This is a genomic window from Bacillus sp. NMTD17 (assembly GCF_002998735.1).
Taxonomy (GTDB): Bacteria; Bacillota; Bacilli; order Bacillales; family Bacillaceae; genus Bacillus.
Map to the genome: position 1 here is coordinate 633,430 of NZ_PVRH01000001.1, position 54,908 is coordinate 688,337.

69 protein-coding genes and 1 other RNA gene (1 of these 70 running past the window's edge) are annotated in these 54,908 nt (G+C 42.0%); 59 read left to right on the forward strand and 11 right to left on the reverse strand.

The window, feature by feature from the left end; genetic code table 11:
* The 14 genes from C6347_RS03145 to C6347_RS03210 form a co-directional block, all read left to right on the forward strand.
* Window positions 1-788: the 3' portion of a glycosyltransferase family 1 protein gene (locus tag C6347_RS03145; protein WP_106071381.1), read on the forward strand. The gene continues 343 nt to the left of window position 1, outside the view; the window shows 788 of its 1,131 coding nt (coding positions 344-1,131); its start codon lies beyond the left edge, outside the window; its stop codon occupies window positions 786-788.
* A gap of 14 nt (window positions 789-802) precedes the next feature.
* Window positions 803-1,906: an EpsG family protein gene (locus C6347_RS03150; protein ID WP_066030345.1), complete on the forward strand. Its 1,104-nt coding sequence runs from the start codon at window positions 803-805 to the stop codon at window positions 1,904-1,906.
* Window positions 1,907-1,933: 27 nt separating this feature from the next.
* Window positions 1,934-2,956: a glycosyltransferase family 2 protein gene (locus C6347_RS03155; protein WP_106071382.1), complete on the forward strand. Its 1,023-nt coding sequence runs from the start codon at window positions 1,934-1,936 to the stop codon at window positions 2,954-2,956.
* 5 nt (window positions 2,957-2,961) lie between these two features.
* The gene (locus tag C6347_RS03160; protein WP_106071383.1) at window positions 2,962-3,990 is read left to right on the forward strand and encodes a polysaccharide pyruvyl transferase family protein; all 1,029 of its coding nucleotides are present in this window, start codon (window positions 2,962-2,964) and stop codon (window positions 3,988-3,990) included.
* A 28-nt stretch (window positions 3,991-4,018) separates the two neighbouring features.
* A complete protein-coding gene (locus C6347_RS03165) occupies window positions 4,019-5,533 on the forward strand; it encodes an MATE family efflux transporter (protein WP_106071384.1) in 1,515 nt (504 codons plus the stop codon).
* A 20-nt stretch (window positions 5,534-5,553) separates the two neighbouring features.
* Window positions 5,554-6,147 (forward strand): sugar transferase, encoded by a 594-nt coding sequence (locus tag C6347_RS03170; RefSeq protein WP_060597336.1) that lies wholly within the window; start codon window positions 5,554-5,556, stop codon window positions 6,145-6,147.
* Window positions 6,110-6,796, forward strand: coding sequence for an acetyltransferase (locus C6347_RS03175; protein ID WP_066030348.1), 687 nt, complete (start codon window positions 6,110-6,112; stop codon window positions 6,794-6,796). The genes C6347_RS03170 and C6347_RS03175 overlap by 38 nt, the downstream gene beginning before the upstream one ends.
* Window positions 6,796-7,974: a DegT/DnrJ/EryC1/StrS family aminotransferase gene (locus tag C6347_RS03180; RefSeq protein WP_106071385.1), complete on the forward strand. Its 1,179-nt coding sequence runs from the start codon at window positions 6,796-6,798 to the stop codon at window positions 7,972-7,974. Before C6347_RS03175 ends, C6347_RS03180 begins: the two co-directional genes overlap by 1 nt.
* A 149-nt stretch (window positions 7,975-8,123) precedes the next feature.
* Window positions 8,124-9,746: a nickel ABC transporter substrate-binding protein gene (gene nikA / locus C6347_RS03185; RefSeq protein ID WP_060597333.1), complete on the forward strand. Its 1,623-nt coding sequence runs from the start codon at window positions 8,124-8,126 to the stop codon at window positions 9,744-9,746.
* 18 nt (window positions 9,747-9,764) lie between these two features.
* Entirely contained in the window at window positions 9,765-10,709 is a 945-nt protein-coding gene (nikB, locus tag C6347_RS03190) for a nickel ABC transporter permease subunit NikB (RefSeq protein WP_106071386.1), read from the forward strand.
* On the forward strand, window positions 10,706-11,539 hold the full coding sequence (gene nikC, locus C6347_RS03195) for a nickel ABC transporter permease subunit NikC (RefSeq protein ID WP_034660032.1): 834 nt from the start codon (window positions 10,706-10,708) through the stop codon (window positions 11,537-11,539). Before nikB ends, nikC begins: the two co-directional genes overlap by 4 nt.
* 4 nt (window positions 11,540-11,543) lie before the next feature.
* Window positions 11,544-12,359 carry a nickel import ATP-binding protein NikD gene (gene nikD, locus C6347_RS03200; protein ID WP_060597720.1) on the forward strand — a complete coding sequence of 272 codons (816 nt, stop codon included), beginning with the start codon at window positions 11,544-11,546 and terminating at the stop codon, window positions 12,357-12,359.
* 13 nt (window positions 12,360-12,372) lie between these two features.
* Window positions 12,373-13,188 (forward strand): ABC transporter ATP-binding protein, encoded by an 816-nt coding sequence (locus tag C6347_RS03205; protein WP_060597331.1) that lies wholly within the window; start codon window positions 12,373-12,375, stop codon window positions 13,186-13,188.
* Between the two features lie 62 nt (window positions 13,189-13,250).
* Entirely contained in the window at window positions 13,251-14,576 is a 1,326-nt protein-coding gene (locus C6347_RS03210) for an MATE family efflux transporter (protein ID WP_106071387.1), read from the forward strand.
* Window positions 14,577-14,600: 24 nt separating this feature from the next.
* Here the strand turns inward: C6347_RS03210 and yvfG are convergent, their stop codons facing one another.
* A complete protein-coding gene (gene yvfG, locus C6347_RS03215) occupies window positions 14,601-14,816 on the reverse strand; it encodes a protein YvfG (protein WP_003213121.1) in 216 nt (71 codons plus the stop codon).
* Between the two features lie 70 nt (window positions 14,817-14,886).
* Here yvfG and rpoN point away from each other — a divergent pair, with 70 nt between their 5' ends.
* A complete protein-coding gene (gene rpoN / locus C6347_RS03220; RefSeq protein WP_106071388.1) occupies window positions 14,887-16,185 on the forward strand; it encodes an RNA polymerase factor sigma-54 in 1,299 nt (432 codons plus the stop codon).
* 172 nt (window positions 16,186-16,357) lie between these two features.
* Entirely contained in the window at window positions 16,358-17,095 is a 738-nt protein-coding gene (locus C6347_RS03225) for a FadR/GntR family transcriptional regulator (protein ID WP_060597329.1), read from the forward strand.
* Between the two features lie 27 nt (window positions 17,096-17,122).
* On the opposite strand, the gene C6347_RS03230 is transcribed toward C6347_RS03225, so the two are convergent.
* Window positions 17,123-18,565 (reverse strand): sigma-54 interaction domain-containing protein, encoded by a 1,443-nt coding sequence (locus C6347_RS03230; protein ID WP_106030514.1) that lies wholly within the window; start codon window positions 18,563-18,565, stop codon window positions 17,123-17,125.
* A 209-nt stretch (window positions 18,566-18,774) separates the two neighbouring features.
* Between C6347_RS03230 and C6347_RS03235 the strand changes: the two genes are divergently transcribed.
* The 13 genes from C6347_RS03235 (at window position 18,775) to C6347_RS03295 (ending at window position 32,291) form a co-directional block, all read left to right on the forward strand.
* Window positions 18,775-19,968: an ornithine--oxo-acid transaminase gene (locus tag C6347_RS03235; RefSeq protein ID WP_060597328.1), complete on the forward strand. Its 1,194-nt coding sequence runs from the start codon at window positions 18,775-18,777 to the stop codon at window positions 19,966-19,968.
* A 139-nt stretch (window positions 19,969-20,107) separates the two neighbouring features.
* Window positions 20,108-21,493 carry an amino acid permease gene (locus tag C6347_RS03240; protein WP_060597718.1) on the forward strand — a complete coding sequence of 462 codons (1,386 nt, stop codon included), beginning with the start codon at window positions 20,108-20,110 and terminating at the stop codon, window positions 21,491-21,493.
* A 314-nt stretch (window positions 21,494-21,807) separates the two neighbouring features.
* A complete protein-coding gene (locus C6347_RS03245) occupies window positions 21,808-22,845 on the forward strand; it encodes a sugar-binding transcriptional regulator (RefSeq protein ID WP_106030512.1) in 1,038 nt (345 codons plus the stop codon).
* Between the two features lie 31 nt (window positions 22,846-22,876).
* Window positions 22,877-23,884: a type I glyceraldehyde-3-phosphate dehydrogenase gene (gene gap, locus C6347_RS03250; protein WP_012011304.1), complete on the forward strand. Its 1,008-nt coding sequence runs from the start codon at window positions 22,877-22,879 to the stop codon at window positions 23,882-23,884.
* A gap of 213 nt (window positions 23,885-24,097) precedes the next feature.
* Entirely contained in the window at window positions 24,098-25,282 is a 1,185-nt protein-coding gene (locus C6347_RS03255) for a phosphoglycerate kinase (protein WP_034660025.1), read from the forward strand.
* 30 nt (window positions 25,283-25,312) lie between these two features.
* Window positions 25,313-26,074: a triose-phosphate isomerase gene (gene tpiA, locus C6347_RS03260; RefSeq protein ID WP_106071389.1), complete on the forward strand. Its 762-nt coding sequence runs from the start codon at window positions 25,313-25,315 to the stop codon at window positions 26,072-26,074.
* Entirely contained in the window at window positions 26,067-27,602 is a 1,536-nt protein-coding gene (gene gpmI, locus C6347_RS03265) for a 2,3-bisphosphoglycerate-independent phosphoglycerate mutase (protein ID WP_106030511.1), read from the forward strand. The genes tpiA and gpmI overlap by 8 nt, the downstream gene beginning before the upstream one ends.
* Before the next feature lie 30 nt (window positions 27,603-27,632).
* A complete protein-coding gene (gene eno / locus C6347_RS03270) occupies window positions 27,633-28,925 on the forward strand; it encodes a phosphopyruvate hydratase (RefSeq protein WP_003212752.1) in 1,293 nt (430 codons plus the stop codon).
* A 258-nt stretch (window positions 28,926-29,183) separates the two neighbouring features.
* Complete coding sequence (locus C6347_RS03275) at window positions 29,184-29,453, forward strand: hypothetical protein (RefSeq protein ID WP_060597324.1); 270 nt, start codon at window positions 29,184-29,186, stop codon at window positions 29,451-29,453.
* A gap of 58 nt (window positions 29,454-29,511) precedes the next feature.
* Window positions 29,512-30,279, forward strand: coding sequence for an ATP-binding cassette domain-containing protein (locus tag C6347_RS03280; protein ID WP_060597323.1), 768 nt, complete (start codon window positions 29,512-29,514; stop codon window positions 30,277-30,279).
* Window positions 30,251-31,648: a hypothetical protein gene (locus C6347_RS03285; protein WP_060597322.1), complete on the forward strand. Its 1,398-nt coding sequence runs from the start codon at window positions 30,251-30,253 to the stop codon at window positions 31,646-31,648. Before C6347_RS03280 ends, C6347_RS03285 begins: the two co-directional genes overlap by 29 nt.
* Window positions 31,645-32,013, forward strand: coding sequence for a zinc metalloprotease (locus tag C6347_RS03290; RefSeq protein WP_106071390.1), 369 nt, complete (start codon window positions 31,645-31,647; stop codon window positions 32,011-32,013). The genes C6347_RS03285 and C6347_RS03290 overlap by 4 nt, the downstream gene beginning before the upstream one ends.
* A complete protein-coding gene (locus C6347_RS03295; RefSeq protein ID WP_066030362.1) occupies window positions 32,010-32,291 on the forward strand; it encodes a hypothetical protein in 282 nt (93 codons plus the stop codon). Before C6347_RS03290 ends, C6347_RS03295 begins: the two co-directional genes overlap by 4 nt.
* A gap of 22 nt (window positions 32,292-32,313) precedes the next feature.
* Here the strand turns inward: C6347_RS03295 and C6347_RS03300 are convergent, their stop codons facing one another.
* Window positions 32,314-32,778 carry a GNAT family N-acetyltransferase gene (locus C6347_RS03300; RefSeq protein WP_081311373.1) on the reverse strand — a complete coding sequence of 155 codons (465 nt, stop codon included), beginning with the start codon at window positions 32,776-32,778 and terminating at the stop codon, window positions 32,314-32,316.
* Between the two features lie 49 nt (window positions 32,779-32,827).
* Entirely contained in the window at window positions 32,828-33,178 is a 351-nt protein-coding gene (locus C6347_RS03305; RefSeq protein WP_223250421.1) for a hypothetical protein, read from the reverse strand.
* Between the two features lie 180 nt (window positions 33,179-33,358).
* Here C6347_RS03305 and C6347_RS03310 point away from each other — a divergent pair, with 180 nt between their 5' ends.
* The gene (locus tag C6347_RS03310) at window positions 33,359-33,991 is read left to right on the forward strand and encodes a MarC family protein (RefSeq protein WP_060597319.1); all 633 of its coding nucleotides are present in this window, start codon (window positions 33,359-33,361) and stop codon (window positions 33,989-33,991) included.
* 55 nt (window positions 33,992-34,046) lie between these two features.
* Here the strand turns inward: C6347_RS03310 and C6347_RS03315 are convergent, their stop codons facing one another.
* Window positions 34,047-34,583: a GbsR/MarR family transcriptional regulator gene (locus tag C6347_RS03315; protein WP_060597715.1), complete on the reverse strand. Its 537-nt coding sequence runs from the start codon at window positions 34,581-34,583 to the stop codon at window positions 34,047-34,049.
* Window positions 34,584-34,852: 269 nt separating this feature from the next.
* Here C6347_RS03315 and C6347_RS03320 point away from each other — a divergent pair, with 269 nt between their 5' ends.
* From C6347_RS03320 to C6347_RS03335, 4 genes are read left to right on the forward strand one after another with little or no spacing between them, the layout of a single operon-like run.
* Window positions 34,853-36,001, forward strand: coding sequence for a betaine/proline/choline family ABC transporter ATP-binding protein (locus tag C6347_RS03320; RefSeq protein ID WP_034660016.1), 1,149 nt, complete (start codon window positions 34,853-34,855; stop codon window positions 35,999-36,001).
* A 13-nt stretch (window positions 36,002-36,014) separates the two neighbouring features.
* A complete protein-coding gene (locus C6347_RS03325) occupies window positions 36,015-36,668 on the forward strand; it encodes an ABC transporter permease (RefSeq protein WP_060597318.1) in 654 nt (217 codons plus the stop codon).
* Window positions 36,669-36,681: 13 nt separating this feature from the next.
* Complete coding sequence (locus C6347_RS03330; RefSeq protein WP_106030505.1) at window positions 36,682-37,599, forward strand: osmoprotectant ABC transporter substrate-binding protein; 918 nt, start codon at window positions 36,682-36,684, stop codon at window positions 37,597-37,599.
* Between the two features lie 21 nt (window positions 37,600-37,620).
* On the forward strand, window positions 37,621-38,310 hold the full coding sequence (locus C6347_RS03335; protein ID WP_034660014.1) for an ABC transporter permease: 690 nt from the start codon (window positions 37,621-37,623) through the stop codon (window positions 38,308-38,310).
* A gap of 80 nt (window positions 38,311-38,390) precedes the next feature.
* Here C6347_RS03335 and catR read toward each other — a convergent pair whose 3' ends face one another.
* The 3 genes from catR to C6347_RS03350 form a co-directional block, all read right to left on the reverse strand.
* Window positions 38,391-38,711: a catDE operon transcriptional regulator CatR gene (catR, locus tag C6347_RS03340; protein WP_034660013.1), complete on the reverse strand. Its 321-nt coding sequence runs from the start codon at window positions 38,709-38,711 to the stop codon at window positions 38,391-38,393.
* A gap of 82 nt (window positions 38,712-38,793) precedes the next feature.
* The gene (locus tag C6347_RS03345; protein ID WP_106071391.1) at window positions 38,794-39,195 is read right to left on the reverse strand and encodes a helix-turn-helix domain-containing protein; all 402 of its coding nucleotides are present in this window, start codon (window positions 39,193-39,195) and stop codon (window positions 38,794-38,796) included.
* Between the two features lie 130 nt (window positions 39,196-39,325).
* Window positions 39,326-39,730, reverse strand: a complete 405-nt coding sequence (locus C6347_RS03350; RefSeq protein ID WP_034660010.1) for a helix-turn-helix domain-containing protein — start codon at window positions 39,728-39,730, stop codon at window positions 39,326-39,328.
* 153 nt (window positions 39,731-39,883) lie between these two features.
* Between C6347_RS03350 and C6347_RS03355 the strand changes: the two genes are divergently transcribed.
* The 7 genes from C6347_RS03355 (at window position 39,884) to ssrA (ending at window position 45,236) form a co-directional block, all read left to right on the forward strand.
* The gene (locus C6347_RS03355; protein WP_106030503.1) at window positions 39,884-40,126 is read left to right on the forward strand and encodes a helix-turn-helix domain-containing protein; all 243 of its coding nucleotides are present in this window, start codon (window positions 39,884-39,886) and stop codon (window positions 40,124-40,126) included.
* 17 nt (window positions 40,127-40,143) lie between these two features.
* Window positions 40,144-40,434, forward strand: coding sequence for an AbrB/MazE/SpoVT family DNA-binding domain-containing protein (locus C6347_RS03360; protein ID WP_060597314.1), 291 nt, complete (start codon window positions 40,144-40,146; stop codon window positions 40,432-40,434).
* Window positions 40,435-40,620: 186 nt separating this feature from the next.
* Complete coding sequence (gene secG / locus C6347_RS03365; protein WP_003212746.1) at window positions 40,621-40,854, forward strand: preprotein translocase subunit SecG; 234 nt, start codon at window positions 40,621-40,623, stop codon at window positions 40,852-40,854.
* 124 nt (window positions 40,855-40,978) lie between these two features.
* Window positions 40,979-41,725, forward strand: a complete 747-nt coding sequence (locus C6347_RS03370; RefSeq protein WP_060597313.1) for an alpha/beta hydrolase — start codon at window positions 40,979-40,981, stop codon at window positions 41,723-41,725.
* A 19-nt stretch (window positions 41,726-41,744) separates the two neighbouring features.
* The gene (rnr, locus tag C6347_RS03375) at window positions 41,745-44,087 is read left to right on the forward strand and encodes a ribonuclease R (protein WP_066030364.1); all 2,343 of its coding nucleotides are present in this window, start codon (window positions 41,745-41,747) and stop codon (window positions 44,085-44,087) included.
* A gap of 139 nt (window positions 44,088-44,226) precedes the next feature.
* Window positions 44,227-44,697: an SsrA-binding protein SmpB gene (smpB, locus tag C6347_RS03380; protein ID WP_060597311.1), complete on the forward strand. Its 471-nt coding sequence runs from the start codon at window positions 44,227-44,229 to the stop codon at window positions 44,695-44,697.
* Window positions 44,698-44,873: 176 nt separating this feature from the next.
* Window positions 44,874-45,236: a transfer-messenger RNA gene (ssrA, locus tag C6347_RS03385) on the forward strand.
* A 73-nt stretch (window positions 45,237-45,309) separates the two neighbouring features.
* On the opposite strand, the gene C6347_RS03390 is transcribed toward ssrA, so the two are convergent.
* Window positions 45,310-46,377: a site-specific integrase gene (locus C6347_RS03390; RefSeq protein ID WP_106071392.1), complete on the reverse strand. Its 1,068-nt coding sequence runs from the start codon at window positions 46,375-46,377 to the stop codon at window positions 45,310-45,312.
* A 251-nt stretch (window positions 46,378-46,628) separates the two neighbouring features.
* Here C6347_RS03390 and C6347_RS03395 point away from each other — a divergent pair, with 251 nt between their 5' ends.
* Together C6347_RS03395 and C6347_RS19380 are read left to right on the forward strand one after the other, a co-directional pair.
* Window positions 46,629-47,717 (forward strand): AimR family lysis-lysogeny pheromone receptor, encoded by a 1,089-nt coding sequence (locus C6347_RS03395; protein ID WP_106071393.1) that lies wholly within the window; start codon window positions 46,629-46,631, stop codon window positions 47,715-47,717.
* Window positions 47,718-47,735: 18 nt separating this feature from the next.
* Complete coding sequence (locus tag C6347_RS19380; protein WP_258182045.1) at window positions 47,736-47,858, forward strand: hypothetical protein; 123 nt, start codon at window positions 47,736-47,738, stop codon at window positions 47,856-47,858.
* Between the two features lie 235 nt (window positions 47,859-48,093).
* Here C6347_RS19380 and C6347_RS03400 read toward each other — a convergent pair whose 3' ends face one another.
* Window positions 48,094-48,483 (reverse strand): helix-turn-helix domain-containing protein, encoded by a 390-nt coding sequence (locus C6347_RS03400; RefSeq protein WP_258182046.1) that lies wholly within the window; start codon window positions 48,481-48,483, stop codon window positions 48,094-48,096.
* A 142-nt stretch (window positions 48,484-48,625) separates the two neighbouring features.
* Between C6347_RS03400 and C6347_RS03405 the strand changes: the two genes are divergently transcribed.
* The 16 genes from C6347_RS03405 (at window position 48,626) to C6347_RS03455 (ending at window position 54,509) form a co-directional block, all read left to right on the forward strand.
* The gene (locus tag C6347_RS03405; protein ID WP_106071394.1) at window positions 48,626-48,832 is read left to right on the forward strand and encodes a helix-turn-helix domain-containing protein; all 207 of its coding nucleotides are present in this window, start codon (window positions 48,626-48,628) and stop codon (window positions 48,830-48,832) included.
* Between the two features lie 36 nt (window positions 48,833-48,868).
* On the forward strand, window positions 48,869-49,072 hold the full coding sequence (locus C6347_RS03410; protein ID WP_066030369.1) for a helix-turn-helix transcriptional regulator: 204 nt from the start codon (window positions 48,869-48,871) through the stop codon (window positions 49,070-49,072).
* A complete protein-coding gene (locus tag C6347_RS19150; RefSeq protein ID WP_181185430.1) occupies window positions 49,069-49,245 on the forward strand; it encodes a hypothetical protein in 177 nt (58 codons plus the stop codon). Before C6347_RS03410 ends, C6347_RS19150 begins: the two co-directional genes overlap by 4 nt.
* An 80-nt stretch (window positions 49,246-49,325) precedes the next feature.
* Window positions 49,326-50,180 (forward strand): phage replisome organizer N-terminal domain-containing protein, encoded by an 855-nt coding sequence (locus C6347_RS03415; protein WP_106071395.1) that lies wholly within the window; start codon window positions 49,326-49,328, stop codon window positions 50,178-50,180.
* Window positions 50,119-50,985 carry an AAA family ATPase gene (locus C6347_RS03420; RefSeq protein WP_258182047.1) on the forward strand — a complete coding sequence of 289 codons (867 nt, stop codon included), beginning with the start codon at window positions 50,119-50,121 and terminating at the stop codon, window positions 50,983-50,985. Before C6347_RS03415 ends, C6347_RS03420 begins: the two co-directional genes overlap by 62 nt.
* A 107-nt stretch (window positions 50,986-51,092) precedes the next feature.
* A complete protein-coding gene (locus C6347_RS19155; protein WP_181185431.1) occupies window positions 51,093-51,248 on the forward strand; it encodes a DUF6906 family protein in 156 nt (51 codons plus the stop codon).
* The gene (locus C6347_RS03425; protein WP_106071397.1) at window positions 51,245-51,775 is read left to right on the forward strand and encodes a hypothetical protein; all 531 of its coding nucleotides are present in this window, start codon (window positions 51,245-51,247) and stop codon (window positions 51,773-51,775) included. The genes C6347_RS19155 and C6347_RS03425 overlap by 4 nt, the downstream gene beginning before the upstream one ends.
* Window positions 51,776-51,883: 108 nt before the next feature.
* Entirely contained in the window at window positions 51,884-52,024 is a 141-nt protein-coding gene (locus C6347_RS19100; RefSeq protein ID WP_141235147.1) for a BH0509 family protein, read from the forward strand.
* A gap of 13 nt (window positions 52,025-52,037) precedes the next feature.
* Window positions 52,038-52,211 (forward strand): hypothetical protein, encoded by a 174-nt coding sequence (locus C6347_RS19160; protein WP_181185432.1) that lies wholly within the window; start codon window positions 52,038-52,040, stop codon window positions 52,209-52,211.
* Between the two features lie 71 nt (window positions 52,212-52,282).
* A complete protein-coding gene (locus C6347_RS03430) occupies window positions 52,283-52,492 on the forward strand; it encodes an XtrA/YqaO family protein (protein ID WP_058015863.1) in 210 nt (69 codons plus the stop codon).
* Window positions 52,493-52,525: 33 nt separating this feature from the next.
* Window positions 52,526-52,777, forward strand: a complete 252-nt coding sequence (locus C6347_RS03435; RefSeq protein ID WP_058015864.1) for a hypothetical protein — start codon at window positions 52,526-52,528, stop codon at window positions 52,775-52,777.
* Window positions 52,778-52,804: 27 nt separating this feature from the next.
* Window positions 52,805-53,392, forward strand: a complete 588-nt coding sequence (locus C6347_RS03440) for a dUTP diphosphatase (protein ID WP_106071398.1) — start codon at window positions 52,805-52,807, stop codon at window positions 53,390-53,392.
* Window positions 53,392-53,772, forward strand: coding sequence for a YopX family protein (locus tag C6347_RS03445; protein WP_106071399.1), 381 nt, complete (start codon window positions 53,392-53,394; stop codon window positions 53,770-53,772). The genes C6347_RS03440 and C6347_RS03445 overlap by 1 nt, the downstream gene beginning before the upstream one ends.
* The gene (locus tag C6347_RS19165; RefSeq protein ID WP_181185433.1) at window positions 53,772-53,948 is read left to right on the forward strand and encodes a hypothetical protein; all 177 of its coding nucleotides are present in this window, start codon (window positions 53,772-53,774) and stop codon (window positions 53,946-53,948) included. The genes C6347_RS03445 and C6347_RS19165 overlap by 1 nt, the downstream gene beginning before the upstream one ends.
* Complete coding sequence (locus tag C6347_RS03450) at window positions 53,945-54,241, forward strand: hypothetical protein (RefSeq protein ID WP_106071400.1); 297 nt, start codon at window positions 53,945-53,947, stop codon at window positions 54,239-54,241. Before C6347_RS19165 ends, C6347_RS03450 begins: the two co-directional genes overlap by 4 nt.
* 1 nt (window position 54,242) lies before the next feature.
* Complete coding sequence (locus C6347_RS03455; protein WP_106071401.1) at window positions 54,243-54,509, forward strand: hypothetical protein; 267 nt, start codon at window positions 54,243-54,245, stop codon at window positions 54,507-54,509.
* Window positions 54,510-54,550: 41 nt separating this feature from the next.
* Here C6347_RS03455 and C6347_RS03460 read toward each other — a convergent pair whose 3' ends face one another.
* On the reverse strand, window positions 54,551-54,823 hold the full coding sequence (locus tag C6347_RS03460) for a hypothetical protein (RefSeq protein WP_058015867.1): 273 nt from the start codon (window positions 54,821-54,823) through the stop codon (window positions 54,551-54,553).
* Window positions 54,824-54,908 lie beyond the last annotated feature (85 nt).

Below are 54,908 nucleotides of genomic sequence, written 5' to 3' on the forward strand. Positions count from 1 at the left end.
TTTGTCATTCGCATAATACAGCTTGGAAACAGTCGCCAAATTGGGTAGACCATATGATGCTCAAATGGTTTCGCCAGCTGATCTTTGCATTTTCTACACAGCTTGTTGCATGCGGTGAGGATGCCGGTTCCTTTTTATTTGGGCAGAAAAAAATGAAGAATGGACAAGTTGAGGTGCTGCCGAATGGGATTGATTTATCCCTTTTCTTTCAGCCTGATCCAGACGAAAAGGTGAAGATCAAAAAGCAGCGGGGTCTTCACGAAAAGAGCATGATTATTGGTCATATTGGCCGGTTTCATGAGCAAAAAAATCACGTTTTTTTTATGGAACTGGCACAGACCTTAAAGAAACAAGGGGTCTCATTTCAACTTGTCCTTGTAGGGGATGGACCACTGAGGCAGGTGGTTGAATCATATGCGGAGAAGGCAGGCTTGTTAGACGACATTGTCTTTACAGGCGTCGTATCAGACGTTCCGCAGTATATGAAAGCATTTGATGTATTTGTGATGCCATCCTTGTTTGAAGGACTTCCGCTTGTATTAGTGGAAGCACAGGCATCTGGATTGCCTTGTGTGATTTCAGATCATATTACAGAGGAAGTGGATTTAGGCTGCGGTCTTGTGAAAAGAATGTCGCTGGGGGATTCTGCGCATGAATGGATGAAGGCGGTGCTTGAAGCATATCATGCAGAGCCTCCTCTTCAAGAGACCATTACGTCCCAGCTTGAACAAAGAGGATTTGATGTCAAACAGAACATCACACGTGTGATGAATGGATATGGACTGTAAGGAAGGAATGGCAGATGGCGGTTTATTTGGTGAACATGATCATGGTCTATTTATGGTCGAGCTTTGCCGCATTTTACGGCAGGCGTGATGATACCATTCAAAGCGGATGGCGGCCTAACAAGATTCTGGTGTTATTTCCGTTTTTGTTTCTTTGTATTGTCGCTGGTATTCGGTACAAAGTAGGAACCGATTTTGTCACATATGGACAGATGTATGAGTTCTCCGTCAATTATGAAAAGCCTTGGCATATATTCGGACTTGGTGTGGACAAGGCGGCCACTGACCCAGGATTTACGTTTATTTTATGGATGCTCAATCAACTGTCCCGTGATCCGCAAATCATGTATATCTCGGTTGGGGCGATCACCTATTTTTTTATCATCAAGACGCTCATTCAATATGGCCGTCCCTTTGAGCTGAGTATGCTGCTTTTTCTCGGCACTTTTCATTATTACGCTTCGTTTAATGGCATGCGTCAGTATATGGTGGCTGCGGTTCTTTTTTATGCCATCCGTCTTGTGATCAATGGTCAGTGGAAATTGTATTTTCCGCTTGTCCTCGTATGTTCATTGTTTCATTCATCGGCTCTCATCATGATTCCTGTGTATTTTATCGTGAGAACAAAATCGTGGTCTTGGATGATGCTGGTTTTATGCATGATTTTCTTAGGGTTAACCGCTCTTTATGACCGCTTTGTTTCCGTGTTTGTCGTGATGCTGCAAGGCAGTTCATATGGGCATTACGAGGAATGGCTCACAACGAATACGAATGGAATGAATGTGACAAAAATTGGTGTGTTGGTTTTGCCGCTTTTGCTTGCTTTCCTTTATCGAAAACGACTTCGTGAGCTGACGCCTGAGAGTGATTACGTTGTGAATTTTTGTTTGCTCGGTTTCTTGTTTGGCATCCTTGCTACAAAGGATGTCATTTATGCAAGATTTCATATTTATTTTGGCTTGTATCAGCTCATTTTACTGCCATATTTCACCCGTATTTTTGATCAGCGGTCTAATGTCTTTATCTATGTAGGGATTGCTGTTTGCTATATTCTGTACAGCATCATGCTGATGCCGTTCGATTCATCTGTTTTACCGTACAGGACGATATTTACAAAGTAGATTTGGAGAAAGGTGGGGCATGTTGTAATGCCAGCTATCAGTCTATTGGTCGCAGTCTACAATACGAGTCAATATGTGGAGCAATGCCTTCAATCAATTGCAGATCAAAGTTTTTCAGATATAGAGGTGATTCTCGTGAATGATGGATCGACGGATCACAGCGGAGAATATCTTGAAGCGTTTGCTGCGCAAGATCAGCGCTTTCGGGTCATTCATCAAACCAATCAAGGGTTAGGCGCTGTGAGGAACCGGGGCATCGAAGAAGCAAAAGGGACGTATATCGCCTTTATTGATTCAGATGATATTCTCGCGCCTCATTACTGTGAAGCCTTGTATGAAAAAGCTGAAATGACCGGCGCAGATCTTGTTGTCAGTGAGTACTGGATTCAATTTGAACAGTCAAAGCGAACCATACCAACAACGCTGTTAGCCCAGCGATCAGCCGAAAAGACGAGTTTAATTGAAGCGTTATTGCACGGAGACATCACGGGGTTTTCATGGAATAAGCTGTATCGGCGTGCCTTTATCGAAGAACATCACATTCGATTTCCGCTGAGGGGGGAACTTGAGAACATAGAAGATCAATATGTGACGCTGCGCTGTTTTTCTTTATCACGCAGCATCGCCTTTGTTCATGAACCTCTTTATTACTACAGGGTTCATCTGTCATCTATTGTGCAGCGATATCAGAAGCAGTATTTTCATCATGGACTGACCTTTTATCATGCGCAGCGCTTGTTTTTGAAAGAATATGATGACATCTCTCTGTATGAGAAGGCACTTGATTTTTTTATTGTCAATCATACTCTTCATTGTATGCTCAACGAATGGAAGAGCCAAAATGCCCTCTCTATTCGGGAAAAGCTTGATCACATGCGGGAAATGGTGACACACGAGGCCTTTCTGTATGCCGTCAAACAAGTGGAACCATCGAAGCTCACCGCTCGAAAGCGAATGATTTTATTCCTTGCTAAGTGCCGGTTGGTTTATCCGCTTTCTGCCGCCGCTTCAAGCTATCAAAAATGGATCGAATATCAAACAAGGAAATAGGGGTGATGGGATTGACATTGCAGCAATTGAAGGCGCACGCCGCAGAGTGGCTGCTCTTAAAGGTTAAATATCCACTTGAATATCGACTGAGCCGCCAAAGCCTGCCAGAGCTGAGTCATCAGAAGAAAATCATTCTCACGCTGCTGCCGGGGCATGATAATTTAGGGGATCATGCGATTGCCTATGCGAGTTATTGTTTTTTAAAAGAGCACTTTCCCGCTTATGACATCATGGAAGTGGACATGAAAGAGATCTATCGCCTCGCTCGTCCGTTAAAGCGTATGCGGCACCCAGAAGACATCGTCTGTATCATCGGTGGGGGCAATATGGGGGACTTATACCGTTATGAAGAATGGACGAGACAATTTATCATGAAGACCTTTAAGTCCTATCCGGTGATTCAACTGCCGGCCACTGCCCATTTTACAGAAACAAAGAGAGGAAAAAGAGAGGAACGCCGCGCCATTCAGACATACAAACATCATCCAAGGCTGCTTCTCATGGCAAGAGATCAAACAACCTATACATGGATGAAGCAGCACTTCTCTGATCAAGATGTGTGGAAACAGCCTGATATGGTGCTGACATTAGACGAAGCATCAAAGGAACAAAAACGTGAAGGGGTTCTGCTTTGTCTGCGTGAGGATAAGGAAGCCTATCTCACCAAGGAGAGCCGGCAGCAGCTGCAGCAGCATATTCAAGACACGTATGATCAAGTCGGTTTCATCACAACGACAATTGGCAAACGAGTTGATCGAACGACTCGCTTAGATGAATTATCTGCCTTATGGACAGAGTTAAGAAAGGCGCAGGTCGTCGTGACAGATCGGCTTCATGGCATGATCTTTTGTGCGATTACGCATACACCGTGTGTTGTCCTCAGGTCGTTTGATCATAAGGTGATGGAAGGGTATGAATGGGTGGCTCATCTTCCGTTTTTGACGCTATTAAAAGAACCGAATGAGGCGGCTGTGAAAGAGGCGATTCATCAGCTGATGAAAACGAGCGGACAAAAGGGAGAGGAAGCTGGATGAAAGCTTTTAAACGCTGCGTGAAAACAAAATGAATCGAGCGTTTCTTTACAATGCCAGTGCAAACTTCATGACGTTTGTCTTGATGATGCTTATGTCTGTTTGTTTAACACCGTACATCGTTCATACACTTGGAGTGGAAGCATTCGGCTTAATCCATCTGACGCAAAATATGATCAACTATTTATCGGTTATTACGGCTTCATTAAGTGCTGTTGTGGTGCGCTTTTTTTCTGTGGCGGCTCATAAAGGAGAAATGGAGAAGGCGCAGCGCTATCTCTCATCTTATTTCGTTAGTTCCATTTTTTTATCGATCAGTCTTTTTCTGTTTTGTCTGTTCATGTCCCGTCAGCTGGTAGAGTGGCTTCATGTGCCTGTTCATCTCGCAAAAGACACACAGACCGCTTTTATATTAGGGGGTCTTTTATTTATGCTCAATTTTGTCATGTCCGGCATTGGGGCTGCGCCGTTTTATGCGAATAAGTTATATGTATCAAGTGTTGGTCAGGCCATTCAGATGTTTTTGAGGGCATTTATGATTGTGATGCTGTTTACATGGACGGCACCAGCCATCTGGCATATTCCGCTTGCGGCCGTCATAGGAAGCTTGGGGGCTATGGGAATCGGTATCTATTATTTTAAAAAACTCATTCCTTGGTTTTCGTTTAAGTGGCGGCACGTCTCATTATCTTCTAGTCTCACACTTGTTCGATCAGGGGTCTGGCATTCTTTTGAGCAAATGGGAATTTTGTTGTTTTTACAAATTGACTTATTGATGACCAACCTGCTCATTGGAGCGGAAGCGACGGGACAGTATGCGGCGATTTTACAATTCCCATTATTATTACGCACACTCGCAGGGACACTGGCGGTTGTATTTGCCCCAACGATCACGAAATTTTACTCGAATCAAGACAAAGAAGGTCTCATCCAATATGCAGCCAGTGCCATTAAATGGAGCGGTTTATTTGTCGCGTTCCCAGCCGCTTTACTAGGAGGGCTCGCCGGTCCGCTCATGCTTTTATGGCTTGGACCTGCCTTTGAAGAGCTGAAATGGCTTCTCATGATTCATGCAGCTTATTTATGTTTGACCTTGATGTTTTTACCGCTGACATATGTGCCGACCGCTTTTAATCGATTGAAAGTTCCAGCGGTGGTCACGCTCATATTAGGAGTATCCAATGTGATTTTTGCCTATGGATTGACTCATATGCTTCAGCTTGGCTTATATGGCATTGCATCAGCAGGAGCGATAGTTTTATTGATGAAAAATATCGTGTTTCTGCCATTTTATACGGCCCGCATCACGAATCAGAAACGCACCATCTTTTACAAACATACATTGGTTCCACTTGCAGGAGCACTCATGATTTGGGGCGTCTGTGCAGGGATTCAGGCGTTTTATGACGTGAACTCATGGTTGGAGCTGTTTTGTATTGGTGGTCTTTGTTTCATTCTCTATATGGGCTACTTGTATCAATTTGCAGGAACAAAACGAGAGCGGCAGCAGCTGGTGCATAAGGTAAAACAAGCTGTTTCCCGCTAGTGAGATAAGGAGATTTAATGATGAAAAGAATGTTAGATGTGATGGTGGCATTGACGCTGCTCATCGCAGGCAGTCTTCTTTTTCTTCTGATTTATGGGCTGATTCGGTGGAAAATTGGGACGCCTGTGTTGTTTCGGCAGAAGCGGCCTGGTCTGTATGGCCGGCCATTTATGCTATATAAATTTCGGACGATGACCGATGAACGCGACGAGCACGGAGGGCTCCTGCCAGATCATCTTCGATTAACAAAAACCGGCGCCTTGATTCGCAAGCTCAGTCTTGATGAATTGCCGCAATTAGTCAATGTCCTAAAAGGAGAGCTCAGTCTCGTTGGACCAAGGCCTCTTCTGATGGAGTATCTGCCGATGTATACAGAGGAGCAAGCAAGGCGCCATCTTGTAAAGCCTGGCATTACTGGATGGGCACAGGTGAATGGAAGGAACACGATCTCCTGGGAGGAGAAATTCACCTATGACCTCTGGTATGTCGAGCATCAAACGTTTTGGCTTGATATGAAAATTTTATGGATGACCTTGCTGAAAGTCATCAAAACAGAGGGGGTGCAGCAGCCGCATCATGCCACAGCTGAAAAATTCAAAGGAACCGATATGTAAAGAGCAACCCATAGGTTTAATTGGGGCTGGCGGGCATAGCAAAGTCATTCAGGAAATGATTGTTGCACATCCCGATTACTCATTATGTGCCGTATTAGATGATCAATTTGAAGAGGAGGCCACTCAAAGCGGCATCTTGTATGGACCGATCTCCATGAGTCAACAGCTGAGAGAGACAATGCCTCATATGAAATGGCTGATTGCTATTGGGCAAAATGAGATGAGACAGCTAGTAAAGGAACGCCTCTCATTTGAAAACAAGGCGTTTGCCACACTCATCCATCCAGAGGCGGTCATAAGTCCATCAGCGGTGATTGGAGGGGGAACTGTCGTGATGGCAAGAGCAGTGGTTCAAGCAGATGCAGCAATCGGTGAACATGCGATTATCAACACAGGATCTATCGTAGAGCATGACTGTATACTCGAATCGTTTGTGCACCTATCACCAGGAGCAGTGTTAACTGGCTGTGTGTCTGTACGAATGGGTACCCATATTGGGGCAGGTGCTGTTGTGATACCCGGGATATCGATCGGAAGCTGGACAATCATTGGCGCAGGAGCCGCAGTAACAAAAGATATACACGATCAGAAAGTCGCTGTAGGCATTCCTGCAATAGAAATCAAAGATCGGAGAGAAGGTGGGAAATGATGCAAGAAAGGAAACGAATTTACTTATCACCACCGCATATGAGCGGAAAAGAGTATCTGAAAATAGAGGAAGCTTTCAAGAGTAACTGGATTGCACCGCTTGGACCTCTTGTGAATGAATTTGAGCAGGCAGTCGCACGCTATGCAGGAGTGAATGCAGGAGCGGCTTTATCTTCTGGAACAGCAGCAATTCACCTTGCATTAAAGCTTATTGGCGTTCAAAAAGGTGACATTGTCTTTTGTTCCACCCTCACATTTGTTGCAACTGCAAATCCGATTTTATACGAACAAGCCACACCCGTTTTTATTGATTCTGAAAGAGATACATGGAATATGTGCCCGCTTGCTTTAGAGAAAGCCTTTGTGGAATCAAAACGACTTGGAAAAAGACCCCGTGCTGTTATTGTCGTGCATTTATATGGACAAAGCGCAAAAATGGACGAGATTCTGGCGTTGTGTGAAGCATATGATGTACCAGTCATTGAGGATGCGGCTGAATCGTTAGGTGCTCTATATAAAGGGAAAAAAAGCGGCTCAATGGGCAGGTTCGGTGTCTATTCGTTTAATGGAAATAAAATCATTACAACATCAGGTGGCGGTATGCTTGTGAGTGATGATGAAGCTGCGATCGAACGCTGCCGCTTTCTCGCTTCACAGGCTAGAGAACGCGCCATGCATTATGAGCATCAAGAGATAGGATACAACTATCGCATGAGCAACCTGCTAGCAGGCGTCGGGATTGCTCAGATGGAAATATTGGACGAGCGTGTTGAACAGAAGCGACGCATTTTCAAGCGTTATCAGGATGCTTTATCTAAGGTAGAGGGCCTGTATTTCATGCCAGAATATCAAGGCACCAAGTCCAACCGCTGGCTGACGACATTGACTATTGATCGTGATAAGAGAACGTCTCCAGTGGACATCATTGCTGCACTAGAAAAAGAACAGATCGAAGCAAGGCGTGTATGGAAGCCGCTGCACCAGCAGCCGCTCTTTCGTGATTGTCCTTTTTATTCAGCAGCGAAAGGCACTCCCGTATCTGAGTTGTTATTTGAAACAGGGCTTTGTCTCCCCTCTGGAACAAGTATGACAGAAGCTGAACAGGATCGTATCATTGACACACTTCATAATGCCCTGCGAGAAAAAACATTCACCTCTTCACAGGCTGCTCATTCGTAAGCAGCCTGTCTCTCTTTCTATCAAATTCATCAATTAATGGAATAAATAGGTATATGTATTGTCAATTCGTTTTAAATATGATATTGACAAAGGGGTCCTTCCTCCTTAAAATGAAAATGATTATCAGCGTCAATTAGGAGGAACATCTTATGTCTATTTGGAGTAAATTTTTTCCGAAAATTAAAATAAATACAGTATTACCTTTCCTGCTAATCTTTTTATTAGTAGGCTGCTCTCAAGCAAACAATGGAGCAGAAGGAAACAAGGATCATCCTGACATGATCACGATGGCTTGGCCGAGAGATATTGGCGAAATGAATCCGCACGTATACAACCCATCGCAATTGTTTGCACAATCAATGATTTATGAGCCATTGGTCAGCTATCAAAAGAATGGAAAGCTAAAACCTGAATTAGCGAAATCATGGGATGTTTCAAAGGATGGCAAGGTGTATACTTTTCATTTAAGAGACAATGTGACGTTCTCAGATGGATCTGAGTTTAATGCTAACATTGTGAAAAAGAACTTTGATTCCATCTTAAAAAACAAGGATATACATAGCTGGTTAGGTGTTATAAAAAAAATCAAAAAGACAGAAGCAGTAGACAAGAAAACGTTTAAACTCACATTAACAGAGCCATATTATCCAACTGTTCAAGAATTAGCAGTTGTCCGCCCGGTTCGTTTCTTAGGAGAAGCAGGCTTCCCTAAAAACGGAGATACGTCAAAAGGGATTGAAAAACCAGTGGGGACAGGCCCTTGGGTATTAAAAACATATCAAAAAGATGACTATGCCATTTTCGAACGAAATGATCATTATTGGGGAGAAAAACCAAAGGTTAAAGAAATCAAAGTCAAGGTGATCCCAGATGCGGAAACGAGAGTCATGGCATTTGAAAAAGGCGATGTAGATGTCCTTTACGGAGAAGGAACCATTAGCCTTGATGCCTACAAACAGCTAGAGGCGAGCGGCAAGTATGAAACAAAAATGTCAGAGCCTGTAGCAACGAGACAGCTTGTCATGAACACAAAAGTGGATCAGCTGTCAGATGAGAAAGTGCGTCATGCCCTTCAATATGCTATTAATAAGAAATCAATGGTAGAAGGTGTCACCTCTGGCTTAGAGGATGAAGCAGATCACATATTGCCGACCAACATGCCTTACACATCTGATATTAAGGTGAAGTCTTTCCAGTATGATGTAGACAAAGCGAAAGCATTGCTGGATGAAGCAGGCTGGACACTTCCAAAAGGAAAAACCGTTCGTGAAAAAGATGGAAAAGCGCTTGAATTTAGTATGATGTATGACTCAGCAGAATCGATTCAAAAAGCGATGGCTGAGACGCTTCAAGCAGAATGGGGAGCCATTGGCGTTGGCGTCAAACTTGAAGGTGTGGAGCTGGCAACACAGGTGCAGCGCTTTAAAGCCAACAAATTTGATATGAACTTCTTTAGCAACTACGGAGCGCCTTATGATCCGCATACATTTATGAACGTCGTCTCATCAGATGGTTTTGGATTCAAAGAAGCCATCTCAGCCTATCCAAATAAGGACAAGCTGATCAAAGAAATGAGCGAAATTCCATCAACAACCAATGAAAACAAACGAAAAGCACTTTATTCGTCTGTGTTATCTTCATTACAGGATCAAGGGGCGATTGTGCCAATCTCTTATTTTAAAAAGACAGCCGTTTATCAAAAAAATGTGAAGGACTTTGAGTTCCCAGCAAATCGTGATGAACATCCATTCACAGGCATTAAGCTGAAGTAATAGAAGGAAGGTAAGGAAATGGGCCGCTATATCGTCAAACGCATGCTATCAATCATCCCTGTATTTTTATTAGCCACACTTTTTACGACTGGTATGATTCACCTTTCACCAGTTGACCCGGCTGAGGCATATTTAGCAGCGGCTCATATCCAGCCTACGGATGAAATTTTAGCGCAAAAACGAAATGAATTTGGTTTAGACCAACCGTTTTATATGCAGTATCTTCACACCATTGAAAAAGCCATTCACCTTGATTTTGGCCAGTCGTATATGTCCAACCAGCCTGTGCTCAATGAGGTGATCTATAGAATACCAGCGACGATTCAATTGGCGCTTACTAGTCTATTGATTGCTATTTGTGTCAGCATTCCGCTCGGCTTTTTCAGCGGCATGAGGAAAAATGGCGTCGTTGATCATATGAGCCGGCTTATTTCTTTTTTAGGAGCATCTATCCCGACGTTTGTCTTGGGGTATTTGCTCATCTTCTTTTTTTCAGTGAAGCTCGATCTTTTACCAGTTGAAGGGGTCGGAACATGGGAGCATCTCATCCTGCCGTCGATCACACTGGCCGTCCCTTTAATTGCTACGTATACAAGGCTATTACGATCAAGTGTGAGTGAGGCGCTTCAAGAGCCTTTTGTTCAATATGCGAGAATCAGAGGATTAAAGGAACGGTCGATCATGTTCAAGCATGTATTGAGAATCGCGATATCGCCAATGCTGACAGGGCTTGGGGTGAATCTTGGCAAGCTGCTGACAGGAACCATTATCGTAGAGGCGGTTTTTTCATGGCCGGGGTTTGGGCGCTTCTTTATTGAAGCGATCTTTAACCGGGATCTGCCGGTCATTCAATTCTATGTCCTCATGGCAGCATGTATCTTTATCTTGAGCAGCTTGATTGTGGACTTGCTCCAACTGATCATTGACCCCCGTATTTCCAGAAAGGAAGGCCGCCAGCCATGATGACAAAAGGAAAATATCTCTTCTCTCATCAAAAGATGATCTCGATCTGTGTGGTGCTCCTTGGTCTATTGCTGATTGTGACAGTATGTGCACCGTGGATCGCTCCACATGATCCGGCAGCTGTCAATCTAGCGATGAAGCTAAAGGGGTCTTCGTGGGAGTATCCTCTTGGGACAGATCAATTAGGCCGATGCAATTTATCTCGAATTTTATATGGTGCACGTGTTTCACTAGGCTGTGCGTTATTAATCTTTCTCTCTTCTTTATTGATTGGGTTAATCGTTGGTTTGTTGTCAGGTTACAAAGGCGGCTGGATCGATCACGTCTTGATGAGAATCTGTGACGGGATCATGGCATTCCCGAACCTGGTGCTGATTCTTGGATTAGTCGGCATCTTCGGTCCTGGACTTTCTCAAGTAGTGCTTGCCTTGATGCTGGTACAATGGGTATACTATGCTCGCGTCTTTCGAGGAATGGTGCTGAGTTTAAAAGAACAGAACTTTATTGCTGCCGCAAAAATCAGCGGGACGTCCCACTGGAACATCATGAGAAAGCATATGATTCCAAATGTCCTGCCGCCGCTCGCGGTCATTGGTACACTCGAAATGGGCTGGGCGATTATGGACATTTCTGCGATGTCCTTTCTCGGATTAGGCGTTCAGCCTCCTATGCCTGAATGGGGAGCGATGATCCATGAAGGGAAGTCGTACATTCAAACGAATCCTCAGTTGATGCTGTACCCAGGTCTTGTGATCATGGCTGTCGTGGTCCTCTTTAATTTACTAGGAGAGGCCCTCTCAGAGAAATATGGTATCAAACGCCGTGTGTAAAGGAATGATCGATGTGCAAGAGTCCATTTTACAAATAGAGAACCTGCATGTGCAGACGAAAACGCCTCATGGGACAACCTCTCTTATTCAGGACGTATCGTTTGAAGTAGGGCGTGGTCAAATCGTTGGATTAATAGGTGAGAGCGGCTGCGGGAAAACGGTGACAAGTATGTCGATCTTACATATGCTTGACCCGAAAACAACGGAAGTCACTGGCAGCATCACATTACAAGGACGAGAATTGATCGGTATGAGTGAAAAGGATATGCGCTCTATTCGGGGCAAAGACATCTCATATATTATGCAAAATCCAATGAACAGCTTTACACCAGTATGGACGATCGGTCATCAGCTGATTGAAACCATCCGCCGGCATACCGCTGTCAGTAAAAGGCAGGCACGAGCGAAGGCAATGGATGCGTTAGCGCAGATGAATCTGCCGCAGCCAGATAAGCTGTTAAACAAGTATCCCTTTGAACTAAGCGGCGGCATGCTGCAGCGTGTCATGATTGCCATGGCAGCCTGCATGCACCCGCCTCTTCTCATAGCAGATGAACCAACAACTGCTTTAGATGTACACACGCAGAAGCTGGTGCTTGAGCACCTAAACCAAATTCGTCATGAGTATGGAACTGCCATTTTGCTCATTACTCACGATCTTGGCGTCATTGCAGAAATGGCAGATCAGGTTGTCGTCATGAGACAAGGAGAAATGGTTGAAAAGGCAGAAGTGCTTGAGCTTTTTGAAAACCCGAAGCATGATTATACAAAGAAACTATTAGCAGCTCGTCCATCCATCCCAGCTGTTTGCCCGATTTGAGGTGAGAAGGCCCTTGCATTTATTAGAAGTGAAAGCAGTTAGTCATTCATACAACAGCCGGTCGTTTCTGATGAGAAAAAAAGGCGCAGACCAAGTCTTAAGCGGCGTCAATTTAATCATTGAAGAAGGCACATGCCTCGCATTGCTGGGGCAAAGCGGCGCAGGGAAAAGTACACTAGGCCGCATCATACTTGGTCTAGAGAAACCAAGAGCCGGTCAGGTCCTTTTTGAAGGGCAGGATATATATTGTGCAGATCAGCGAACACGCAAACATTATCGCCGGCATGTGCAAGCGGTGTTTCAAGATTCATATTCGGCGGTGAATCCAAGGTGGACAGTCGAACAAATTTTATCCGAGCCGCTTGAAAACTATGAAGCTATGGGCCGACAAGAACGCAAAAACGTGTTGATTCACTGGCTGGAAAGAGTCGGGCTCAGTGAAAAGGACTTGTCTAAATATCCGCATCAATTCAGCGGCGGCCAGCTGCAAAGGATCAACATCGCAAGAGCCTTATTGCTGCAGCCAAAGCTCGTCGTACTGGATGAATCCGTCAGCAGCTTAGACATGGTTACACAGGCTGTCATTTTAGATTTATTAGTAGAATTAAAGAAGGAACTGGGTGTCGCTTACTTATTTATTACACATGATATGACGGCAGCCTATCATGTAAGTGATCAATTGGCGATATTGGATCAAGGTGAACTTGTTGCTCAATTTCAATCAAAGGATGATTTCTTTTCATCAGAAGAGACAGCGGTGCAGAAAATGAGAGATGCAATGCTCGCAGACCATCCTTTGTCCCGAACAATTGGCAGACCGGTTCGGTAAATCTTCATTTCATCAACGCCTCTTTTAGAAGAGGCTATTTTTCATGAAAGGCAGGTGGCATCGTGAACCATCGAGCGTATTTAGCTTTGGCCATTCCTTTAACCATCTCAACGATGACCACTCCATTACTTGGAGCTGTTGATACAGCAGTTGTCGGTCAGCTCGCCAATCCCGCTTATATTGGAGGCGTCGCGGTTGGCAGTCTCATTTTCAGTACACTATATTGGCTCTTTGGTTTTTTGCGGGTGAGTACATCTGCTTTTGCCGCCCAGGCAAACGGGGCGCAGAGTGAGGAGCAGGGCGTACTTGCTTTTCTAAGACCTTTTTTAATCGCCATCATTGTCGGCCTTTGTTTTATTGCCCTGCAATGGCCAATTATTCAATCTGCTTTTCTAGTGATTTCTCCCGCTGCGGATGTCCGGCAATTTGCAGCAGATTATTTTCATATTCGTATTTGGGGTGCCCCGTTTACCTTGATGAATTATGTGATATTAGGGTGGCTGATGGGAATGGCAAAAATGAAAGAAGCCCTCTCTTTACAAATCTTGATCAATGTCATGAATATGGTCCTTGCCCTTCTGCTTGTTCATGTGTTTTCGTTTGCAGTCAAAGGGGTGGCGGCTGCGACATTGATATCTGAATTAACTGCCTTTGTGCTAGGCGCATGGATCATCATGAAGCATTCCAAAAACGGGTTCCAGATGCCTTCTCTTAAGAAAATCATGGATACACAGGCAGTTCAGAAAATGTTTCATGTGAATAAAGATTTGTTTATTCGGACGATTTGTCTGCTAGTGGTGATTAACATGTTTACAGCAAAAGGTGCTTCTTTTGGAACAGAGATGCTGGCGGCCAATGCCATCTTATTTCAAATTCACTATATCATGGCTTATTTGTTCGATGGTTTTGCCAATGCATCCAGCATCCTTGTGGGCAGATCAGTTGGTGCAAATGACCGTACCCTTTATGAAAGAACTTTAACTCTTTCGAGACAGTGGGCACTTGTCATGGCATGCGTCATTGCGTCGGTTTATTTTCTCTTAAAAGAGCCGATCTTGAGCTTGTTTACAAATCTTCCCCGGCTTCTTGATGTGACATTAGGCTATGCAGACTGGCTCGTTCTCTATCCGTTTGCCGCTTGTTTCGGTTTGGTCATATACGGCGTATTTACAGGTGCGACAGAAATTGCCCCTGTCAGAAATTCGATGCTGTTTGCGATGATCTTGTTTATCGTTGTTCAAGCAGCGGTCACGCCTATTTGGCACAATCACGGACTATGGTTTGCCTTTATCATCTATACTACCGGACGGTCTGGCTTTTTGATGATGTACAAATCAAGGCTGGATCAGAAGCTTTTCGCAAATGAAGAACACCCTTTGCCATCATGACAAAGGGTGCTCTTTTTCGTTCATTCATTCGCTTTCTTTTTTCACTTTTTGATATGCTTCATCAAGATGCTGAATACGCTTCAAGACCACAGCGTTTTTGGTCAGCTGGTCTTGTACAAGTGTGGACACCACTGAGCGGTAATAGGCATTCATGGCATGAATCTTGTCTTCATTTTGATTCATGGCGATGTGCTGTTTCAAGTTGTCAACAAAGTATGGAACGGAAAAAAGTTCAGACATGGGAATCACTCCTATTTCGTATATACGGTCCGTCAATCTTCATGTAAAATGATGAGAGGGAGGGGAGACAATGAGCCTTAATCTGCAACAAGAACAAGTATTAAAGCAGGTGCTCACACAAGAACTCAGGCAGGCCATTACGCTGCTCCAGCTGAATAGCGCTGAGCTTGGCGAGTATCTTGACCAGTTAGCGCTTGAGAACCCTCTGATTGAGCGGAAAGACACGGACAGCTATCAACCAGTTTATCATAAAAAATCTCAAGATCTAATGACAGAGCCGTATCGAACGCATCAAAAAGAAAGCCTGCAAATGTATTTAAAGAAACAAGCTATTGATTTGAATCTAAGTGAAAAGAATCAAAGGATCTTTGACTTTATGATCGAGTCCATTGATTCCAATGGCTATTTAAATGAACCGGTTGACGAGATGGCAGCTGTCTTAGAGGTGCCAGCTGAAGAAGTAGAAGCCGTCCTTCATCAGCTTCAATCGCTAGAGCCTGCCGGTATTGGCGCAAGATCATTACAAGAATGCATTCTGCTTCAGCTGAGAAGAAAAAAGGAGCGCTGGTATGAAGCCGAGCTGATCATCGACGAGCACTTCTTTCTCTTTGCAAGAAAGGCTTGGAAGGAAATCGCGGCGAAAACAGGCGTTTCAATGAAAACACTTCAAGCGGTACAAGATGAGGTGTCGCAGCTGGAACCAAGACCGGGCATACATTTCTCATATGAAGAGGACCCTGTGTATATAGAGCCAGATGTGACGATTACTGTCGTGCAGGACCACATCACATTTGAGCTGAATCAGCGCGCTTTTCCAGACGTTGAAATGAATGAAGGATACTTCGCCATGATTCAAGACCAGAAGCGGCATGAAGCATATGTGTATCTAAAGGAAAAAGAGCAGCAATACAATTGGCTTGTCCAAGCGCTGAAGCAAAGAAAACAAACGATGACCCATGTCGTTCGTGAGATTATCTTCCATCAGACAGATTTTTTCCTTACAGGGAAACATAAAATGAAACCGCTTACGATGAAGCGAATCGCAGATATATTGCAAGTGCATGAGTCAACAGTCAGCCGAACGGTGAAAGGGAAAATGGTGCAAACCCCTTATGGTCTCATGGAAATGAAACAATTTTTCCAAGCAAAACTAGAAGGACCTTCGCTGGAAGAGGCGTCCAGCTACACAGTCAAGACGCACATCGCAGAGCTGATCCAAACGGAAAATAAGAAAAAACCGTATTCAGATCAGCAAATGATGACGCAGCTTCAGCAAACCTTTGGTATCCGTGTGTCGCGCAGAACCATTGCGAAATATCGTGAACAAATGAATCTTCCATCATCTACACTGCGGAAGCGCCATGATTAAAAAAAAGTACTTGCCAGAAACAAGGCAGGTGCTTCTTTTTTGTTGAAAGCAAGGCACACAGAAGATTTTTTGAAAATTAAATCGGGGAGACGTCTGAACGGAAATTTTGGGGTAAAGTATAAGATAGGGCATGAGCCGATAAGGATAGACAACAGTGATGAGGTGAGACCAATTGAAATATAAACAAATCAAAACCAAAAAAATATATGAAGAAATTGCGGATGCATTAATCGAATTCATTCGTACAGGTGAGCTTCTTCCGGGGGAAAAATTAGATTCGGTTCAAGCGCTCTCAGAAAGCTTTCAAGTCAGCCGTTCCGCTGTAAGAGAGGCGCTGTCTGCTCTCAAAGCGATCGGATTAATAGAGATGAAGCAAGGGGAAGGCACGTATGTGAAGCAGTTCGATCCTGAACAGCTCGCATTTTCTTTATCTCCTGCATTTTTAATGAAGCAGCATGATGTCAGGCAGCTCCTTGAAGTGAGAACCATCATTGAAACAGGTGCTGTTAAAAAGGCGGCGCTGCTTCGGACGGACGATGACCTTCATCAGCTGCGTGATGCACTCGAACAAATGAAGCTGGCAGAAGCACATGAAGAAATTGGTGAAGAGGCAGATCTCACCTTCCATCTCGCCTTAGCCAAAGCCTCGAAGAATGATGTATTAAAGGTGTTAATGAATCAAGTCTCAACCTTGTTAGTAGAAACGATGCGGGAAACGAGAAAAGTCGTATTATTCTCAACGAAAGCCTCCATTCGGCAGCTTTACGAAGAACATGAACAAATTTACAAAGCCGTCATGGCAAGGCAGCCAGAAGAAGCAGAGAAAGCGATGCTTACGCATTTGAAAAATGTAGAAAATCTGCTCGGTGATGTGCTGCAAAAAACAGCAGAACAGTCAGATACACAATAAGCTGTGCCGAATGATGGCACAGCTCTATTATTGACGAGAAATATGTAGCTTTTTCATTCGATATTGCAGACTTTGCCTGCTCATGCCCAATAACTTTGCAGTCTGTGAAATATTATCGTCCATTTTTTCTAAGTAATGGACGATGTATTGTTTTTCGAATCGCTCCATTTGGGTTTGGAAATCAGTCGTCTGTTCTGGGCTTGTATAGACAAAGGTGTCAGCAGCTGCGGTTTGCTGCAGAGAATTTGTTTGCAATTGCGCCTTAGGACGGCCTTCCCCGTGCTTAAATCTAAAATGATAGGGAAGGTGATGCATGCTTAAGTCGTCTTCATCCATCATCATATTCATCCCCGCCTCAATCACATGCTCCAGTTCTCTTACATTGCCTGGCCAATGATACGCTTGGAAAAGGGCAAGTACCTCTTCGTCAGCCGTCTTCACCTTCATTTGAAACAGCTCATTATATTTTTGAATAAAATGATTCACAAACGTAGGAATGTCCTCTTTTCGCTCAGAAAGTGGCGGGATAAATAAGGTGACAATACCGAGCCGATAAAATAAATCCTTGCGCATGCGTCCACCTGCGATCGCATCAACAGGGTCCTCATTCATATTGGCAATGACTCTTACATCAACAGCGATTTCTTTTGTGCTGCCTAGCCTTCTCACGCGTTTCTCCTGTAAGACGCGCAGCAGTTTTGCTTGAAGAGGAGGATTTAATGAGTTGATCTCATCTAAAAGCAATGTTCCTCCTTGCGCCTGTTCAAATAAACCAGGCTGATCAGTTGCCCCCGTAAAAGCCCCTTTTTGTGTACCAAAGAGCAGACTTTCAATCAGATTATCAGGCAGTGCTGCACAATTTTGGGTAATAAATGGTCCAGATGACCGACTGCTGCCGTTATGAATGCTTTGAGCAAACAGTTCTTTCCCAGTCCCTGTTTCGCCAACAATGAGCACATAAGAAGAGGTGCGTGTCGCTCGTTTCGCATGTTCAATCACCTCTAAAAATGCAGGGCTTTGTCCAATAATGGAATCAAAGGTAAAGCGTGTGCTTCCTTTTTTCTTCATATTGTGATGAATCAGCCGTTCCAGCTTGGTCACATCATTTGAAATTTCAACTGCCCCTTGAATGAGGCCGTCTCGAACGAGCGGGTATGTATGGTTAATCGTTGTGATTTCTTTTCCGTTGTAATTATGATACGTCTGCTTGGCATGAACGGTTTGTTTCCCGGTACGAAGCGCTTGGACAAGTGTACTGTGCATCTCATCTTGAAAGGTGAAGAAGTCGAGTACATTTTTATGGAGAACATCAGAGCGTTTTAAAGACTCAATCTCCATCATTTTTTTATTATAAACAACCGTATGGCCATTCTCGTCAATTGCATGAACCCCGACATCAATTAAATCGAGCATTTGTTTATACAAATCAATCTCATTTTCAAGCTTTGCGGCATGCAGATCTTTTTTCACTTGTGCCACCTCCTGACGTTACCTCTATTTTACATGAAAAATTTTGCGGTTTCCTCTAAAAAATTTGGCATGCGCAAAGAAATTTTGCGTAAATAATGAGGTAGACCCTCATGATCAAGCAGTCAGAAAGTTGGCACGATCCTTGCATAACATATGGATGAAGATGAACCCAATTGAAAGAAGCTACCTTACAGAAGGAGGAATAGATGATGACACAGACAAATGAATTGATTCAACAAACAGAACAATATGGAGCGGCAAACTATCATCCGCTGCCAATTGTGATTTCAGAGGCTGAGGGAGTGTGGGTGACAGACCCTGAAGGCAATCGATATATGGATATGCTCAGTGCGTATTCCGCAGTGAACCAAGGACATCGCCATCCCCTCATTATTGAGGCGCTCAAAAAACAAGCAGACCGTGTGACACTCACCTCGAGAGCTTTTCATAATGATCAGCTTGGTCCTTGGTATGAAAAAATTTGCAAACTGACAAATAAAGACATGGCACTGCCAATGAATACTGGTGCTGAGGCTGTAGAAACCGCTGTAAAAGCAGCAAGACGCTGGGGCTATGATGTTAAGGGAATCGAAGAGAATCGTGCAGAAATCATTGCGTGTGTTGGCAATTTCCATGGGAGAACGATGACGGCTGTGTCTCTTTCCTCTGAAGCAGAATACCAAAGAGGCTTCGGTCCAATGCTTCCCGGAATAAAACTGATTCCTTACGGAGATATTGAAGCGTTACGTGAAGCTATCACACCACAGACAGCGGCTTTCCTCATAGAACCGATTCAAGGAGAAGCGGGAATTGTCATGCCGCCAGAAGGCTTCTTGAAAGATGCCAAGGCGCTTTGTGAGAAAGAACATGTGCTGTTCATTGCGGATGAGATTCAAGTGGGGTTAGCACGAACAGGTAAGATGTTTGCGTGTGACTGGGAAGACATTGAGCCAGATATGCTGATCCTCGGGAAAGCTTTAGGCGGCGGCGTCTTTCCAATCTCGTGTGTCGTAGCAAACCGCGATATATTAGGCGTGTTTAACCCTGGTTCTCATGGGTCTACCTTCGGAGGAAATCCTCTTGCGTGTGCGGTGTCGCTTGCTGCACTGGATGTTTTAATCGACGAAAAGCTTGCAGCACGTTCCATGGAGCTTGGCGAATACTTCAAAGACAAACTATCACGCATTCAAAGCCCTGTGATTAAGGAAGTGCGCGGCCGCGGATTATTTATAGGAATGGAGCTGACAGAGGCAGCTAGACCTTATTGTGAAAAGCTGAAGCAAGCAGGATTGTTATGTAAAGAAACCCATGAGACAGTTATCCGTTTTGCACCGCCGCTGACCATTTCAAAAGAAGATTTAGACTGGGCAATTGGTCATATTGAAGCACTGTTTCAAGCCTAAATGCCAAAGGGGGAGGAACCTTCACTTTCTCCCTTTCTTTTTCAACGAACAGCGAATTTTGTCAAAGGATGATGAATAGAAGAAAGAAAGTGGGGAAGTGGATTTGAAGCAAGAACAGCATAATGAACTAGAGCGTTCCATGAAAAGCAGACATCTCTTTATGATTGCCTTAGGCGGCGTCATCGGTACGGGCCTTTTCCTTGGATCAGGATTGATTATCCATCAGGCAGGACCTGGCGGAGCCATTCTATCGTTTATCATTGGCGGACTGTTAATGTATTTGGTCATGCTGTGTCTTGGAGAATTAGCAGTGGCGATGCCGACAGCCGGTTCCTTTCAGGAGTATGCAACCAAATATATAGGCCCGTCCACAGGCTTTATGATCGGCTGGCTGTATTGGTTTAGCTGGGCGTGTACGATTGGACTGGAGTTTACGTCAGCAGGCATATTGCTCCAAAGGTGGTTCCCAGATATCCCGGTTTGGCTCTGGTGCCTAGCATTTAGTGTGATATTATTTGCCGTGAATGCCATCTCAGCTCGCAGCTTCGCTGAAACGGAGTTTTGGTTTTCAGCTATCAAGGTCGCTGCCATCCTATTGTTTATTATCATCGGAATTGGCGCAATTTTCGGAATGATTCATCTAAAAGGCGGAGAACCAGCCCCTTTATTTCGTCATTTGACGGATCATGGCGGACTATTTCCTAATGGTGTTTTTGCTATTTTATTAACCATGGTCACGGTCAATTTCTCCTTTCAAGGAACAGAACTTGTAGGGATTGCAGCAGGTGAGAGTGAAAGCCCTGAAAAAACATTGCCTCGATCGATACGGAATATTATTTGGAGAACGATGGTCTTTTTCGTTTTATCAATTGCGGTTCTTGCCGCGCTTCTTCCATGGCAGACAGCAGGCACTGTTGACAGTCCGTTTGTGGTCGTGCTGGACAAGGTCGGCATCCCATATGCTGCAGATATCATGAATTTTATTATCATCACAGCTGTCTTATCTGTAGCAAACTCTGGATTATATGCATCATCACGTATGCTTTGGTCGCTTTCAAAGGACGGGAAAGGACCTGGCTTTACGAAAAAGTTGTCCAAGCGTAAAATCCCGATCAATGCATTATTGGTGACAATGGGTGTATCCGCTTTATCCCTGCTCACAAGTGTTGTGGCACCAAAAACGGTGTATGTGTGGCTCATTTCGATTTCCGGAATGGTTCTAGTTGTGGTGTGGATGTCCATTTGTTTGTCTCAGTATTTCTTTAGAAAACAATTCATAAAAGCGGGTGGAGATGTAAAGGATCTCGTCTTCCGTACACCGCTCTATCCATTTGTGCCATTGGCAGGCTTCATCGCATTTGGCATCGTTCTCATCAGCCTATTCTTTATTGAGGATCAGCGGATTGGCCTTTATTGCGGCGTTCCGTTCATGGCTGTCTGCTACATCATTTATTATTTCAAAATCAAACCGAAGGAAGAGGCAAAGCGTTTCGCCGAAGAGGAAGGAACCATCCCAAAAACTTAAAAGACCAACTATATCAACAAAATGTGCATGCGGATCTCACACGCATGCACATTTTCAATGGTGAATTCATTGAATATAGAAGAAAATAAATATTTTGAAAAGAAATATCATAGCAAGAACCTTGATGACAAGCAGGTTATCGGTGAAAATGTGTCTATTTTTTGTCTAAATGTGTTTGTAAGAGTTGAAAATGCAAGATTATCCTGTTAAAATAATTAAAGAAAGCAGGGATTGATTTTTTTTGGCTGTGGCGGGACGTTTTTTGTCACAGTGGGACGTTTTTAGTCCAACGTGAAAAGAAAGGGTCGTTAGCCATGAATCGTTTATTGGAAGCTCAAAAAAAATTATTGCCAGATCTTCTCATCGTTATGCAAAAACGCTACGACATTTTGCAATACATCAGGTTAGCTGAACCAATCGGCCGCAGAAGCCTTGCGACGAGCCTAGGTCTCAGTGAGCGCATCTTAAGAGCTGAAGTTCAGTTTCTAAAAGAACAAAACCTGCTGGATGTCAAAACGAGCGGCATGATGCTGACGAGTGAAGGCCACGCTTTGCTTGAAATGCTTGAAGGAATGATGAAGGACGTTTTAGGTTTAACCTTTTTGGAAAATACATTAAAGAGGAAGTTAGGCCTAGAAGAAGTCATCATCGTTTCTGGTGACAGTGACGAATCCCCGTGGGTGAAGCAAGAAATGGGAAGAGCTGCTGTCCAATGTATGAAAAAAAGGTTTACTGGAAATAATATCGTCGCCGTCACTGGCGGAACGACGATGGAAGCCGTTGCCGAAATGATGACCCCTGATGCCAAAAACAGAGGCATGATGTTTGTCCCTGCGAGAGGCGGTCTTGGGGAGAATGTAAAAAATCAGGCAAACACCATTTGTGCCCACATGGCTGAAAAAGCTTCCGGTACTTACAAACTGCTGTTTGTTCCAGGGCAGCTGTCAGAAGGTGCTTACTCTTCTATTATTGAAGAGCCGTCAGTCAAAGAAGTGCTTCAAACGATTAAATCATCCACGATGCTCATTCATGGGATCGGTGAAGCAAAAACAATGGCGATGAGACGAAATACACCAGCTGAAGATTTAAAAAAGATTGATGAGCATGACGCAGTGACAGAGGCCTTTGGCTATTACTTTAATCGTGATGGTGAGGTCGTCCACAAAGTGCACTCCGTCGGCATGCAGCTAGATGATTTAGAAAGCATTCCACACATCATTGCTGTTGCAGGTGGATCATCAAAGGCAGGGGCCATTGAAGCTTATTTCAAAAAACCCCGCCGAACGGTTCTCGTCACAGACGAAGGAGCCGCAAAAGAGTTATTAAGGGAGTCAATTGATCCCTCAATATAAAACATTGTTACCTATAAAAGGAGGAAACATCATGGCAGTAAAAGTCGGTATTAACGGATTTGGACGTATTGGACGTAACGTATTTCGTGCAGCATTAAACAATCCTGAAGTTGAGGTAGTAGCGGTTAACGATCTAACAGACGCTAACATGCTTGCACACCTTTTACAATATGACTCTGTTCACGGAAAACTAGATGCAGAGGTTTCTGTAGACGGTACAAACTTAGTAGTGAACGGTAAAACAATCGAAGTATCAGCTGAGCGTGACCCTGCGAAATTAAGCTGGGGTAAACAAGGCGTAGAAATCGTTGTTGAATCTACTGGATTCTTCACAAAACGTGCAGACGCTGCAAAACACTTAGAAGCTGGCGCTAAAAAAGTCATCATCTCTGCTCCTGCTAACGAAGAAGATATCACAATCGTTATGGGTGTAAACGAAGACAAATACGATGCAGCTAGCCACGATGTCATCTCTAATGCATCTTGTACAACAAACTGCTTAGCTCCATTTGCAAAAGTACTTAACGATAAATTTGGTATCAAACGCGGTATGATGACAACTGTTCACTCATACACAAATGACCAACAAATTCTTGATCTTCCGCACAAAGACTACCGTCGTGCTCGTGCAGCTGCGGAAAACATCATCCCAACTTCTACAGGTGCTGCGAAAGCTGTTTCACTTGTATTGCCTGAACTTAAAGGTAAATTAAACGGTGGCGCTATGCGTGTTCCAACACCTAACGTTTCTTTAGTTGACCTTGTGGCTGAATTAAACCAAGATGTAACAGCTGAAGATGTAAATGCAGCACTTAAAGAAGCAGCTGAAGGAGAACTTAATGGAATCCTTGGCTACAGCGAAGAGCCATTAGTATCTGGTGACTACAATGGTAATGCAAACTCTTCAACAATCGATGCTCTTTCTACAATGGTGATGGAAGGCAGCATGGTGAAAGTCATTTCTTGGTACGATAACGAGAGTGGATATTCTCACCGCGTTGTTGACCTTGCAGCTTACATTGCAAAACAAGGTCTTTAATTTCTCACACTGAAGGAACTCACTTGGTTCTTTCCTAGAGACACGATATAATGAAGACGGACAAGGGAAGGGGAAGCATCCCTTTCCCTTTTTCTCTGTTTTTATCCGTTCTGCACGATTTCTCGTTTTGATGAGGGCAAAATGGGAAAAGGATAAAGAGAGACTTGTCCAATGCGTAAGGAAACCAGAATAAAGGAGGATCTCCTGACGAGCATGAATAAGAAATCAGTAAAAGACATTGACGTAAAAGGTAAAGTTGTGTTCTGCCGCGTAGATTTTAACGTTCCAATGAAAGACGGAGAAGTGACGGATGATACTCGTATTCGCGCAGCATTACCAACGATTGAGTATTTAACAGGACAAGGCGCAAAGGTACTGCTAGCTAGTCATTTGGGTCGTCCGAAGGGTCAAGTTACTGAAGAACTGCGTCTGACACCTGTGGCAAAACGTCTGCAAGAGCTTCTTGGACAAGAAGTGAAAAAAGCGGATGAAGCTTACGGAGACAACGTGAAAAAGCAAATCTCTGACTTAAAAGAAGGAGATGTGCTAGTGCTTGAAAACGTTCGTTTCTATCCTGGTGAAGAAAAGAACGATCCTGAATTATCAAAAGCATTTGCTGATTTAGCCGATGTGTATGTCAATGATGCGTTCGGTGCTGCACACCGTGCACATGCATCCACTGCTGGTATTGCAGCATATCTTCCGGCTGTTTCGGGCTTCCTCATGCAAAAAGAGCTTGAGGTTCTAGGAAAAGCCATTTCAAACCCTGATCGCCCATTTACAGCGATTATCGGTGGTGCAAAAGTAAAGGATAAAATCGGTGTGATTGAAAGTCTTCTGGATAAAGTGGACAACCTCATCATCGGCGGCGGACTTGCTTACACATTTGTGAAAGCACTTGGCCACGAAGTAGGAAAATCTTTATTAGAAGAAGACAAAGTAGATTTAGCGAAATCCTTTATGGACCGTGCAAAAGAAAAAGGCGTGAACTTCCTGATTCCAACAGATGTTCTGGTAGCCGACGACTTTTCAAATGATGCGAATACAAGCATTGTGCCAATCTCTGAAATTCCAAGTGATCTAGAAGCACTTGATATTGGAACAGAGACAAGAGAGAAGTATGCTGATGTCATTAAAAACAGCAAACTTGTTGTCTGGAACGGACCAATGGGTGTATTTGAAATTGATGCATTCGCTAAAGGAACAAAAGCAATCGCAGAAGCACTGGCAGAAGCAAAAGATACATATTCTGTCATTGGCGGTGGAGACTCAGCAGCAGCTGTTGAGAAGTTTGGTCTTGCTGATCAGATGAGCCATATTTCTACAGGCGGCGGCGCTTCACTTGAATTTATGGAAGGCAAAGAGCTTCCAGGTGTTACTGCATTAAACGATAAATAAGACCAAAACTGCTATAAGGAAGTGTCAATCATGAGAAAACCAATTATAGCTGGGAACTGGAAAATGAACAAAACACTTGGCGAAGCGGTTAGCTTCGTTGAAGAAGTCAAGTCATCCATTCCATCTCCTGACAAAGTGGAATCAATTGTCTGTGCGCCAGCACTTTTCCTTGAAAAGCTAAACAGCCTTTCTAACGGAACAGACCTTAAAATTGGTGCACAAAACATGCACTTTGAAGAAAATGGTGCATTCACTGGTGAAATCAGCCCTGCTGCGCTAAAAGATCTTGGCATCGGCTACTCAGTGATCGGTCATTCAGAGCGCCGTGAATTCTTCGCTGAAACAGATGAAACAGTGAACAAAAAAGCACATGCTGCATTCAAGCATGGCATCGTTCCAATTATCTGCGTAGGTGAAACGCTTGAAGAGCGTGAAGCTGGCAAAACAAATGAACTTGTCGCTAATCAAGTGAAGAAAGCACTAGCTGGTTTAACGACTCAGCAAGTCGCTGAATCTGTCATTGCATATGAGCCAATCTGGGCGATCGGTACAGGGAAATCTTCTACAGCGAAAGATGCAAACGATGTTTGTTCGCATATCCGTCAAACGGTTGCAAGCGAATATGGTCAAGAAGCGGCAGACAGCCTTCGCATTCAATATGGCGGAAGCGTGAAGCCGGCGAATATTAAAGAATATATGGCAGAATCCGATATTGACGGTGCTTTGGTAGGCGGCGCAAGCTTAGAACCTCAGTCTTTCGTTCAATTATTGGAGGAAGGTCAATATGAGTAAGAAACCAGCTGCATTAATCATCTTAGATGGATTCGGTTTAAGAGGCGAAACAGTCGGTAACGCTGTTGCCCAAGCAAAGAAACCGAACTTCGACCGCTACTGGAATGAATTCCCGCATCAAACCTTAACGGCTTCAGGTGAGGCAGTAGGCCTCCCGCAAGGTCAAATGGGGAACTCTGAAGTTGGGCATTTGAACATCGGTGCAGGACGCATTGTGTATCAAAGCTTAACAAGAGTGAATGTTGCCATTCGTGAAGGGGAATTTGAGAAAAACGAAACGTTCCTAGATGCAATGACTTATGCAAAAGAGAATGACAAGGCCCTTCATTTATTCGGTCTCTTGTCAGACGGCGGTGTGCACAGCCACATCCAGCATCTCTTTGCCCTGCTGAAGCTGGCGAAAAAAGAAGGCTTAACAAAGGTATACATTCATGGTTTCTTAGACGGACGTGATGTTGGTCAAAAGACAGCCAAAGTGTACTTAAAACAGCTTGAAGAACAAATCAAAGAAATCGGTGTCGGAGAAGTGGCAACACTTTCTGGACGCTATTACTCAATGGACCGTGACAAACGCTGGGATCGTGTGGAGAAAGCATATCGCGCGATGGCGTATGGTGAAGGCCCAAGTTATCAAAACATTTATGATGTCGTTGATGACTCCTATGAAAATGGAATCTACGATGAATTCGTTATTCCATCTGTCATCACGAGAGAAAATGGTGAGCCAGTTGCAAAAGTAAACGACGGCGACTCTGTGATTTTCTATAACTTCCGTCCAGACCGTGCGATCCAAATTTCGAACACCTTCACAAATGAAGATTTCCGCTCATTTGATCGCGGGGAAGCACATCCGAAGGATTTACACTTCGTCTGCTTTACACACTTCAGTGAAACGGTTGATGGCTATGTCGCCTTCAAACCAGTGAATTTGGATAACACAGTAGGAGAAGTGCTTTCTCAAAATGGATTGAAACAGCTGCGGATTGCTGAAACAGAGAAATATCCTCATGTGACGTTCTTTATGAGTGGTGGGCGTGAAGAAGAATTTCCTGGTGAAGACCGCATCTTGATCAATTCGCCAGATGTGGCAACCTATGACCTCAAGCCAGAAATGAGCGCTTACGAGGTAAAGGATGCACTTGTTGCAGACATCAATGCTGATAAGCATGATGCGATCATCCTGAACTTTGCTAACCCGGATATGGTTGGTCATTCAGGTATGCTCGAGCCAACAATCAAAGCCATTGAAGCAGTAGATGAGTGCTTAGGAGCTGTAGTCGACGCAATCCTAGCAAAAGGCGGACATGCCATCATCACGGCAGACCACGGTAACGCAGACGTGCTGATAACCGAAGAAGGCAAGCCGCATACTGCACATACGACAAACCCTGTTCCAGTAATCGTGACGAAAAAAGGTGCAACGCTTAGAGAAGGCGGCATTCTAGCCGATCTATCTCCAACGCTTTTAGACTTACTTGGTCTTGAAAAACCAAAAGAGATGACAGGAACATCATTGATTCAGAAATAAAAAAATTGATTCAAAAGGAGAGAAATAACGATGCCATACATTGTTGACGTATATGCACGCGAAGTATTAGACTCTCGCGGTAACCCAACAGTTGAAGTAGAAGTTTACACAGAATCTGGCGGCTTTGGCCGTGCATTAGTACCAAGTGGTGCTTCTACTGGTGAATATGAAGCAGTAGAACTACGTGACGGAGACAAAGACCGTTACCTTGGAAAAGGTGTTCTGACAGCTGTAAACAACGTAAATGAAATCATTGCACCAGAACTTTTAGGCTTTGATGTAACAGAACAAGTAGCGATTGACAAAATGTTAATCGAACTTGATGGAACAGAAAACAAAGGGAAATTAGGCGCAAACGCAATCCTTGGCGTATCTATCGCTGTAGCACGTGCGGCTGCTGATTTCTTACAAATTCCACTTTACCAATACCTTGGTGGATTCAACTCCAAAACGCTTCCAGTGCCGATGATGAACATCGTCAACGGCGGAGAGCATGCGGATAACAACGTAGACATTCAAGAATTCATGATTATGCCTGTAGGTGCACCGAACTTCCGTGAAGCACTTCGCATGGGCGCACAAATCTTCCATAGCCTGAAATCTGTATTAAGTGCAAAAGGCTTAAACACAGCTGTAGGTGACGAAGGCGGATTCGCTCCAAACCTTGGTTCTAACGAAGAAGCACTTCAAACAATCGTAGAAGCGATTGAAAAAGCTGGTTTCAAACCAGGTGAAGAAGTGAAACTTGCAATGGATGCTGCATCTTCTGAGTTCTACAACAAAGAAGACGGTAAATATCATTTATCAGGCGAAGGTGTTGTGAAAACATCTGCTGAAATGGTTGACTGGTATGAAGATATGGTATCGAAATACCCAATCATCTCGATCGAAGACGGCCTTGATGAAAACGACTGGGAAGGTCACAAACTATTAACTGAGCGCCTTGGCAGCAAGGTTCAGCTAGTAGGAGATGACTTATTCGTGACAAACACGAAGAAGCTTTCTGAAGGTATTAAAAATGGTGTCGGTAACTCTATCCTGATCAAAGTAAACCAAATCGGTACATTAACTGAAACATTTGATGCAATCGAAATGGCAAAACGCGCAGGATACACAGCAGTCATCTCTCACCGTTCTGGTGAAACAGAAGACAGCACAATTGCAGACATCGCTGTTGCAACAAACGCTGGACAAATCAAAACAGGTGCTCCGTCTCGTACGGACCGTGTGGCGAAATACAACCAATTACTTCGCATCGAAGATCAATTGGCTGAAACAGCACAATATCACGGCATTGCAACATTCTATAACTTGAATAAATAATGCCAGCTACGCGCTGCGTCCCGCTCTTTCATGAGAGCGGGACGCAGCGTTTTTTTTGTGTTGAGCGAAATCCGATAGCTAATTCATTTGTCTTATCCTATTTTTGTAAAAAATCCTCCTTCAGTTAGAGAAGCAGTCAAAATCCCCTCCATTTATAAGCACTAAATCATGAAAAATCGACTAAAAATATGATCTGAAATGAACTTATGCTTTCTGTAAGGGGGTGGTATCATTTTACATATATTAGGGGGTGATGAGATGCTGAATCCTTTTAGCCTTCGTTTTCCAGTAGGTGTGTATATGTATGTCCTTCACCTACTGGCGGCCTATGATGAAAGGAAGCAACGAATTCTAACTTCTAAGAACATACAGAAAAATGCATTTTGGATTTATGTCCTTGCCGCTATTTTAGGTATTGTGACAGTCGCAGCATTGATTTGGGCATGCAAGACCTTTGGAAAAGGCTCTAAATTTTTAGGCGAATTCAAGTTCTTAGGCATGTACGTGAAAATCAAATGCGGTTTCTAACAGGGATGAGAACAGATGCGAGGTCATCTGTTCCATCTGAAACAAACGGAGGAATATGATGCTGACATTACAAATACAAGAAAAAACGTATAGCCGCACCTTCTCTCTCCGCCATATACAAATGAACGTAGAGAAAGGCCGAACGATGCTTCTTTTAGGACACAATGGTGCAGGAAAGACAACAATGATCCAAGCTATGTTTGGGCTAACGCCATTTACTGGCTCTGTTTCCTTACATGGTGAACAGCTGAACCTTCAATCCTCAGCACATATTTCCCTATTGAAAAAACACGTTTCCTATATTCCTGACGAACATGCGTTGTTCGATTATTTAACACCGAGGGAATACTTTCAATTACTTCAGCTGCCACATGAGCAAGATATCACACGTGAAGAGACATTCATCGATTTGTTTGAGCTGAGTCCGTATATGGATCAGCCAATCGCTCAGCTGTCCCATGGCAATCAAAAAAAAACACAAATCATTTCGCAGCTTCTCAGGCCATGTGATTATTATGTGTTCGACGAGCCAACGAACGGACTTGATCCAGATATGATGATTATCTTAAAAAAGGTGCTCATGAAGCTGAGAGATCAAGGCGCTGGCATTCTGATATCAACTCATCATTTGAGCTTTGGTGATACATTATATGACCATCTCATGATCTTAAGAAATGGTGACGTCAAGCTGAATATGTCCCGCCAAGAAACGACTCAGACATTTCCTCATCAGGCACTTGAAGAGATTTATAAAGAAGTAAATCGAGATTACTATATGCAGGTGGAGAGGTTACTCAATGATTTGGACACGACACGTTCTTCATAAAATAGAATGGGGCATGCTGACAGCGAAAGGAAAGCAGCTTGGAAAAAAGTATCCTTTGCAGCTTCTCGCAGCTGCCGTTTTTCTCTTGCTGATTTATGCGATATACGTTGTCATCAGCCTGCGCTTTTACATGCAGGTAGGTGAAAGTGAGCCAGCTACGCTATACCTCCAATTTGTCAAAATGTCGCTCTTACTATTAGGAGCAGGGATTGTGTTATCCCGGAATAAACTGAAGCGCCAAGAATATCAATTCTACTTTTTGAACAGCGCGATACAAAGTGTATCCTTTGTCCTTTGTGCGTATTTCTTTCCAGTTCTTTTTTGCTTCCTCATGGCTGGACTGCTTTTTTTACCGATTATATTAGGTCTTTTGATCACGGGTGTCACTCCATCTCTGTATTGGATCATCGTTGTCTGCATCACATGTTGCATATTGGCACTTTATACGGTCTCTTCATGGATGCTGCTGCGGATCGGTGTGAGCCATTTCGTATCAAAAACAAAAGAGCATTTGCTGCTTCAAACGATCGGCTTTGCGGCGCTTCATGTACTAATATTTCTCCTTTTTCAAAAAGCGGTGGAGATGATCCATGTATGGCCGGCTGTCTATCTGTTGTTACTTGTCATCATCCTAAGCGCTGGATGGCTATGGGTGAAGGGTTTAGCAGCTTGCTATGTTCATCAGATGTTTTTGCAGCTGAAAAAAGAGGTGAAGTCGTTTTCCTACCAGAAAATCAGAACGCACTCTTCCTTTCTGACGCATCTGCGGCAGGAATTGGTCTATTTCAGCCGATCAGCTGTTTTTAAAGAGCAAGGCATTTTGTTTCTCTTTCTCATTTGTTTGACGGTGGGGCTGCCATTTGTTTTTACCCCGGCAGAAACTGGCTGGCTGTATGCCTTTATTGTGCAGTTTGCGTTAAAGGAAATATTGATCATGCTTCCGCTGATGATTGGCAGGGAATATCATATCAATCAAAGGGCCATCTTTATGTTAAATACATCAAAGGGCGCTTATTTAATGTCGAGAATGTTATTTTATTACACCATTAATCTGCTGACATATTTTGTGTATATTGGGCTTGCCTATTTGGTGATCGGTATTGAAAGTGAAGGTCATGGATTGGCGAGTTTGTCCATTTTATTGATTACCGCCATGGCGGCCTGTACAGGGTTTGTCGTGAAAATCAGTGATTTTAATAAGCTGTTTGTGATCGTGTTGATGATTGCTGTATTCAGCTTTATCGATATGCTTTTATTAGAATGGCTTTCATCTGATGTATCTCTTCTCGCCACCGCTTATCTGCTTGGTTCACTTGCCTTTTTCAGTTGTATATATGCTGCGATGTTAAAAAGGCCTGTATTGCGATGATGGGGCTTGTCATTAGTTTACTAGCTGTTGTGCTCATTCACGAACTCGGTCATATGTTGATGGTCATGGTGTGTAACAAATTCGAAAAAAGACCCCTTTTTGATTTTGTGATGATGATTGATTGGAAGCAAGTGGCGATCGTCCATGAGACATTTGCCCGGCCGAGCTTTAATCTGATGGTGGCACTTGCGGGTCCGCTGTTTCCTGTGCTCTGCTCGAGTGTGCTTTTGTTAATGTGGAAGCATCCGGTGAGTCATCAGCTGCTGTTTTTTTCTTTACTGAACACTGTGATGCTGCATCCAGCTTGCCCAGATGGGAAAAATATCACAGCCAGTTTAAAAGAGATGAAGGAGAGAAAGAGATGATCAAAGTATTTCATTCGTTTTCTAGCGGCTTAACACTTGCGATGCTGTATATATTTGCTGTGTTTATGACCCCTGTCTTTTTACTGCTGCTAGAAGTCAATCATGTTGAATCAAGTCCAACACTGTTTGGTATGCCATTTTATATCATGAAAATTGAAGAGTATCAATTCAGCTCAGAGGCGACGCTTTTTGGATGTGTTGTCTGCTTTTTAGCTGGCGCTGTGCTATACTTTTTCATTCAATATGTGATTCAAGCTGTGAAAAAGCGAAGAGCATAAAAAAAGCAGGCTGAGCAAATAGTCAGTCTGCTTGAAAAGTGAGAGACAGCCGTACCATATCCATACATTGAATCCCGTTTTCATAAATCGGTTCATCATAATGCTTAAGGAAGAAATCGCGATCGATCGAAGTCAGGCGGAAGCCGCATTTTTGATAAAGTGCGAGCTGCTGAATACTCGAGTTGCCTGTGCCGATTTCAATCCTATGGAAACCAGCGGCTTTCGCTTCAGCGATCGCATGACGGATCAGCTGTTTCCCAATTCCCTTTCCTTGCCATGACTCCTTCACAGCAACATTCATGATTTCGACTGTATGCTGAGGTAGCGATGATAGCACATAAACACCAATCACATCCTCTTCATGAAAGGCGGCATAACAAGAGCCGGATTGCACATACGCGAGAACCTTTTTCTTTGAAGGATCAGCTAATAGTAAAAGATCCATAGGGAGAGATTGATCATGAGATAATGGTCGAATCTGTATCACATGTTTTCATCCTTTCTATTCTTTCATATACCCTTGTTTCACGCCCCAATCATATTGGTCCTGTACCCACCTGAGAGGGAGGGTGATGAGTGACATTCGGGTCTTTTTTGACAGTTGGTTTTCTTGTAGCCTGTGCGGTCTGCTTATTCGCTTGAGCAGTAGCTTTTGCTGCTGCCAGCTCTTTTTGAAGCTGGTCGACTTTTATCTCAAGCGCTTTACGCTGTTTGACCTCTTTTTCATAGGCTTTCTTTTCTTTTTTGAGCTTTTTTGTGACGGTGGCTATTTGCTTTTTTTGTTCATCGTTTTCATGCTTCATATCCGTTTGATCTGATTTTAACTTCGAAAGCTGCTTAGTGTTCGTTTTGCTTTCTTGCTGATGTTTTTCCTCTGCTGCTGCCAAACAATCCAGCCAGCTGCGCCTAACACCGCAACAGACAGAAGAATGATCGTAATGGTTTTTTCAAGTGTGAACCCCTTTCTTTAAACCTCTATTATCATCGGTTAAAGATAAACAGGTTTTAACATCAAAGGGAATATTCACATCAGTTTGGCAGACACTATGAAAAAAGGAGGGTGTCTGTTGATTTCCTTTATGATTCATGTTGTGGTCTCATTATTTGCTGTATCAAACCCCATTGGAAACGTGCCTCTTTTCATCACCTTAACAGAAGGCTATACAGAGAAAGAACGCGCTCAGACAGCCAAAAAAGCCATCGTGGTCTCTTTCATTATTTTGATTGCCTTTCTATTGGCAGGCAGGCTCATATTCAAATTGTTTGGGATCGATATTCATGCACTCCGCATCGCCGGAGGTATTTTTATTTTTGGTATCGCTTACAATTTGCTGAATGCAAAAGAATCACACGTCCAAAATCCTCATTCGGAGGAAAAGGCAGAAAGCAAAGAGAAGGCAGATATCTCCGTTACGCCGCTGGCAATCCCGATCATCGCTGGGCCCGGTACAATCGCTACAGTAATGAGTTTAACCCCGGGAAGTCAAGGGATGCTCCACATGTTTTCGATTCTAATCGGCATTATCATTGTTCTTGCCATGACGTATTATGCCTTTCATTATTCCAGTTTCATTATGCGGAAAATGGGGAAAACAGAGATGAATGTTGTGACGCGTTTGATGGGATTAATTCTTGCTGTAGTGGCAGTTGAGATGATCGGCGCAGGCTTAAAAGGGATGTTTCCGATGTTTATGTCATAAGTGTATATAAAAAAGCTGTTTTTTTCTACAATGATGTAAAATAAAACAGCTTTTTTTAAGGTTTCGGCACATGCTTAAATACTTCTTCACTTTCAAAGAATTCAATTAAGCGGCTAATCCAATCATAGTAATCAAGACTTTCCTTGATTTCTGAAAGAAGCAGATTGATTTTATCCTCTGTTTCTTCAGGTAAGTCGTCCTGTTCAAGCAGCTCTTGCAATTCCTTGCACGTTTTCTTATGTGCTTTCCGGTTTTTGCTGACAACTCGGGACCAATTGGCTGCAAACAATGAAATAAACGTTTGGTATTGATCTTGCTCAACGTCATAAAGATCTTTACGTATTCCTTTTTCATAAACCTTTTCCGCAATATTCAAATCGAGCATTTCTCGAACGACTTGACTCATCCTCGTTTTGCTCATGCCGGTCGCCTCTGATAGCTCTTCCAGCGTCATTGGTTTACGGTTCATGTGAATGATACCAAGCACTCTACCCACTGTAGAAGAAAGACCAAAGGCATTCATGTTCTCCGCAGCTTTTTCAATATAATGATCCTGTGCTTTTTGAATGGCGCCTAACGCTTGCTTGTCCACTCCCCGCTTCATCCCTTCACGACTGACAATTTGTAACACAATATATCATATACCTGTTTGTTGATGAAAACAATAAATATTGAGTAATTGCTAGTAATTTGAAGGAAAAAGGAGAGATCTCTAGATATTACAGCGTTAACTGAAAATTTTATATAAATCTTATGCAATACAAACACATCATAAACTTTTTATTTTATAAAGTTTGCACTATAATGAATAAGGTGTAAATTTTCTGAATATATAGATCCAACTAATTGGAGGTGTCTCATTTGCTGAAACTAGAGAATGTATCTAAGACGTATAAAGGCGGAAAAAAAGCTGTCAAAAATATTGATTTAGAAATAGCAAAAGGAGAATTTATTTGTTTTATTGGACCGAGTGGCTGTGGTAAGACAACAACCATGAAGATGATCAACCGACTCATTGAACCTTCCTCAGGAAACATTTTCATCGAGGGAGAAAATATTATGAAAAAAGATCCAGTTCAATTAAGAAGAGAAATCGGTTATGTGATTCAGCAAATTGGACTGTTCCCCCATATGACCATCGCGCAAAACATCTCACTTGTGCCGAAGCTCTTAAAATGGCCGGAAGAAAAACGGAAAGAACGAGCTCGCGAACTGCTGAAGCTCGTCGACATGGGCCCGGAATTTTTAGAGCGCTATCCTCATGAACTCAGTGGAGGACAGCAGCAGCGCATCGGAGTTCTTCGCGCACTGGCAGCAGAGCCCCCTCTGATCCTCATGGATGAACCATTTGGTGCACTTGATCCAATTACACGAGATACATTGCAGGAAGAATTTAAGAAACTGCAAAAAACGTTAAATAAAACCATCGTATTCGTCACACATGACATGGATGAAGCTATTAAACTCGCTGACCGAATTGTGATTTTAAAAGATGGAGAGATTGTCCAAGTAGGCACACCTGAAGATATTTTGCGTAACCCCGCCAACGAGTTCGTAGAAGAATTCATCGGAAAAGAGCGCCTGCTTCAATCAAATCCGAATATGGAACGTGTAGAACAAATGATGAACACGTCACCAGTCACCATTACAGTCGAACAAACGTTGACTGATGCCATCTACATCATGAGAGAAAAGCGGGTCGATTCCTTGCTTGTAGTAGATGAACATCATGTGCTAAAAGGCTATATCGATATTGAAACAATCGATGCGAACCGCAGAAAAGCGGCTTTCGTTGGTGAGATCTTAAATACAGAGTTCTATACTGTACAAGAAGGCGCACTTCTAAGAGACACCGTTCGGAAAATCTTAATACGCGGTATTAAATATGTACCGGTTGTGGATGCCAAAGGGCATTTAAAAGGCATTGTAACACGGGCAAGTCTTGTAGATGTTGTGTACGACTCTATTTGGGGAGACGATACGCCGGCGTCTGCCATTGAAATGAACTAAGGGAGGTGGACACATGGATCAAATCATCGATTTTCTAGAGAAAAATGGTGGGGAACTCCTCACAAAAATGTGGGAGCATTTATATATTTCCTTAATTGCCGTCGTGCTAGGAATTATCGTTGCCGTTCCTTTAGGCGTCGTTCTCACACGAATGAAACGAGGCGCAGGTTTTGTCATCGGTGTCGTGAATATCTTTCAAACACTCCCTAGTTTAGCGATTCTTGCATTTTTTATTCCTATTTTGGGGGTGGGGAAAATACCTGCAATCGTTGCTCTCTTTTTCTATTCGGTATTGCCTATTTTGAGAAATACGTATGCGGGCGTCCAAGGTGTGAACAAAAACATGCTTGAATCCGGTAAAGGGATCGGCATGACCACATGGGAACAAATTCGTCTTGTGGAACTTCCGCTTGCTGTACCGATCATTATGGCAGGCGTTCGAACGTCAACGATTTATTTAATTGGCTGGACAACACTTGCTGCTTTTATCGGTGGAGGAGGTCTTGGTGACTACATTTTGATTGGACTTCAGCTATACCAGCCGGAATACATTATTGCAGGTGCCATCCCAGTCACCATTTTAGCGGTCATCATCGACTTTTCATTGATGAAGCTGGAGAAAAAAGTAACACCAGAAGGCTTAAAAGGATTGAAGGAAGTTTCATAAGGAGTTGGCTTATGTGAAGAATCGAAAAACAAAATGGATCAGTGCACTGCTTGCCGGATGCTTGCTATTGATAAGCGGCTGTTCACTTCCTGGACTAGCCGGCTCCTCAGGCAATACGCTGCGAATTGGAGCACAAAACTTTACCGAATCAGAAATTATGGCCTACATGGTTAGCGATATCATCGAACATTACACAGATAAAAAGACAACCATTGTGAAAAACCTAGGCTCTAATACCGTACAGCAGAAAGCAATGGAAAACGGAGATATCGACATTTCTGCCACAAGATATACAGGGACAGATTTGACGAGTACGCTTGGAATGGATGCGGAAAAAGACCCGGAGCGTGCGATGGAGATCGTCCAAAAAGAATTTAAGAAACGCTATGATTACAAATGGTTTGATTCCTATGGCTTTGATAATACGTATGCCTTTGCCGTGACGCAAAAGATGGCGAAGGAAAACAAGTTAGAAACCGTCTCTGACTTGAAAAAGAATGCGAAAAATTACCGGTTCGGTGTCGATAATATTTGGCTCAAAAAGAAAGGCGACGGTTATGAAGGATTCGTGAAAACATACGGAATTGAATTTGGAAGCACGTATCCAATGCAGATTGGTTTAGTCTACGATGCATTAAAAAATGAAAAAATGGATATTGTGCTTGCCTATTCAACAGATGGACGAATCAAAGCCTATGACCTCAAAATTTTAAAAGATGATAAGCGGTTTTTCCCGCCATATGATGCATCGCCAGTTGTCCCGGAAAAAGTCCTAAAAGAGAACCCAGGGCTTGATAAGGTGATCAACAGGCTGATCGGAAAAATCGATACAGAGCAAATGCAAGAGCTTAACTATCAAGTCGACGGGGAGCTTCAAGAACCAGCCACCGTTGCGAAAAATTTCCTAAAAAAGCACAATTACTTTGAGTAAGATGGGGAGGTGTCACGGCTGATGGACACACTGCAGCAATTATGGACGTATTATCAGCAGAACGGTTCATATGTGTTAGAAGAATTTTATCGGCATTTTCTCATGTCAGCGTATGGGGTGCTGTTTGCGGCGATTGTCGGAATTCCAGTAGGCATCTTTGTGGCGCATTACCGTAAGCTGAGCAATTGGATCTTCGCCATTACCAATGTTATACAAACCATACCGGCGTTAGCGATGCTTTCCGTGCTGATGCTTGTATTAGGACTTGGCGCAAATACAGTCATCTTATCACTCTTTCTGTATTCGCTTCTGCCGATCATCCGCAACACGTATACAGGGATTGTCAGCATTGAACATGCTTATTTAGAATCGGGTAAAGCGATGGGCATGACGAAATGGCAAGTGCTGAGAATGGTTGAATTACCGCTTGCTTTATCGGTCATTATGGCTGGTTTAAGAACCGCCCTTGTCATCGCCATCGGCATTACAGCGATTGGGACATTTGTTGGTGCGGGAGGTCTAGGTGATATCATCATCAGAGGATCAAACGCCACAAATGGAACAGCCATCATTTTAGCAGGTGCTATTCCAACTGCGCTCATGGCCATTATCGCTGACCTAGTCATGGGCTGGCTCGAACGCTATTTAAGCCCAACTAACAAGAAAAAAGAAAGAAAAGCATTAGCTGCAAAAAACATCACATCTGCTTAAGCGGTTAAAAAGACAAAACCTCCCTTACATCTGTAAGGGAGGTTGTTTTATGATGATCAGGCGGTTCACATGCAGGTATTTTATGATTCAAGCGTGATCCATTCAGAGGACCACTTCGAAATTTCCTCAAAAACGGGTGCAAGGGAACGCCCCATATCAGTTAAAGAATACTCAATGCGCACGGGTGTTTCAGCAAAAACCTCCCGTTTTACAATGCCTGCTGCTTCCAGCTCTTTTAATCTCTCAGATAATACTCTTCCGCTTAAATTTGTCAGAGCAGCCTCAATTTCACTAAAGCGCTGCGGACCTGAGAGAAGCTGAAAAACAATCAGTGCAACCCAGCGTTTACTCAATAACTCAACTGCTTTTTCAAACCGCGGGCACATGTCAGATTGATTCATCTTTCTTCACTCCAATCTGAACTCATTATACCGTAAATCTGTCATAAATCAGCTCGAAAAGCTTGTCAATGCTCAAAACATTCTATGATGACGAACGGCTGTTTAACATAAATAACAGATAGCGGTTAAGATCCTCTATTTCTTTTTTCGAAAGAGTTGACCAAATGTCTCCATCAAATATTTCGAGATCACCAAGTTCATATAGCGATGCAGCTTCCTTTATTTTGGATAATGCCATTTCCTCTTCCTTCAACTGATGGACAGAAGAGGCTTCCTCAATATAGCCCGCAGCCTGCATCATTTCCTCATAAGGGACCTTTAATGCACCGGCTAGTTTTTTAATCGTAGGAGGCTTTGGAATACCGCGTTTCCCGTTTTCAATACGAGAAATACCAGCAGCGCTGACCTCTGAATACATCGCTAATTGGTTCACTGACAGCTTCTTTTCCTCACGTAATGCTCTTAAATATGCACCAAAGTTCATCAAGGCAAAACCTCACATGGTTATAGATTAGATATGTCTATTTTATCTGATTTGTTGACTATTGGCAACAAGTATACTATGAAAATATTGACATTAGTTAATAGTGGATGTACATTAGGTTTATGCCCCGCTATTTGTTCGCCTTTTTTTGGTTGATGAGCGTGAGAAAGTATTCATTCAGCTGGCTGATGTCTTGTGCGGAGAGCCTTTCCCATTTGTCCCCATCAAAAATAGGAAGATGTTCTACATCCTTTTGAAGCGCCGTTTGATAGATTTTCAACATGGATTCATATTTTGGTTTCATTTCATGAACTTGCTCCTGTTCAATATGACCGGCAAGCAGCATTAAATCCTCATAAGGCACCTTCAAGGCATGTGCTAATTTTTTGATAGTCAAAGGTTTTGGCACACCGCGCTTTCCATTTTCAATACGAGAAATTCCAGCAGCGCTTACACCTGAATACATGGCGAGTTGATTGACAGACATTTTTCTATTTTCTCTTAAAATGCGTAATTGTTCACCAAAGTGATTCATGACATCGAACCTCACATTTCAGTATATGACTTATTTTAGTATGATCATTGACCAAAGGAAATAGCAGAGGGGTAAAAGTGTTGACTTAAGTTAATAGATCTGTTTCATGTGAGCACCTGCACGTTGTACATATTGATTCCATAGGAGGTTGTAATGATGGTCGAAAAGATTCAGATCAGGCGGGCTTTTGTCATGCAGTATATGATCGAAAACGATATGTCTTTAAATCAGCTCGCTGATGAAATTGGCATTTCTCCTGCCACACTCAGCAGGGTATTAAATGGTCACCGGAAACCAGGCCAGCTTGTCATTGGCAAAATGATTCATTACTTTGATAAAAAATTTGAAGATCTATTTTACTATGAAGATATTGACAAAAGTCAACGAATGAAATGATCAAGGAGGCAATGTCGTTGAAAAGAACTGGGATGGTCAGACATATTGATTCACTAGGCAGAATTGTTCTGCCTTCAGAAATGCGCAAGGTGCTCAATATTAAAGAAGAGCAGCTATTAGAAATTTTCATTGAAGATCAAACCATTATGCTGAAAAAATATGATGCAGATAAGAGCTGCCTGTTAACTGGACAAGTGACGAAGTATAACAAAAGCTATGGAAATGGGAATGTGATGCTGAGTCCTGAAGGAGCTGAACGTTTGTTAGTAGAATTAAAACAGCTATTGAAAGAAGAAGCAACCCGTTAAAAACGTATTTTTAACCGAAAATTGCATATAAAAAATGCTGCATACTACTCTTTGGAATGAAATTGAATCAAAATAACGAATAAAGTCGACAATATAGAGGGAATCTTTATTTTGATGTTTCGTGACATGCACCTTGTTTTCATGTAAAATAAAGTTATGTGTACCAGTTTGTCTGGAGGTGTTTTCATGCACGCATTTGTTATCACATTACTCGTAATTGTCAGTATCGCACTTATCATCGTTGTATTGTTACAATCAAGTAAAAGTGCTGGACTGTCAGGCGCTATTTCAGGTGGAGCCGAGCAGCTTTTCGGTAAGCAAAAAGCGAGAGGCCTTGACTTGATACTTCACCGATTAACGGTTATTTTGTCAGTGCTTTTCTTCATCTTAACACTTGCATTGGCATATCTAGGCGTGTAAGGCGCGAGTAACAGAAGGTCTGATCTTTTTTCAGACCTTTTTTTATTATCAGCACTCTTTTGTGTTTGTTTCATACATACAAGTGGAAAATATAAACCATATCAGAAGGAAAGGAAGTCACATCATGAAAGTTGTTACACCGAAACCATTTACGTTTAAAGGTGGAGAAAAGGCGGTGCTTCTTCTTCACGGTTTTACTGGGAATACAGCCGATGTTCGAATGCTAGGCCGTTATTTGAACGAAAGAGGGTATACATGCCATGCACCTCAATATAAAGGACACGGTGTGCCGCCAGAAGAGCTTGTCCAATCTGGCCCGGCTGACTGGTGGAAAGATGTAGAAGAAGGCTATCAATTCTTAAAAGATGAAGGCTATGAGGAAATTGCGGTTTGCGGACTATCCCTCGGAGGAGTTTTTTCATTGAAATTAGGTTACACTGTACCTGTAAAGGGAATTGTACCTATGTGTGCACCTATGTACATAAAAAGTGAAGAAGTCATGTACCAGGGTGTACTAGAATATGCCCGTAACTATAAGAAATTCGAGGGTAAGTCAGAGGAGCAGATTGAACAGGAAATGGAAGAGTTCAAGAAAACGCCAATGGATACACTCAAAAGCCTGCAAGAACTGATTGCAGATGTCAGAAACAATGTCGACATGATTTATTCACCTACTTTTGTTGTTCAGGCACGTCACGATCATATGATTAATACAGACAGTGCGAATATCATTTATAACGAAGTAGAGACAGATCAAAAGCATTTGAAATGGTATGAAGAATCAGGCCATGTGATCACGCTTGATAAAGAGCGTGAGAAGGTTCATCAGGATGTATATGCATTCTTAGAATCACTTAATTGGTCAATTTAAATATATAGGGGGTTAGAGTGTGCAAAAAGAAGAATTTATGGATGAATTACTCGCTTTTATGAAAGATGAAGCTTATAAACCGTTAACCGTTCAAGAGCTGGAAGTGATGATGGAGATTACCAATCCTGATGATTATAAAGAGCTCGTCAAAGCACTTGTGATGCTGGAAGATCAAGGACTCATTGTTCGCACGCGCAGCGATCGCTACGGTGTACCAGAAAAAATGAACTTGGTAAAAGGAAAGCTGTCTGCTCATGCAAAAGGTTTTGCATTTGTGACACCAGAAGAGTTTGGACAGGATGATATTTTCATTCCGCCTAATGAGCTAGGCACAGCGATGAATGGTGATACGGTCATGGTTCGTGTCAGCCACAAATCAAACGGCACAAAAAAAGAAGGAACTGTCATCCGAATTCTGGAGCGTAATACTCAGACGGTTGTCGGTACCTACACAGAAACGAAAAGCTTTGGCTTTGTCATTCCTGATGATAAAAAAATCACAACCGATATCTTCATCCCGAAATCCGCTAAAAATGGAGCGGTCGAAGGGCATAAAGTGGTCGTGACGCTGACAAGCTACCCAGAAGGAAGAATGAGTGCAGAGGGCGAAGTGACTGAAATCCTCGGTCATAAAAATGACCCTGGCATTGATATATTATCGATCATTCATAAACACGGCCTGCCAGGTGAGTTCCCAGAAGAAGCGCTTCAGCAGGCAGTAGACACACCTGAAACGATTGATGAAAAAGACCTGGAAGGCAGACGTGACTTGCGCAACGAAACGATTGTAACAATTGACGGAGCAGATGCGAAGGACTTAGATGATGCCGTTACGGTGCAAAAGCTGGATGATGGCAAATATAAGCTAGGGGTGCATATTGCAGATGTCTCTCATTATGTCACAGAGAACTCCCCGATTGATCAGGAAGCTTATGAGCGTGGAACGAGTGTGTATCTCGTAGACCGCGTCATTCCGATGATCCCGCACCGCCTGTCAAACGGTATTTGCTCATTGAATCCGAAGGTCGATCGTCTCACCCTGTCTTGTGAAATGGTCATCGATCGAAATGGGAAGGTCGTCAAACATGAGATTTTCCAAAGTGTGATCAAAACGACGGAAAGAATGACCTATTCTGATGTGAATAAGATTTTAGTCGACCAAGACGAAGAGCTTTTAGACAAATATGAGCCGCTTGTGCCAATGTTCCAAGAGATGGAGAAGCTTGCAGAGATTCTTCGCGACAAACGAATGGAGCGCGGAGCAGTAGACTTTGATTTCAAGGAAGCAAAAGTGCTTGTAGATGATGAAGGAGCGGCGAAAGACGTTGTCATTCGTGAGCGATCTGTCGCAGAGAAATTAATTGAAGAATTCATGCTTGTTGCAAACGAAACGGTTGCAGAGCATTTCCACTGGTTGAATGTACCTTTCATATATCGAATTCACGAAGAACCAAATCCTGAGAAGCTTCAGCGCTTTTTAGAGTTCGTGACAACGTTTGGTTACATTGTGAAAGGAACGTCGACAAACATCCACCCGCGTGCCCTTCAAAGTGTACTTGATGCTGTGAGGGATCAACCAGAAGAAGTTGTGATACAAACCGTGATGCTTCGTTCGATGAAACAGGCGAAATATGATCCAGAAAGCATCGGCCATTTTGGGTTATCAACGGAATTCTATACGCACTTTACATCACCGATCCGCCGTTATCCGGATTTAATCGTGCATAGACTGATCAGAACCTATTTGATTCAGAAAAAAACAGACGAAGCAACCTTAGAAAAGTGGGGCCAGCTGCTGCCTGAAATCGCAGATCATGCGTCTACTATGGAGCGCCGTTCAGTCGATGCAGAGCGTGAAACAGATGACCTCAAGAAGGCAGAATTTATGCTTGATAAAATCGGTGAAGAGTTTGATGGCATGATTAGTTCCGTGACGAACTTCGGACTATTTGTTGAACTGCCGAATACAATTGAAGGTCTTGTCCATGTCAGCTACATGACAGACGACTACTATCGCTTTGATGAACAGCACTTTGCCATGATCGGTGAGCGGACAGGAAATGTCTACCGTATCGGTGACGAAATCACTGTCAAAGTGGTTAGTGTCAATAAAGATGAGCACTCCATTGATTTTGAAATCGTCGGTATGAAAGGCACCCGCCGTAAATCGCCAAAAGATTTTAAGTTCAAAAAACGGACAGATTCACCAGCGAAAAAAGGACGCGGAGGTCAAAATACCTCTGGGGATAAACCAAAGGAAGATAAAGGCGGAAGTGACTGGTTCACAGGCAGTAAGAAGAAAAAAAAGAAAAAACGCGTATTTGATAACGCGCCAAAACAAAAGCGTAAAAAGAAAAAGTAACGTGCCAAAAAGCAAATAGGGCGTCACGCTCTATTTGCTTTTTGACCATATGGCGTCAGCATTGTCGAAAGCTGGATTGTTTGATAAAATAATCCGTACGATTTGGACCGTGTTTGTGTCAAAAGGAGGGTGTACGCCAATGCCAAAGGGAGAGGGAAAGGTTGTTTCCCAAAACAAAAAAGCAAATCATGACTATTTTATAGAAGAAACGTATGAAGCCGGCCTTGTGTTACAAGGAACTGAAATCAAATCGATTCGTGCAGGAAAAGTGAATTTAAAAGATTCCTTTGCCAAAATCGAGCGAGGAGAAGTGTTTCTTCACAACATGCACGTGAGCCCATACGAGCAGGGGAACCGTTATAACCATGATCCGCTGAGAACGAGAAAGCTGCTGCTTCATCGCAAGCAAATCAGCAAATTGATTGGTGCGACAAAGGAAGAGGGCTACTCACTCGTGCCTCTGAAACTCTATTTAAAAAATGGCTTTGCCAAAGTGCTGATCGGAATTGGTAAAGGGAAAAAGAAATATGATAAACGTGACGATCTGAAGAAAAAAGATGCAAAACGTGAAATCGAGCGTGCTTTCCGTGATCGCCAAAAGCAATTCTAGATTCATGCAGATGTCTTGCTGAGAGCGGAAGCATTATGCTACAATATGTTATGCAGTAAACAATCATTGCTTTTCTTACAGAAACCACCAGTTGTTTCAAGCGAAGAGATTGTTATAATAGTTATATACGGAAGCAGTTAAGCTGAACGTTTCCATCCCGTATATCCCTTTTACAAGGGGACGTTACGGATTCGACAGGGATGGTTCGAGCTTAGGCTGCGAGCCGAGAGGCGATCTCGTTAACACGCACTTAAATGTAACTGGCAAAACTAAAAGTTTTAACCAAAACTTAGCACTAGCTGCCTAATAAGTGCAGCGAGCTCTTCCTGACATCGCCTATGTGTCTGTGAGGAGCCCAATGAAGTAGGCTACGCTTACGTTTCCGTCTGAGGACGTAAGAAGAGATCCATCAGACTAGCTCTCCAAGCGCCCGTCAGCAGGCATGCGGATGAGTGAACACGAAATATGTTGACTACGCTCGTAGACGCTTAAGTAATCGATGTCTCTGGACGTGGGTTCGACTCCCACCGTCTCCATCAAAACTTTTAGAATGCAGTCGTATCAAGGGTTTGAAAGCCCTTGATGTGGGACTGGCATCATTTTGGCATCATTTTAGAAAATTTCTTCTTCCATGAAAGCCACAACTTCCTTTTGTTTGGAAGGGTACAGATGGCTATAAGTGTTTAAAGTTTCTGCAACATCTGAGTGCCCTAAACGATTGGCTAGCACTAAAGGATTACAATTCTTATTTATTAAATATGAGGCATGAGAATGTCTGAATTCGTGAATAACAATTTTTCTGACATTCGATTCTTTTAAATATTTAGCATAACGTCTGTCTATAGTGCTGGTAGCTATACTATCGTAAAACGTTCCAAAAACTCTATAATCATTTTTAACTGGCGCTATTTTTTCAGCGTCTTTTTTTATGCCTTTTAATAGATCCATTACTTGATTTGGCATCAAAATAATTCTAATAGATGCAGCTGTTTTTGGAGGGGTAATTTCTCTGTTATATTCCGTCTTATTAATGTCTATATAATTTTCTTCAAAATTGACATCAGCCCATGTTAAGGCAAGCAACTCTCCTTTTCTCGCCCCACTAAAATAAAGCGTTGAAAAGAATGCTTCGTACAATGGATCATCCACCACACTTATAAATGTTTTAAACTCTTCAAACTCCCAGTAATTCAACCTTTTATTAACAGTCACTTCAAAATTACCCACTACTTTCGCTGGATTATTCTCAGTACCATGATACTTCGCTGAAAAGTTGAATACGGCTGATAAGGTAGAATGGATTTTTTTAAGAAAATCAGGAGCATATTTATTAATGATTTTATTTTGATAAAGCATTACATGTCTTGGAGAAATTTTCTTTATTTCCATTTGTCCAAATTCATGTATTAGGTGGTTGAAGATGATGTTTTTAATCACCTGAATTGATGACTTTTTTCGTCGAGCTTGATACCAGTCAAAATAAGATTGAGCAGCTTCTTGAAAAGTAATCTCAGCTACTTTTTCATCATTGTAGCCGAGTAGCAACTCTGCTTCGGCCTCTTTGGCATCCTTCTTCTTTTTAAACCCTCTTCGTTTCACTTGTTTTTTTGTTCCGTCACTTAAAGTGATTCTTTTTGCAAAGTAATATGTATTGGTTCTCTTATCCTTGTATACAGGCATCATTTCACCTCTAACAAATTTCCATTTTCTCTTAGATTAGTTATAAAGATAGCATTAATATTGTTTTTTTAAAAGTTTGGTTTATAAAAAATACGACTATGTCATCAAGAAAAACGTGTAAAATATGGTATAATAAAGAATTAAAGGAATGCATTTTATCCAAAAAATCAAATAATTCTAACTTTCATCGCCACAATTCGACATAATTTTTCTCAGTAGAATGGTAAATTGTTATTGAAAAGGTGATATTTATGACAGTCAAGGAAAAAAAGGATATTGGGAGAATATTAAAGGAAAGACTAGATACATCAGAAAATACTCAGATAGAGATTGCAAAAAGTATTGGTATAACTAAAGGTTATATGAGCAAATTTCTCTCTGGGAAAGAGATAGCCTTTTGGATGGTTATTCAAGCTGTTCAATACATATCTCCTGATAAAGAAAAAGAATTGATGAAAGATTACTGTAAAAGTGGAATAGATAAAAAATACATTTTTTGTGCTTTGGAGTATTGTTATACACAAAAAATGTTCGATGTTATGAGATACTTGATTGTAGAATATTCAGCGGTTGCTCCTGAACCTTGTATACTGTATAAATGGATTTTGAATTATAGAGGAAATTTTGACATGCAGAATATTAGTAAGTTACGCATGAATAATTTCAAAACAAAAGAAGCAAAAATATTGTTGCTAATCCTTGAAACTTATGGTTACTATAATTTGGGGAAGTATGATATGGCCCATCTGTATATTAACAAAGCAGATTCTTGTATGAATAACATGAAAGACCCTTTTCTGAGGAAGAGTTTCAGTGCCAGAATAGATGAGGTATTAGCAAATGTTTACCTGAAGCAAGAAAATAATGTTGAACTTGCAAGACTTGCAGCCACTTCACTTCTTGAAAACAAAGTTAGTGAAAGTCATGAAATAACTGCTAACCATCTGCTTGCGTTATCTTATTTCTTAACATCTTATGAAAAATCAATAACTTATTATAATAAACTTTTAAATCTCATTGAGCAGCATCCAGAAAGAGTAGATGAGATTTTACAAAATAAAGAGGAGATAGCAATTTTACAATATTATTGGAAGACTAATATTGATTCTAGATATAATGTTTCTGAATTCACCAAAAATCTAAAGGAACATAAAAAATTATCTGACTATTATAGTGATGAACGCCTTAAACCATATGCATACTTATTCGATGGAGTAAAAGAGGTGAGAGCAGATAAAATTCTGTTATCACTTCACTATTTCTCAGAAAAAAGGGAGTATTTCAGAGCTAATATTCCTAAACTAGAGTTGCAAAAATTGGAACTTGACTATAAACTCTAATAGTCAGGAGGTGAACTAATGAAGTACTTAACGAAAGCACTGATTTTAGCTAGCATAATTCTGTTTGTTTCAGGGTACCAAGCCACTGTATCAACTACAGAACCTGTTTATCAAACCAAAGACGTAAAAGTAGGAATGTAAAGAGACGTTACCAGAAATGGTACCGTCTTTCGTGTTTTTATGGGGAGTTTCCTGTTTTCTGTTTTTGCGAAAACAGGAAACCTTTTAAAAATCCAGTCGCTCAAATCATAAAATTAATAGATTAACTACATATACTAATATTTTTGTTCTAATTGAGGAGGGCTATTATGAAAATTGATATTGATTATGAAGAGTTCATGGACATAATTAAAGGCAATAAAGATCAAATGGATTCTTAATCTTTATTGCCTATGTTTTGTGAATTTCTATAACTTTCTAAAACAGTTATCATCACTTTTAACTCATCATCAGAAACAGGTTGTCCTTTGTGAGTAATATTGTATTTTTCTTTTAAGTTTTCAATTGAAAGGTCTTTCTCAAACGTTAGAATTTTTTCACCAGGAGACATTTCTTCAATCTTATCATCTTCTAAGAAAAAATAAGATTTATGAACGCCAAAGTAATCGGCCAGTTTCTCTATCATATCCATAGAGGGTTTTTTCAAACCTCTTTCAAGTCTCGATAAATAGCTATGAGTAACATTAATTGCCTCTGCAACTTCTCTAAGTGTTTTTTTCTTTTGTTTTCTCAATGAACGAATTGACTCACCCATTTTGTTTTCCACGGTAAAACACCCACCTTATCTAGCTCAATTATATCACAGAATGTTCCTGTCATGAAAAATCTTTTTGTATAACTATTGTGTTAAAAATAAACCTGTGGTACACTTTTGGTACATCACAGACACCAAAGAGGGTGAATAAAGAATGTCTGTTTTCATTGAATTTGGAAAACTAGTCAGAAGAATTCGTATTAAAAGAAAGCTTTCTCAGACTGAATTAGGTGAAATGACTGGGTTTTCAGCTTCATTCATCAGTAGAATAGAGAATGGAAATGCGAAGCCAAGTATTGATGCAGTTGAAAAAATTTCAAAAATATTAAATATAGAAGTGAAATTTTTTTTGACAAATTAGGTGTCTGTGAGGAAACAAAATGTTAGGAGGAGTTACATGCACTTAAATCTATTTGTTGCCCGTAAGGAAAAAAGGATGTCTCAAAGAGAAATAGCTGAATTGATTGGAACACACCCACAAACTTATCACCTGAAAGAAACTGGGAAAAGAGATTTTTTGCTTGATGAAGCTTTAACTATTGCAAGTTTTTTTGGTCAAAAAGTTGAGGAGTTATTTAATAAAGCGGAGGTTAGATCATGAATAAAAAAACAAGTGAACCTAAAGTTGGCAGTAAGAAAAAGAGAAAAAGTAATCTGTTCCTCGGAGAAGTTTTCTTTGGAACAGAAGACAGAGAAAAACTTTTTACTGAGGCTGTTGCGCCTTATTACACACCAGTAAAAAAAGAGAAGAACAAAAAAAATAAAGAGGCTTGAAACTTTTGTTTCACCTTTTTTTGAAGGACAAGCTTTAATTAGAAAAACTATTCATGAAAAACATTAGGAGGCTTTTGAAGATGGGGGAAGTCAAATGGGTGAAACTAAGCACCCAAATGTTCGATGATGAAAAAATCAAACTCATTGAACAAATGCCTGAATCTGACACTCTGTTGATTATATGGGTTAAATTACTTGCTCAAGCAGGAAAAACTAATGCATCTGGTTTTATTTATCTAAGTGAAAACGTGCCTTACACAGACGAAATGTTAGCGCATATCTTTGGAAGACCATTAGGAATTGTTCGCATGGCTTTAGACACATTTAGGAAATTTGGGATGATTGAAATTAACGATCAGAATTTTATCAGTATATGTAATTGGGAGAAACACCAAAATTTAGATGCACTCGAAAAGATTAGGGAACAGAATCGTTTGAGAAAGCAAAAACAACGCAAAAAACTAAGCCTTGCAGAACCAAACAATAACATGTCACGTGACGTCACGATCAACGTCACAGCAAGTCACGCAACAGATAAAGATAAAGAATTAGATAAAGATAAAGAATTAAAAGATATATTGTCGGGCAACCCGACTGCGGATGAACAAGAATCAGATATTCCATTCAAACTGATTGTTGATCTTCTAAACCAAATGTCAGAGAAAAATTATCGTCACACAACACCTAAGACACAACAACTAATAAAAGCAAGATGGAACGAGGGATTCAGATTCGAGGATTTTAAAAAGGTCATCTTAGCAAAATGCTATGAATGGCGAGATAACCCTGAGATGAGCAAATTCCTTCGTCCTGAAACACTTTTCGGAACAAAATTCGAAGGTTACTTAAACAACAGCGATGAGGTGATAAAGCGTGCACAGCATAAAGGCGGTGGCAGCGGAAGTCTTAAACGAAAAAATGACCTTCCATTCTGATTACTGTAATAAGCACACATACACCCGTGGCAGTGAAGATGTTGTAAAACCTGTCCGAATGATGGTGATGAATGGAAAAGTCATCTGTCCTAGATGTGAGTTGGAAGAAGAGTCAAAGAAGTTGCAAAAAGACTTAGAGAGTCAGATTGAGTATAGCCAGCGTCAGAAGAAATTTAACATGTTGGAAAAGCATAGCATGTTCAGGGATCGAACTGTCTCACGAGCAACGTTTGATAATTACGATGTATCTGAGCCAGAAGAGACAAAGAATAAAAAGCGCATGATGGATCTTGTTAAACACTTGCAACAAGGTGAAGTATTCAACATATTTTTGCAGGGCCATCCGGGAGTGGGGAAGAGTCATCTTGCATATGCAGCACTTAGAGAACTCAACGTGCCTCCTGATCCCGACAACCCTAAAGACAAAGGAAGATCATGTTTGTTTATCAATATGGAAGATGCTGCTACGGCAATTAAAGATTCATTCAGCAACAAAGAGAGCAAGTACACAGAAGCATATGTGACTCAGTTGATGGGTGAAGCCGATTATCTTGTGATAGATGACATCGGTGCAGAAACAGGATCAGAACATTCGGATAGTAAAGCCAGCGATTTCATTCATCGTCTCATCTACAAAGTAACATCTGCTCGGCAGGATAAAGTGACCATCTATACAACAAACCTTACAAGCGAAAAGCTGTATCAAATGTATGACAGCAAGCTAGTATCACGCATCACCCAAAAGCAGCAGTACATCATTTTTAAAGACACATCGGACAAGCGTAAAGAAGTATTGCCGTTCTAAGGGAGTGTAAAACATGAGCAAAATCACATCTGAGAAGGTTGATAGTTTAATAGATCAGCTGAAAGTAAGTCTGAACGAATATAAAAAACATAAGGAGGCGCGCTGAAATGAAAAAAGGCGGCAGAAAACCAACACGCTCAGAAAGAAAAATCCTAGTAGTGAATGGGTTGAACCCACTTTATTGGCTCGTAGAAAAGAATCTGACGACATCTGTGCATGTTGTACACAAAGAGGTCGGTCGCAGAAAGGAAATTGCGAAATGAGTGTCATTAGAATCATTTTGGATCATGTCAATTTCGAATGGACGATTGTTGGCCTCAAGAGATTTTTGGATTACTGGTACGAAGGCAGGTCGATCGAAGAGATGGCGGAGTTATTTAAACGACCATCAGAAGAAGTGTTGCTGCTAATGATTGATTTTAGCAAGCGTGGAAAGATCAAGGAGCGTCCGAACGGTGTCGGCGCAAACGAGCCTATGTATATCAAAAAAAGCGCAATGAGCTACAAAAAAAGAGATTTACGCAGGCTGTTTGAACAACAACCGGTTTACTATGCTTGTCCGCACAGCGATTTCATATGGGATGAAAAAGACATTATTTTATTTAGACAAATGTGGCAGGAACATGAGCCGATTAGACACATCGCAAATCGTTTGGCCCGCAATGTCCATGACATCCTGTTGCTGATTATAGATCAAGCCGAGTTAGGTAAGATCGAACCACGTAAAGGCGGCGCACTAGGAAAGGAGTACAAGCAGCATGAAAAGAAAAAGCATCCTGTTGCCATTTGAGAAAGCAACGGCAAGACAACTCGAAGTCATTGCGAGATATGAAGATTGTCCTAAGAAGATAAAGACAGCAGCCGTGCGCCACCTCAAAAAGAGGGGAGGCATTAAGTGATGACAGTTGCAGAGAGAGAATTTTTGATCGAGTGGTTGAGTCTTACAAATGGGGCTTATGGGCGAGAGCATTGCGAGAAACTTACTGACGAAGAACTCGAAAGAATCTTTAATCTCAACGTTCCGCAGCGTGACGAATAAGGAGGTGAACACTTTGGAAACAGTAGCCAATCCATACAAAGCAGGTCCAGTGAAAGCGTGGGTTATGTCAGAGGATGAACTAGCAGCTTATAGGCAGCAGCACCCACCAAAACCATATAAAAAGAGACTCAAACGTAAAGACTGGCGTTGGAAGCGCACAGATCAATCCGTCGAGTCTCAGTGGTAAGAATTCACATCAGTTCAATGTGAGTAATTAAAGCTTAGGAACCTTAATTATATCACATTGGAGTGAAGATTGTGAATAGACCACAGGCTATCTCATTAACAAAAAACGAGCCTTTCACAACATTAGTTGAACAAGGAAAGGTACAAGTGATCGTGCTGGACGGGATCAACAACACAGCGCATTACATAGAGGCTCCCGAACACGGTCACACAATCATTGAAACGATTAAAGGAAGTTTTGAGCGAGTTAGATTTGATTTCAGTTATAAAACTAAACGATAGCAGGGGTTCATCCCCTGCGGGGGAGGAAATACCATGAATTTACCTAAACATATCGAGCTTTCGCAGGCTGTCAAAGCCTGCAAACATCAAGCGATGACAATAGATGATGCAGCTGTTTATCTTCGGGTGCCAAAGTTTTTTATACCAGTGCTTGCCGATAGTTGCCCTGACTTGATTATTGAAGGGAACGTCGTCATGGCAAAGCGTGAGTCAAACGGACCTGTCATCTTCACCTTGATTGGTTTCATGGCGATTATAACGATCGCTGGATTACTAGGAAATTAAACGCCTAGCGGCTTAGGAGGAAACGGTATGAACCTTGAAAAAATGTTTGAAATGCAGGCGGAGTTAGACAACCGCATCATTAAAGAAAAAGGGCTGGAAGGTCAAGACCTGCTGCCTAACACATATGTAGCACTTATCACCGAACTAGGCGAATTTGCCAATGAAGGACGCTGGTTCAAGCATTGGAGTGATGACCAAAGAGCCAGAAATCAAGATCGTTACTTAGAATATCGAACTGAGGCTCTAGGTGGAAATCAATGGGTAGAGAAAAACCCACTCTTAGAAGAATATGTGGACTGCATTCACTTCTTCTTATCAATTGCGATTATAAAGGGATGGAAAGAAGAGTTAAGTGTATCAGAAGCGGCGATTGAGGAGTTCAAAGAAGAAGGGTTTGAAGGTGGTCTTTCGGGATTGTACTTGGAAATGCAATGGAGCTTATTGAATTCTCGAATGTTCAAGGATGAAGAAAAGAAAAAAGAACACTTCCGTGTAGCTTGGGGATTGTTCTTGGCAATTGGAATCGTTGGCTTCGGATTCACACCTGACCAAATAGAAGCCGCATACATGGACAAGAACGAAGTCAATCATAAGCGGCAGCAGGAGGGATACTGATGCGAGAGATTAAATTCCGTGTTTGGGATGAGAATGCTCAAGAAATGGTCTATGGAGTAGGTTTGACACCGGGGGGAATTCCTTATTCCATTCCAAACTATGCCGAGGCTAGCGATCAATTTGATTATTATCCCAGCTGTCACGAAATGCAGTTCACTGGATTGAGAGATAAGAACAACGTTGATATTTATGAGGGGGATGTAGTGCAAGGTTCACTCCGATCGCACGATGATGTTGATCCAATCAAGCGAAAGGTTTATATGCATAGGGGCTGCTACATGTTCGGAGTTTGGAATGCTCATGAGTATTTCAACAAACATCAGCATATCGAAGTTGTCGGGAACATTTATGAAGATCCTGATCTATTGGAGGAAGCGTGATGAAGCTCAATAAAAAGCAACAAAATCAAATAATAGAGAGAATGAACGACTTTGGAGAAAGAGGAGTTCGTTCGAATGGAGCGGATAAAGAAGCTGTTGCCGGAATGGCTACTCTTCTTTGGATGCTACAGGTCTTAAATATCGATACTGAATCATTAAAGGAGGAAGCGCAATGAACGAAAACAACCCGATCATTTCAACAGTCAGAGAAAAACTTCAAAGTGTTTTAGATGAAACGCTTGATAATGTGGCATACATCGAAGAAGCTATTCAAAAATTAGCGGAACAAGAACAGATTTTACAGGATTGGTATAACCGACATATATCGCTCAAAAACGAATGCATAGAACATGATTACGATGATCCTGAAAATCGTGATACGGATATATTAATCCATTCGAAAAACGCTAGTGCTGTTTATCAAATAGCGGCATCATTAGGATTTACATTGAAAACGGAGGGTGAATGAAATGAAATTTTACGAAGTGCATGATCCATATTACGCATTGATTAAAGCGAAAAACGAAGAAAATGCTATGACAATCTATACTGATGTTGTCGCTGATGATGATGGCGGATTATCAGAAGAAATAACCGAAGTTACAGAAGCATATGCAACAATCATATACAGCCGAGTAAATGGAGAGGACAACAATGTAATCCCGGTCAAAGAAGTGCTTGAGCATTTAACAAACGAAGAAGAAATGGTACTGATCATTGACGGGAGCTTGCTATGAAAATAAAAAAGAGGGGAATTTCCCTCTTTTAAAAGTAGTATTCATGTAAGTGTTGAGTACCAGCAACGTTCATATGCACCATACCAAATACCTGAATAAGTTTTCGCACCTTTTAAGTACCAATTATAGGTGCCGTCGTTATAAATAGCCGGTATTGCATTTCTTGAAGAGTATGGGCCAAATACTTCTGAAGTGCAAATCTTCCATGTTTCATTAGGGCTAGCAGCTTCTGCTTGAGCAGTAAAAAAAGCAGATGAAGAAACTAGCAAAGCGAGTGATAGAACTGAACTTGCAATTACTTTTTTAATTTGCATGATTGACGCTCCTTTTCGTTTGGGATAATAGTCTTACAAGTTTAATAATACTATATATTCAAATATAATCCATGCAAAAAAATAT

What these genes read in the sequence shown, in the direction of transcription:
- gpmI (WP_106030511.1), top strand. Translation starts at nt 26,067, where the DNA reads ATGAGTAAGAAACCAGCTGCATTAATCATCTTAGATGGATTCGGTTTA.
- C6347_RS03450 (WP_106071400.1), top strand. Translation starts at nt 53,945, where the DNA reads ATGAACGAAAACAACCCGATCATTTCAACAGTCAGAGAAAAACTTCAA.
- C6347_RS03170 (WP_060597336.1), top strand. Translation starts at nt 5,554, where the DNA reads ATGAAAAGAATGTTAGATGTGATGGTGGCATTGACGCTGCTCATCGCA.
- C6347_RS03455 (WP_106071401.1), top strand. Translation starts at nt 54,243, where the DNA reads ATGAAATTTTACGAAGTGCATGATCCATATTACGCATTGATTAAAGCG.
- C6347_RS03285 (WP_060597322.1), top strand. Translation starts at nt 30,251, where the DNA reads ATGATTTGGACACGACACGTTCTTCATAAAATAGAATGGGGCATGCTG.
- nikC (WP_034660032.1), top strand. Translation starts at nt 10,706, where the DNA reads ATGATGACAAAAGGAAAATATCTCTTCTCTCATCAAAAGATGATCTCG.
- nikA (WP_060597333.1), top strand. Translation starts at nt 8,124, where the DNA reads ATGTCTATTTGGAGTAAATTTTTTCCGAAAATTAAAATAAATACAGTA.
- C6347_RS03405 (WP_106071394.1), top strand. Translation starts at nt 48,626, where the DNA reads ATGTCTGTTTTCATTGAATTTGGAAAACTAGTCAGAAGAATTCGTATT.
- C6347_RS03165 (WP_106071384.1), top strand. Translation starts at nt 4,019, where the DNA reads ATGAATCGAGCGTTTCTTTACAATGCCAGTGCAAACTTCATGACGTTT.
- C6347_RS03290 (WP_106071390.1), top strand. Translation starts at nt 31,645, where the DNA reads ATGATGGGGCTTGTCATTAGTTTACTAGCTGTTGTGCTCATTCACGAA.
- C6347_RS03235 (WP_060597328.1), top strand. Translation starts at nt 18,775, where the DNA reads ATGACACAGACAAATGAATTGATTCAACAAACAGAACAATATGGAGCG.
- C6347_RS03345 (WP_106071391.1), bottom strand. Translation starts at nt 39,195, where the DNA reads ATGAACTTTGGTGCATATTTAAGAGCATTACGTGAGGAAAAGAAGCTG.
- C6347_RS03355 (WP_106030503.1), top strand. Translation starts at nt 39,884, where the DNA reads ATGATGGTCGAAAAGATTCAGATCAGGCGGGCTTTTGTCATGCAGTAT.
- yvfG (WP_003213121.1), bottom strand. Translation starts at nt 14,816, where the DNA reads ATGTCTGAACTTTTTTCCGTTCCATACTTTGTTGACAACTTGAAACAG.
- C6347_RS03445 (WP_106071399.1), top strand. Translation starts at nt 53,392, where the DNA reads ATGCGAGAGATTAAATTCCGTGTTTGGGATGAGAATGCTCAAGAAATG.
- C6347_RS03435 (WP_058015864.1), top strand. Translation starts at nt 52,526, where the DNA reads ATGAATTTACCTAAACATATCGAGCTTTCGCAGGCTGTCAAAGCCTGC.
- catR (WP_034660013.1), bottom strand. Translation starts at nt 38,711, where the DNA reads ATGAATCAATCTGACATGTGCCCGCGGTTTGAAAAAGCAGTTGAGTTA.
- C6347_RS03295 (WP_066030362.1), top strand. Translation starts at nt 32,010, where the DNA reads ATGATCAAAGTATTTCATTCGTTTTCTAGCGGCTTAACACTTGCGATG.
- tpiA (WP_106071389.1), top strand. Translation starts at nt 25,313, where the DNA reads ATGAGAAAACCAATTATAGCTGGGAACTGGAAAATGAACAAAACACTT.
- smpB (WP_060597311.1), top strand. Translation starts at nt 44,227, where the DNA reads ATGCCAAAGGGAGAGGGAAAGGTTGTTTCCCAAAACAAAAAAGCAAAT.
- C6347_RS03160 (WP_106071383.1), top strand. Translation starts at nt 2,962, where the DNA reads ATGGGATTGACATTGCAGCAATTGAAGGCGCACGCCGCAGAGTGGCTG.
- C6347_RS19380 (WP_258182045.1), top strand. Translation starts at nt 47,736, where the DNA reads ATGAAGTACTTAACGAAAGCACTGATTTTAGCTAGCATAATTCTGTTT.
- C6347_RS19150 (WP_181185430.1), top strand. Translation starts at nt 49,069, where the DNA reads ATGAATAAAAAAACAAGTGAACCTAAAGTTGGCAGTAAGAAAAAGAGA.
- nikD (WP_060597720.1), top strand. Translation starts at nt 11,544, where the DNA reads ATGATCGATGTGCAAGAGTCCATTTTACAAATAGAGAACCTGCATGTG.
- C6347_RS03150 (WP_066030345.1), top strand. Translation starts at nt 803, where the DNA reads ATGGCGGTTTATTTGGTGAACATGATCATGGTCTATTTATGGTCGAGC.
- eno (WP_003212752.1), top strand. Translation starts at nt 27,633, where the DNA reads ATGCCATACATTGTTGACGTATATGCACGCGAAGTATTAGACTCTCGC.
- C6347_RS03370 (WP_060597313.1), top strand. Translation starts at nt 40,979, where the DNA reads ATGAAAGTTGTTACACCGAAACCATTTACGTTTAAAGGTGGAGAAAAG.
- C6347_RS03325 (WP_060597318.1), top strand. Translation starts at nt 36,015, where the DNA reads ATGGATCAAATCATCGATTTTCTAGAGAAAAATGGTGGGGAACTCCTC.
- C6347_RS03245 (WP_106030512.1), top strand. Translation starts at nt 21,808, where the DNA reads ATGAATCGTTTATTGGAAGCTCAAAAAAAATTATTGCCAGATCTTCTC.
- C6347_RS03415 (WP_106071395.1), top strand. Translation starts at nt 49,326, where the DNA reads ATGGGGGAAGTCAAATGGGTGAAACTAAGCACCCAAATGTTCGATGAT.
- C6347_RS03175 (WP_066030348.1), top strand. Translation starts at nt 6,110, where the DNA reads ATGCCACAGCTGAAAAATTCAAAGGAACCGATATGTAAAGAGCAACCC.
- gap (WP_012011304.1), top strand. Translation starts at nt 22,877, where the DNA reads ATGGCAGTAAAAGTCGGTATTAACGGATTTGGACGTATTGGACGTAAC.
- C6347_RS03395 (WP_106071393.1), top strand. Translation starts at nt 46,629, where the DNA reads ATGACAGTCAAGGAAAAAAAGGATATTGGGAGAATATTAAAGGAAAGA.
- C6347_RS03180 (WP_106071385.1), top strand. Translation starts at nt 6,796, where the DNA reads ATGCAAGAAAGGAAACGAATTTACTTATCACCACCGCATATGAGCGGA.
- rpoN (WP_106071388.1), top strand. Translation starts at nt 14,887, where the DNA reads ATGAGCCTTAATCTGCAACAAGAACAAGTATTAAAGCAGGTGCTCACA.
- C6347_RS19155 (WP_181185431.1), top strand. Translation starts at nt 51,093, where the DNA reads ATGAAAAAAGGCGGCAGAAAACCAACACGCTCAGAAAGAAAAATCCTA.
- C6347_RS19165 (WP_181185433.1), top strand. Translation starts at nt 53,772, where the DNA reads ATGAAGCTCAATAAAAAGCAACAAAATCAAATAATAGAGAGAATGAAC.
- C6347_RS03390 (WP_106071392.1), bottom strand. Translation starts at nt 46,377, where the DNA reads ATGCCTGTATACAAGGATAAGAGAACCAATACATATTACTTTGCAAAA.
- nikB (WP_106071386.1), top strand. Translation starts at nt 9,765, where the DNA reads ATGGGCCGCTATATCGTCAAACGCATGCTATCAATCATCCCTGTATTT.
- C6347_RS03275 (WP_060597324.1), top strand. Translation starts at nt 29,184, where the DNA reads ATGCTGAATCCTTTTAGCCTTCGTTTTCCAGTAGGTGTGTATATGTAT.
- secG (WP_003212746.1), top strand. Translation starts at nt 40,621, where the DNA reads ATGCACGCATTTGTTATCACATTACTCGTAATTGTCAGTATCGCACTT.
- C6347_RS03460 (WP_058015867.1), bottom strand. Translation starts at nt 54,823, where the DNA reads ATGCAAATTAAAAAAGTAATTGCAAGTTCAGTTCTATCACTCGCTTTG.
- C6347_RS03240 (WP_060597718.1), top strand. Translation starts at nt 20,108, where the DNA reads ATGAAAAGCAGACATCTCTTTATGATTGCCTTAGGCGGCGTCATCGGT.
- C6347_RS03410 (WP_066030369.1), top strand. Translation starts at nt 48,869, where the DNA reads ATGCACTTAAATCTATTTGTTGCCCGTAAGGAAAAAAGGATGTCTCAA.
- C6347_RS03335 (WP_034660014.1), top strand. Translation starts at nt 37,621, where the DNA reads ATGGACACACTGCAGCAATTATGGACGTATTATCAGCAGAACGGTTCA.
- C6347_RS03255 (WP_034660025.1), top strand. Translation starts at nt 24,098, where the DNA reads ATGAATAAGAAATCAGTAAAAGACATTGACGTAAAAGGTAAAGTTGTG.
- C6347_RS03425 (WP_106071397.1), top strand. Translation starts at nt 51,245, where the DNA reads ATGAGTGTCATTAGAATCATTTTGGATCATGTCAATTTCGAATGGACG.
- C6347_RS03440 (WP_106071398.1), top strand. Translation starts at nt 52,805, where the DNA reads ATGAACCTTGAAAAAATGTTTGAAATGCAGGCGGAGTTAGACAACCGC.
- C6347_RS19100 (WP_141235147.1), top strand. Translation starts at nt 51,884, where the DNA reads ATGACAGTTGCAGAGAGAGAATTTTTGATCGAGTGGTTGAGTCTTACA.
- C6347_RS03280 (WP_060597323.1), top strand. Translation starts at nt 29,512, where the DNA reads ATGCTGACATTACAAATACAAGAAAAAACGTATAGCCGCACCTTCTCT.
- C6347_RS03155 (WP_106071382.1), top strand. Translation starts at nt 1,934, where the DNA reads ATGCCAGCTATCAGTCTATTGGTCGCAGTCTACAATACGAGTCAATAT.
- C6347_RS03350 (WP_034660010.1), bottom strand. Translation starts at nt 39,730, where the DNA reads ATGAATCACTTTGGTGAACAATTACGCATTTTAAGAGAAAATAGAAAA.